At 72.0% G+C, this 56,866-nt stretch carries 50 protein-coding genes and 1 riboswitch (1 of these 51 cut by a window edge); of the genes, 32 read left to right on the top strand and 18 right to left on the bottom strand.

Going from position 1 to position 56,866, the window contains the following annotated elements:
• The 3 genes from ACZ7LV_RS07560 to thiO all read right to left on the bottom strand — a co-directional run.
• A protein-coding gene (locus ACZ7LV_RS07560) for a thiazole synthase (RefSeq protein WP_401676448.1) crosses the window boundary here: on the bottom strand, window positions 1–117 show its 5' portion. The gene continues 681 nt to the left of window position 1, outside the view; only the first 117 of its 798 coding nucleotides appear in the window; the start codon lies at window positions 115–117; the stop codon falls past the left edge of the window.
• A 2-nt stretch (window positions 118–119) separates the two neighbouring features.
• Window positions 120–320 (bottom strand): sulfur carrier protein ThiS, encoded by a 201-nt coding sequence (gene thiS / locus ACZ7LV_RS07555; protein ID WP_471936750.1) that lies wholly within the window; start codon window positions 318–320, stop codon window positions 120–122.
• Window positions 317–1,483 carry a glycine oxidase ThiO gene (thiO, locus tag ACZ7LV_RS07550; RefSeq protein ID WP_471936748.1) on the bottom strand — a complete coding sequence of 389 codons (1,167 nt, stop codon included), beginning with the start codon at window positions 1,481–1,483 and terminating at the stop codon, window positions 317–319. Before thiO ends, thiS begins: the two co-directional genes overlap by 4 nt.
• Window positions 1,480–1,592, bottom strand: a riboswitch (TPP riboswitch). (Overlaps the previous gene by 4 nt.)
• Window positions 1,593–1,644: 52 nt before the next feature.
• Between thiO and ACZ7LV_RS07545 the strand changes: the two genes are divergently transcribed.
• From ACZ7LV_RS07545 to ACZ7LV_RS07520, 6 genes are all read left to right on the top strand, one after another.
• Window positions 1,645–1,983: an avidin-fold protein gene (locus ACZ7LV_RS07545; protein WP_401676445.1), complete on the top strand. Its 339-nt coding sequence runs from the start codon at window positions 1,645–1,647 to the stop codon at window positions 1,981–1,983.
• A 119-nt stretch (window positions 1,984–2,102) separates the two neighbouring features.
• Window positions 2,103–3,266 carry an NAD(P)/FAD-dependent oxidoreductase gene (locus tag ACZ7LV_RS07540; RefSeq protein ID WP_471937781.1) on the top strand — a complete coding sequence of 388 codons (1,164 nt, stop codon included), beginning with the start codon at window positions 2,103–2,105 and terminating at the stop codon, window positions 3,264–3,266.
• 77 nt (window positions 3,267–3,343) lie between these two features.
• Window positions 3,344–3,709, top strand: a complete 366-nt coding sequence (locus tag ACZ7LV_RS07535; RefSeq protein ID WP_004001914.1) for an Rv2175c family DNA-binding protein — start codon at window positions 3,344–3,346, stop codon at window positions 3,707–3,709.
• A gap of 140 nt (window positions 3,710–3,849) precedes the next feature.
• Window positions 3,850–4,506, top strand: a complete 657-nt coding sequence (gene thiE, locus ACZ7LV_RS07530) for a thiamine phosphate synthase (protein WP_471936746.1) — start codon at window positions 3,850–3,852, stop codon at window positions 4,504–4,506.
• 125 nt (window positions 4,507–4,631) lie between these two features.
• A complete protein-coding gene (gene metF, locus ACZ7LV_RS07525; protein WP_471936744.1) occupies window positions 4,632–5,555 on the top strand; it encodes a methylenetetrahydrofolate reductase [NAD(P)H] in 924 nt (307 codons plus the stop codon).
• A gap of 56 nt (window positions 5,556–5,611) precedes the next feature.
• A complete protein-coding gene (locus ACZ7LV_RS07520; protein WP_471936742.1) occupies window positions 5,612–6,556 on the top strand; it encodes an SCO2102 family sporulation regulator in 945 nt (314 codons plus the stop codon).
• A 26-nt stretch (window positions 6,557–6,582) separates the two neighbouring features.
• Here the strand turns inward: ACZ7LV_RS07520 and ACZ7LV_RS07515 are convergent, their stop codons facing one another.
• From ACZ7LV_RS07515 to ACZ7LV_RS07495, 5 genes are all read right to left on the bottom strand, one after another.
• Window positions 6,583–8,073, bottom strand: coding sequence for a phytoene desaturase family protein (locus ACZ7LV_RS07515; RefSeq protein ID WP_471936740.1), 1,491 nt, complete (start codon window positions 8,071–8,073; stop codon window positions 6,583–6,585).
• A gap of 69 nt (window positions 8,074–8,142) precedes the next feature.
• Window positions 8,143–8,757 (bottom strand): DUF4126 domain-containing protein, encoded by a 615-nt coding sequence (locus tag ACZ7LV_RS07510; RefSeq protein ID WP_471936738.1) that lies wholly within the window; start codon window positions 8,755–8,757, stop codon window positions 8,143–8,145.
• A 455-nt stretch (window positions 8,758–9,212) separates the two neighbouring features.
• Window positions 9,213–9,842 carry a TetR/AcrR family transcriptional regulator gene (locus tag ACZ7LV_RS07505; RefSeq protein WP_401676439.1) on the bottom strand — a complete coding sequence of 210 codons (630 nt, stop codon included), beginning with the start codon at window positions 9,840–9,842 and terminating at the stop codon, window positions 9,213–9,215.
• A 50-nt stretch (window positions 9,843–9,892) separates the two neighbouring features.
• On the bottom strand, window positions 9,893–11,977 hold the full coding sequence (locus ACZ7LV_RS07500) for a YhgE/Pip family protein (RefSeq protein WP_471936736.1): 2,085 nt from the start codon (window positions 11,975–11,977) through the stop codon (window positions 9,893–9,895).
• A complete protein-coding gene (locus ACZ7LV_RS07495; RefSeq protein WP_471937779.1) occupies window positions 11,949–12,797 on the bottom strand; it encodes an ATP-binding cassette domain-containing protein in 849 nt (282 codons plus the stop codon). The genes ACZ7LV_RS07500 and ACZ7LV_RS07495 overlap by 29 nt, the downstream gene beginning before the upstream one ends.
• A gap of 222 nt (window positions 12,798–13,019) precedes the next feature.
• On the opposite strand from ACZ7LV_RS07495, the gene ACZ7LV_RS07490 reads away from it, so the two are divergent.
• The 3 genes from ACZ7LV_RS07490 to ACZ7LV_RS07480 all read left to right on the top strand — a co-directional run bounded on the left by ACZ7LV_RS07490 (window position 13,020) and on the right by ACZ7LV_RS07480 (window position 15,283).
• Window positions 13,020–13,595, top strand: coding sequence for an SAV_6107 family HEPN domain-containing protein (locus tag ACZ7LV_RS07490; protein ID WP_471936734.1), 576 nt, complete (start codon window positions 13,020–13,022; stop codon window positions 13,593–13,595).
• Window positions 13,596–13,783: 188 nt separating this feature from the next.
• Window positions 13,784–14,611, top strand: a complete 828-nt coding sequence (locus ACZ7LV_RS07485) for a methyltransferase (RefSeq protein ID WP_471936732.1) — start codon at window positions 13,784–13,786, stop codon at window positions 14,609–14,611.
• A gap of 276 nt (window positions 14,612–14,887) precedes the next feature.
• On the top strand, window positions 14,888–15,283 hold the full coding sequence (locus tag ACZ7LV_RS07480) for a DUF3040 domain-containing protein (protein WP_365448555.1): 396 nt from the start codon (window positions 14,888–14,890) through the stop codon (window positions 15,281–15,283).
• Between the two features lie 168 nt (window positions 15,284–15,451).
• On the opposite strand, the gene ACZ7LV_RS07475 is transcribed toward ACZ7LV_RS07480, so the two are convergent.
• The 4 genes from ACZ7LV_RS07475 to ACZ7LV_RS07460 all read right to left on the bottom strand — a co-directional run bounded on the left by ACZ7LV_RS07475 (window position 15,452) and on the right by ACZ7LV_RS07460 (window position 21,123).
• Window positions 15,452–17,923, bottom strand: a complete 2,472-nt coding sequence (locus ACZ7LV_RS07475; protein ID WP_471936729.1) for a transglutaminase TgpA family protein — start codon at window positions 17,921–17,923, stop codon at window positions 15,452–15,454.
• Entirely contained in the window at window positions 17,920–19,296 is a 1,377-nt protein-coding gene (locus ACZ7LV_RS07470; RefSeq protein ID WP_471936727.1) for a DUF58 domain-containing protein, read from the bottom strand. Before ACZ7LV_RS07470 ends, ACZ7LV_RS07475 begins: the two co-directional genes overlap by 4 nt.
• Entirely contained in the window at window positions 19,296–20,333 is a 1,038-nt protein-coding gene (locus ACZ7LV_RS07465) for an AAA family ATPase (protein ID WP_471936725.1), read from the bottom strand. Before ACZ7LV_RS07465 ends, ACZ7LV_RS07470 begins: the two co-directional genes overlap by 1 nt.
• Before the next feature lie 241 nt (window positions 20,334–20,574).
• Complete coding sequence (locus ACZ7LV_RS07460; RefSeq protein ID WP_471936722.1) at window positions 20,575–21,123, bottom strand: beta-class carbonic anhydrase; 549 nt, start codon at window positions 21,121–21,123, stop codon at window positions 20,575–20,577.
• Between the two features lie 436 nt (window positions 21,124–21,559).
• On the opposite strand from ACZ7LV_RS07460, the gene rsmH reads away from it, so the two are divergent.
• From rsmH to ACZ7LV_RS07380, 16 genes are all read left to right on the top strand, one after another.
• Window positions 21,560–22,516, top strand: a complete 957-nt coding sequence (rsmH, locus tag ACZ7LV_RS07455) for a 16S rRNA (cytosine(1402)-N(4))-methyltransferase RsmH (protein ID WP_471936720.1) — start codon at window positions 21,560–21,562, stop codon at window positions 22,514–22,516.
• 101 nt (window positions 22,517–22,617) lie between these two features.
• Window positions 22,618–23,229, top strand: coding sequence for a cell division protein FtsL (gene ftsL / locus ACZ7LV_RS07450; RefSeq protein WP_471936718.1), 612 nt, complete (start codon window positions 22,618–22,620; stop codon window positions 23,227–23,229).
• Between the two features lie 5 nt (window positions 23,230–23,234).
• Window positions 23,235–25,193 carry a peptidoglycan D,D-transpeptidase FtsI family protein gene (locus ACZ7LV_RS07445; protein WP_471937777.1) on the top strand — a complete coding sequence of 653 codons (1,959 nt, stop codon included), beginning with the start codon at window positions 23,235–23,237 and terminating at the stop codon, window positions 25,191–25,193.
• Window positions 25,194–25,356: 163 nt separating this feature from the next.
• Window positions 25,357–26,877, top strand: a complete 1,521-nt coding sequence (locus ACZ7LV_RS07440; protein WP_471936716.1) for a UDP-N-acetylmuramoyl-L-alanyl-D-glutamate--2,6-diaminopimelate ligase — start codon at window positions 25,357–25,359, stop codon at window positions 26,875–26,877.
• Window positions 26,878–26,905: 28 nt separating this feature from the next.
• Complete coding sequence (locus ACZ7LV_RS07435; RefSeq protein WP_471936714.1) at window positions 26,906–28,321, top strand: UDP-N-acetylmuramoyl-tripeptide--D-alanyl-D-alanine ligase; 1,416 nt, start codon at window positions 26,906–26,908, stop codon at window positions 28,319–28,321.
• Complete coding sequence (mraY, locus tag ACZ7LV_RS07430; protein ID WP_401676426.1) at window positions 28,318–29,391, top strand: phospho-N-acetylmuramoyl-pentapeptide-transferase; 1,074 nt, start codon at window positions 28,318–28,320, stop codon at window positions 29,389–29,391. Before ACZ7LV_RS07435 ends, mraY begins: the two co-directional genes overlap by 4 nt.
• A complete protein-coding gene (gene murD, locus ACZ7LV_RS07425; RefSeq protein WP_471936712.1) occupies window positions 29,373–30,803 on the top strand; it encodes a UDP-N-acetylmuramoyl-L-alanine--D-glutamate ligase in 1,431 nt (476 codons plus the stop codon). The genes mraY and murD overlap by 19 nt, the downstream gene beginning before the upstream one ends.
• Window positions 30,804–30,911: 108 nt before the next feature.
• Window positions 30,912–32,270, top strand: coding sequence for a putative lipid II flippase FtsW (ftsW, locus tag ACZ7LV_RS07420; RefSeq protein WP_471936710.1), 1,359 nt, complete (start codon window positions 30,912–30,914; stop codon window positions 32,268–32,270).
• A 6-nt stretch (window positions 32,271–32,276) separates the two neighbouring features.
• Window positions 32,277–33,374, top strand: coding sequence for an undecaprenyldiphospho-muramoylpentapeptide beta-N-acetylglucosaminyltransferase (murG, locus tag ACZ7LV_RS07415; RefSeq protein ID WP_471936708.1), 1,098 nt, complete (start codon window positions 32,277–32,279; stop codon window positions 33,372–33,374).
• 26 nt (window positions 33,375–33,400) lie between these two features.
• Window positions 33,401–34,195, top strand: a complete 795-nt coding sequence (locus ACZ7LV_RS07410) for a cell division protein FtsQ/DivIB (RefSeq protein WP_471936706.1) — start codon at window positions 33,401–33,403, stop codon at window positions 34,193–34,195.
• A gap of 278 nt (window positions 34,196–34,473) precedes the next feature.
• Window positions 34,474–35,667, top strand: coding sequence for a cell division protein FtsZ (ftsZ, locus tag ACZ7LV_RS07405; protein ID WP_401676421.1), 1,194 nt, complete (start codon window positions 34,474–34,476; stop codon window positions 35,665–35,667).
• Complete coding sequence (gene pgeF / locus ACZ7LV_RS07400; protein WP_471936704.1) at window positions 35,664–36,395, top strand: peptidoglycan editing factor PgeF; 732 nt, start codon at window positions 35,664–35,666, stop codon at window positions 36,393–36,395. The genes ftsZ and pgeF overlap by 4 nt, the downstream gene beginning before the upstream one ends.
• Window positions 36,396–36,401: 6 nt before the next feature.
• Window positions 36,402–37,121, top strand: a complete 720-nt coding sequence (locus ACZ7LV_RS07395; RefSeq protein ID WP_471936702.1) for a YggS family pyridoxal phosphate-dependent enzyme — start codon at window positions 36,402–36,404, stop codon at window positions 37,119–37,121.
• A 129-nt stretch (window positions 37,122–37,250) separates the two neighbouring features.
• Window positions 37,251–37,892, top strand: a complete 642-nt coding sequence (locus tag ACZ7LV_RS07390) for a cell division protein SepF (protein WP_471936700.1) — start codon at window positions 37,251–37,253, stop codon at window positions 37,890–37,892.
• Between the two features lie 80 nt (window positions 37,893–37,972).
• On the top strand, window positions 37,973–38,257 hold the full coding sequence (locus tag ACZ7LV_RS07385; protein ID WP_007448661.1) for a YggT family protein: 285 nt from the start codon (window positions 37,973–37,975) through the stop codon (window positions 38,255–38,257).
• A 53-nt stretch (window positions 38,258–38,310) separates the two neighbouring features.
• A complete protein-coding gene (locus tag ACZ7LV_RS07380) occupies window positions 38,311–39,504 on the top strand; it encodes a DivIVA domain-containing protein (protein WP_401676417.1) in 1,194 nt (397 codons plus the stop codon).
• 204 nt (window positions 39,505–39,708) lie between these two features.
• Here ACZ7LV_RS07380 and ileS read toward each other — a convergent pair whose 3' ends face one another.
• Entirely contained in the window at window positions 39,709–42,852 is a 3,144-nt protein-coding gene (gene ileS, locus ACZ7LV_RS07375) for an isoleucine--tRNA ligase (RefSeq protein ID WP_471936698.1), read from the bottom strand.
• A gap of 587 nt (window positions 42,853–43,439) precedes the next feature.
• Here ileS and ACZ7LV_RS07370 point away from each other — a divergent pair.
• The 5 genes from ACZ7LV_RS07370 (at window position 43,440) to ACZ7LV_RS07350 (ending at window position 48,802) form a co-directional block, all read left to right on the top strand.
• Window positions 43,440–44,915, top strand: a complete 1,476-nt coding sequence (locus tag ACZ7LV_RS07370; protein ID WP_471936696.1) for a TraR/DksA family transcriptional regulator — start codon at window positions 43,440–43,442, stop codon at window positions 44,913–44,915.
• 97 nt (window positions 44,916–45,012) lie between these two features.
• On the top strand, window positions 45,013–45,675 hold the full coding sequence (lspA, locus tag ACZ7LV_RS07365) for a signal peptidase II (RefSeq protein ID WP_471936694.1): 663 nt from the start codon (window positions 45,013–45,015) through the stop codon (window positions 45,673–45,675).
• 49 nt (window positions 45,676–45,724) lie between these two features.
• Complete coding sequence (locus ACZ7LV_RS07360) at window positions 45,725–46,669, top strand: RluA family pseudouridine synthase (protein WP_471936692.1); 945 nt, start codon at window positions 45,725–45,727, stop codon at window positions 46,667–46,669.
• Window positions 46,666–47,133, top strand: a complete 468-nt coding sequence (locus ACZ7LV_RS07355) for a GNAT family N-acetyltransferase (protein WP_471936690.1) — start codon at window positions 46,666–46,668, stop codon at window positions 47,131–47,133. The genes ACZ7LV_RS07360 and ACZ7LV_RS07355 overlap by 4 nt, the downstream gene beginning before the upstream one ends.
• 82 nt (window positions 47,134–47,215) lie before the next feature.
• Window positions 47,216–48,802 carry a Na+/H+ antiporter gene (locus ACZ7LV_RS07350; RefSeq protein WP_471937776.1) on the top strand — a complete coding sequence of 529 codons (1,587 nt, stop codon included), beginning with the start codon at window positions 47,216–47,218 and terminating at the stop codon, window positions 48,800–48,802.
• A 93-nt stretch (window positions 48,803–48,895) separates the two neighbouring features.
• Here ACZ7LV_RS07350 and ACZ7LV_RS07345 read toward each other — a convergent pair whose 3' ends face one another.
• On the bottom strand, window positions 48,896–50,008 hold the full coding sequence (locus tag ACZ7LV_RS07345) for a mechanosensitive ion channel family protein (protein WP_471936689.1): 1,113 nt from the start codon (window positions 50,006–50,008) through the stop codon (window positions 48,896–48,898).
• Window positions 50,009–50,115: 107 nt separating this feature from the next.
• Between ACZ7LV_RS07345 and ACZ7LV_RS07340 the strand changes: the two genes are divergently transcribed.
• Window positions 50,116–50,685, top strand: coding sequence for a dienelactone hydrolase family protein (locus tag ACZ7LV_RS07340; protein ID WP_471936687.1), 570 nt, complete (start codon window positions 50,116–50,118; stop codon window positions 50,683–50,685).
• Window positions 50,686–50,701: 16 nt separating this feature from the next.
• On the opposite strand, the gene ACZ7LV_RS07335 is transcribed toward ACZ7LV_RS07340, so the two are convergent.
• The 4 genes from ACZ7LV_RS07335 to ACZ7LV_RS07320 form a co-directional block, all read right to left on the bottom strand.
• Window positions 50,702–52,363: an alkaline phosphatase D family protein gene (locus tag ACZ7LV_RS07335; RefSeq protein WP_471936685.1), complete on the bottom strand. Its 1,662-nt coding sequence runs from the start codon at window positions 52,361–52,363 to the stop codon at window positions 50,702–50,704.
• Between the two features lie 126 nt (window positions 52,364–52,489).
• Entirely contained in the window at window positions 52,490–53,290 is an 801-nt protein-coding gene (locus ACZ7LV_RS07330) for a DsbA family protein (RefSeq protein WP_471936683.1), read from the bottom strand.
• A gap of 150 nt (window positions 53,291–53,440) precedes the next feature.
• Window positions 53,441–54,142, bottom strand: a complete 702-nt coding sequence (locus tag ACZ7LV_RS07325; protein WP_471936681.1) for a hypothetical protein — start codon at window positions 54,140–54,142, stop codon at window positions 53,441–53,443.
• A 74-nt stretch (window positions 54,143–54,216) separates the two neighbouring features.
• The gene (locus ACZ7LV_RS07320; protein WP_401676403.1) at window positions 54,217–55,569 is read right to left on the bottom strand and encodes a DUF2252 domain-containing protein; all 1,353 of its coding nucleotides are present in this window, start codon (window positions 55,567–55,569) and stop codon (window positions 54,217–54,219) included.
• A gap of 212 nt (window positions 55,570–55,781) precedes the next feature.
• On the opposite strand from ACZ7LV_RS07320, the gene ACZ7LV_RS07315 reads away from it, so the two are divergent.
• A partial coding sequence (locus tag ACZ7LV_RS07315) for a PHP domain-containing protein (RefSeq protein WP_471936679.1) occupies window positions 55,782–56,866 on the top strand: 1,085 nt, incomplete at its 3' end.

The following is a 56,866-nucleotide window of genomic DNA, read 5'->3' as shown; positions in this document are numbered from 1 at the left end:
GGTCCCGGAGGCGACCAGCGCGCGCTCCAGCACGTCCAGGCTGGGCGCGCCCCCGGTGCCCATGATCAGCCGCGAGGTGAAGGTCGTGCCCCCGAGGACAAAGGGATCGTCGGCCATGGTCAGCCTCCTTGGACGGCGGTGAGGACCTCGACACGGTCACCCTCGGAGAGGGGCGTGAGGGGCCACTGCGCGCGCGGGACGACGGTTTCGTTGAGGGCGGCCGCCACACCGGAGGGCGCCGCGGTCAGACTGCGGACAAGGGCGTCGAGAGCGGTGCCGTCGGTGATCCGGCGGGGCTCCCCGTTGACGGAGATGATCATGCGGGCTGCTCCGTGAGTGCGGCGCTGAAGCGCTTCGGCGTGAAGGGGCGGGCCTCGTCCGGGAGTTCACCCGTGGTCAGGACGTGTGCCATGACGTCACCGGTGACCGGGGTGAGCAGGACGCCGTTGCGGTGGTGGCCGGTGGCCAGCAGCAGGCCGTCGAGTCCGGTCGGGCCGAGCAGGGGCGCGTTGTCGGGCGAGGCGGGGCGCAGACCCGCGCGGGTCTCCGTCAGGGGCAGCTCGGTCAGGCCGGGGATCAGCTCGTGCGCGTCGCGCAGCAGCTCGTACACGCCCCCGGCGGTGACCGTGGTGTCCCAGCCCAGTTCCTCGCTGGTGGCGCCGACGACCAGCTCGCCGCTCTCTCGCGGCACCAGGTAGACATGGCTCCCGCGCACCATCGCGCGCACGGTGCGGCTCAGGAACGGCGCGTGCGCCGGTGGCACGGTCAGCCGCAGGACCTGCCCCTTCACCGGCCGCACCGGCGGCACCACGGCGTCGGGCACGCCCGCCAGCCGCCCGCTGAGACTCCCGGCGGCCAGCACCACCCGCCCGGCGGCCACCTCGGTTCCGGCGCGCGTGACGACGCCCGCCGCCCGCTCCCGGACGACCAGCAGCCGCTGCGCCCACTCCCGGTGGAAGACCACGCCCGCCCGCTCACAGGCGGTCACCAGGGCGGCGGCGAGCCGTCGCGGGTCGATCTGGTGGTCGCCGTCCACCCGCAGCCCGCCGCGCACACCCGGTGCGAGCATCGGCTCCAGGCGGCGGCAGTCCCGGCCCGACAGCCACTCGGACTCCAGCCCGGACCGCTGTTGCAGGGCATGCAGTTCGCGCAGGTGGGCGCGGTCGTCTGCGTCCAGCGCGACGGCAAGCGTGCCGCACCGGCGGTAGCCGAGGTCCTGCCCGGTGCACTCGGTGAGCTCGGCCGCGAAGTCCGGATAGCGGCGGGCCGAGGCGAGGTTCAGACCGAGCAGGGTCTGCTCGCCGTAGTGGAGTTCCGTGACGGCGGCCAGCATGCCGGCCGCCACCTGGGCGGCGCCGCCGCCGGGTTCGGGGTCCAGCACGGCGGTGGCGAGTCCGCGTTGCGCGGCCCGCCAGGCCGTGACCAGGCCGATGATTCCGCCCCCGATGACGAGGACGTCTGACGTACGTGCGGAGGACGACACGGGCTTCAGCCCCTCCCTTCGCCGGCATGACCCGGATCAGGTTCGTACGGTCGGAGGCCGGCCAGCCTCCCTCTCAGCCCGGTGCGTCCGGGCTCCCGCGAGTGCTCTACGGTGGCCACCCTAGCCCTTGCCCGCACGCCTCTGTAAGGGAGCCTCCCGGCATGCCCCGCTCTCTGGACGGCCTCGTCCTCGCCCCCGTCGCCGACCAGGCACCGGGACAGGTGGGGACGCGCACCCGGTTCACGTACCACGAGCAGGACGGCGAGATCCGGGCCGAGTACGCCGGCGGGGACGTCGTCCGGGGCTATCTGGTCGGCACCCGCGAGGGCGACCGGCTGGACTTCCGGTACGTGCAGCTCAAGCGGGACGGGACGACGTCCTCGGGGCACTGCGTCTCGACGGTCGTGGAGCTGCCCGACGGGCGGGTGCGGCTGGAGGAGAGCTGGGAGTGGGAGTCGCAGCCGGGCAGCGGGACGAGCGTGGTCGAGCAGATCCGCTAGCGGTGTGCAGAAGGCCACGGGGCCTCCCTCTTACTGACAAACTGTCAGTTGTCTATGGTGATCAGGTGAGCGAGCAGACGAGGGCACAGGCGCGGCGCGTGGTCGTCGTGGGCGCGGGCATGGCCGGGGTGCAGACCGCGGTCGCCCTGCGGGAACAGGGATTCACCGGCACCGTGACACTGATCGGCGCCGAACCCCACCAGCCGTACGACCGGCCGCCGCTGTCCAAGGCGGTCCTGCTCGGCAAGGCCGAGGGCTCCGCCTTCGACGTCGACTTCGAGGCGCTCGGCATCGAGCTGCACCTGGGGCGCGAGGTGACAGGCGTCCGCCTCGCCGACCACGAGCTGGACACCGGGTCCGGGCCGGTGCCCTACGACGTGCTGGTCCTCGCCACCGGCGCCGAGCCCGTCACCCTGCCGGGCGCGGAGGGTGTCCCCGGCGTGCATCTGCTGCGCACCCTGGACGACGCCGAGCGGCTGCGGCCGGTGCTCGCCCGACAGCACGACATCGTGGTCGTCGGCGCGGGCTGGATCGGCGCGGAGTTCGCCACGGCCGCCCGGGAGGCCGGCTGCGCGGTGACGGTCGTCGAGGCCGCCGAACGCCCGCTCGCCGGAGCGCTGCCCGCCGAGGTGGCCGCGCCGATGAGCGCCTGGTACGCCGACAGCGGCGCGGTGCTGCGCACCCACGCGCGCGTGCTGCGTGTCGAGCCCGGCGCCGTCGTCCTGGACGACGGCTCGCGGGTGCCCGCCGGCGCCGTCGTGGTCGGCATCGGCGCCCGGCCCGCCACGCGCTGGCTGGCCGGCTCCGGCATCGAGCTCGGCTGGTACGGCGAGGTGGTCGCCGACGATCACCTGCGCACCTCGGTACCGGACGTCTACGCGGTCGGCGACTGCGCGTCCTTCCCCTCGGGGCGCTACGGCGAGCGGCTGATGGTGCACCACTGGGACAACGCCCTGCAGGGCCCCCGCACGGTCGCGGCGAACGTCATCGGCGAGGCGCCGGAGGTCTACGACCCGGTGCCGTACTTCTGGTCCGAGCAGTTCGGGCGGTTCGTGCAGTACGTCGGGCACCACGCGCCCGCCGACGCCGTCGTGTGGCGCGGTGACCCCGCCGGGCCCGCGTGGTCGGTGTGCTGGCTGCGCGAGGGCCGACTGGCCGCGCTGCTCGCGGTGGGCCGCCCGCGGGACCTGGCGCAGGGCAGGCGGCTGATCGAGGCCGGGACCGTCATGGACCCGGAGCTGCTGGCCGACCCGGCACGCCCCCTGAAGGCGGCCACGGCGTAACGCGTCGTCGCAGGTGGGCGGGGTCGGTGGGCGGGGCTGACTTCCGACTGTCAGTGGAGGATGGCAGGCTTGTTCCCGTGACCGAGATTGACGCAAAGATCGATGCTCTCGTCCCCGCCTGGCTCACCCTCCCCGACATCGCCGAGATGCTCGGCGTCGAGGTGACGCGTGTGCGGCAGCTGGTCAAGGAGGGCCAGCTCATCGCAGTGCGCCGCGGTGAGAACCGCGCGCTGCACGTCCCCGCCGCCTTCATCGACGGGGACAAGGTGGTCAAGGGCCTGTCCGGGACCCTGACGCTCCTGCGGGACGACGGCTTCACGGACGAAGAGATGCTGGAGTGGCTCTTCACCCCCGACCCGAGCCTGCCGGGCACGCCCGCGCAGGCGCTCAGCGAGAACCGCGGCACGGAGGTGAAGCGCCGGGCCCAGGCGCTCGCCGTCTGATCCCTGCGCGACCGAAAGAGCCTGACCGGCGTACGGGCCGTGGTCCGAGGGCCCCGGCCCCCGGCCGACCGCGCCCGGCGGGGCCCGTACGCCACCGGCAGGCACAGCCCAGAGGTACCGATCCACGGGGGGACCCAGCCATGTCCGACACCGCCGCCACCGCTCGCGCCCGGCTCGCCGACGCCCGCCTCTACCTGTGCACGGACGCCCGTCAGCGCCAGGGCGACCTGCCCGCGTTCCTGGACGCCGTGCTGGCCGGCGGGGTCGACATCGTGCAGCTGCGCGACAAGGGCATGGAGGCCGCGGAGGAGCTGGCCCACCTGGAGGTCTTCGCCGACGCCTGCGCGCGGCACGGCAAGCTGCTCGCGGTCAACGACCGGGCGGACGTCGCCCACGCCGCCGGCGCCCATGTGCTCCACCTCGGCCAGGGCGACCTCCCCGTCCCCGCGGCCCGGGCGATCCTCGGCGACGACGTCCTCATGGGCCGCTCCACGCACGCGGAGTCCGAGGCCGAGGCGGCGGCGGTCCAGGAGGGCGTCGACTACTTCTGCACGGGCCCCTGCTGGCCCACCCCCACCAAGCCCGGCCGCCACGCCCCCGGTCTCGGCCTGGTCCGGTACACGGCGGCGCTCGGCACCGAGCGTCCCTGGTTCGCCATCGGCGGCATCGACCTCGGCAACCTGGACGAGGTCCTCGACGCGGGAGCCCGCAGGGCCGTCGTCGTCCGCGCGATCACCGAGGCGGACGATCCGGGCGCCGCGGCAGCGGAGTTCGCCAAGCGTCTGCGGGGCGCCTGAGGCTGCCGCCGATGCCGGGGCCCATGTGACGGCAGGGTGTCCAAGGGATGGACAACAAGCCGACAATCCGGGCAAATTTCCTGCATCCGGTTGGGGGACCGGCGCCCCCTGGCTAACCTGCCCGTATGGCCTTCGGAACCGCGTCCACCAGGACTGACCGCGCACGCACCGTGCGTGACATGCTCGCCGCCGGCAAGACGACGTACTCGTTCGAGTTCTACGCGCCGAAGACCGCCAAGGGCGAGCGCAGCCTGTGGGAGGCGCTGCGCAGGGTCGAAGCGGTGGCTCCCGACTTCGTCTCCGTGACGTACGGTGCCGGCGGCTCCACCCGCGCCAGCACGGTCAAGGAGACGCAGCAGATCGTCGCGGACACGACGCTCACCCCGGTCGCCCACCTCACGGCGGTCGACCACTCGATCGGCGAGCTGCGCAATGTGATCGGCCAGTTCGCCGACGCCGGCATCCGCAACATGCTCGCCCTGCGCGGCGACCCGCCCGGCGACCCGATGGGCGACTGGGTGGCGCACCCCAAGGGCCTGGCCTACGCCTCCGAACTCGTCCGCCTCATCAAGGAGTCGGGCGACTTCTGCGTGGGCGTCGCGGCCTTCCCGGAGATGCACCCGCGCTCCGCCGACTGGGACACGGACGTGCGGCACTTCGTCGACAAGTGCCGCGCCGGCGCCGACTACGCGATCACACAGATGTTCTTCCAGCCGGAGTCCTACCTTCGACTGCGTGACCGAGTGGCCGCCGCGGGCTGCGCGACGCCGGTCATCCCCGAGGTCATGCCCGTGACCAGCGTGCGGATGCTGGAGCGGCTGCCGCAGCTCAGCAACGCCCACATTCCGTCCACTCTGAAAGAGCGGATCCTCACAGCGAAAGACAATCCGTCCGCTGTACGCTCCTTGGGGATCGAGTTCGCCACCGAGTTCTGCGCACGGCTGCTGGCCGAGGGAGTGCCGGGTCTGCACTTCATCACGCTCAACAACTCCACGGCGACCCTGGAAATCTACGAGAACCTGGGCCTGCACCACCCACCGCGGGCCTAGACCGGTCGCACGCTCATACGACACACTGCGTAACGGCCACTGGGAGAGGGGCGTACATGGGCTGGACGGTCCTCTACATCGCGTTCGGCATCGTCGCGCTGTGGCTGCTCGGCGAGGTGCTGCTGCAGTACAAGGCGCGGCTCCGCTGGCGGTTGCTGGCGTTCGCCGGCTTCCTCGGTGTGGTCGTCGGCGTGCTGATCCCGTCCGTCATCGTGATCGGACTGGGCGCGGCGGCCTTCGCGGTCGGGCAGACCTACGTCACCCTGTCGTTCCGCCGTGGCTTCGCCGCCGGCTGGGCGGTCACGGGGCGTCCGAGCCTGGGCAGCAAGCGCCGCCGCGGTGAGCCCGAGCACCAGGACCCGTCGCTGGAGGTCTCCGACCTCGCGGCGTCCGGTCACGGCGACGACGACGGCCCGTACGAGCAGGGCGGCGCCGGATACGGCCAGGACGACTACGAGCGTGACGACGTCTTCACGCCCGCCCGTCCCGGTGCCGCGACGGCCGCCGAGACCACCTCCGTGTACGAGCCGCAGCCGATGCCCGACGACACCGGCTCCTACGGCGTGTACGGCGACACCGGCACCTACGCCGGCCAGGGTCAGACCCAGGACCAGTACGCCGCGACCGCCCAGTCCACCGACCAGGCCTATGCCTACGACGGCTACGCGGGCTACGGCCAGCAGCAGTACGGCTACGACACCGGCGGGCAGCAGCAGTACGCCGCCTACTCCGACCCGTACATCGGGACCCAGACCTACAGCGGCTCGTACGACACCGGGTACGACCAGCAGCAGTACGGCCAGCAGGGTTACGGCCAGGACCAGTACGCGACCGGCGGCTACGGCGGCGAGACCCCGGCCGGCGGCGTGTGGGTGCCGCAGCAGCGCAGTGCCGACGACCCGTACGGGGGCGAACTGCCGCCGGAGCAGCCGTATCCGTACCAGGGCGACGGCCAGACGCAGCAGCAGGGGAACGGGTACGACGAGCAGTACCGGTTCTGAGTCACTGAGCGCGCGCCGGCGCCTCCTCAGCGGGAGCCAGTGAAGTCCGGTCCCTCCACGATCAGTCCCGAGACCAGCGCTCCCGACATCCCGGCGTGCGGAAGGCCACCGCCCGGGTGGGACCAGCCGCCGACGGTGAACAGGCCCGGCAGCGCGGTGCTGTTGGACGGATGCAGCAGTGCGCCGCCGGCCGCCGCAAGCGCCGGGGCCGGGATCGCGCCGCCCCGCGCGCCGGTCGCCTCGGCGATGTCGGCCGGGGTGTACGGCTCGTGCCACAGGAGCCGGGAACGCAGGTCCGGAATCGCCCGCTCGGCGGCGGTGATCATGGCTTCGGCGCGCTCGGCACAGCTCTCCGTGGAGGCCGCGGCCGCGGCGGTGGCCGTCAGGGTGACCGCCTCGTGGCCGGAGTCCGGGACCAGCCGCGGATCGTCGGGGCGCAGGACGGTGACCGTGGGCTGCGCAGCCCGGGTCGCCGGTCCGGAGCCGAAGACGGCCTCCAACTCGCCGTCCCGGTCCGCGGTGTGCACCACCGTCCGGTGCGGTGTGCCCTGCGGCCGGGTGCCCCGCAGCGCGAGCAGTACCGTCAGACGGCTGGGCAGCCCCTGCTGGGGAGCGACCTCGCCGGCGGGCCGTTCGGGCATGCCCGGCAGGGCGCCGGGCGCGACACCCGCGACCACGAAGTCCGCCTCCGCCGTCGTCCCGTCGGCCAGCTCCACTCCCGTCGCCCGACCGTCCTTCTCCAGGAGCCCGGTGACCTCGGCGCCGAAGACGAACTCCACCCGGCGGGTAAGGCAGCGCTCGTGCACCGCGCGCGCCAGTTCCCGGATGCCGCCGCGCACGTACCAGGTGCCGAAGGCGTGCTCCATGTACGGCAGCACGGCCGCGCCGGCCGGTGCCACGCGCGGGTCGAGGCCGTAGGCCAGCGCATGGCTCTCCAGCAGGGCGACCAGGCGGGGGTCGCGCAGCTCCCAGGCGCCGACCTCGGCGAGCGTGCCGGCCCTGCGGGTGCGCAGCAGCTTCTTGTGAGGGACCGAGGGGTAGGGCTCGCGCTCGGCCAGCACCGGCCAGTTCGACCACAGCGGCTCCTCCAGGAGGGGCCGGCGCGTACGGTCCCAGGCCTCGCGGGCCCGCACCAGGAAGTCGCCCCAGCGGTCGCCCGCGCCCGAGCCCAGCGCCTCGTCGAGGGCGGCGACGACGCCCGCGCGCGAGGCGTTCGGCACGGACAGCTCCGTGCCGTCCGCGAAGACGTGCCGGGCCGACGGATCGACCTGCGCCAGCTCGACGCACGCCTCCAGCGGCTCCTTGCCGGTCTTGAGGAACAGGTCCCGCCAGACGGCGGGCAACGGCAGCACGCCGGGGCCGGTGTCGAAGGCGAACCCGTCCCGCTCCCGCCGTCGCACCGCCCCGCCGTACGTCTCCGTACGCTCGTACACCGTCACCCGGTGGCCCGCGACGGCCAGCCGCGCGGCAGCCGCCATGGCGCCCATCCCCGCGCCGATCACCGCAATCCGTGCCATGACCGCGACTTTATCGGCCCGCACTGACACTCCGTGACCGGGCCTGCGGCCGGGGGCGGACGCCCGGCGTCACCCCGGCGGACCGCCCTCGTGCCGGGCCATGCGCCGTTCCTCCCGGCGTTGTGCCCTGCGGCGCAGGAAGCGGTGGATGCGGGAGGCGAGGAAGTACAGCGTGATCAGCCCGGCGACCAGCAGGATCGCCGCGATGATCGCCGCCGCCTCGGGGTGGAAGACCGCGAACGTCACGAGCCCGCCGACACCCAGGTCCTCGGCGATGCTGATGATCACGTTGCTGAAGGGCTCCGGCGACGCGTTCACCGCCATCCGTGTCCCGGCCTTGACGGCATGGCTGGCCAGCGCCGTCGAACCGCCGATGGCGCCCGCCGCCAGATCGGACAGCGAAGCGCTCTGGCCGGCCAGCAGCGCCCCGACCCAGGCGCCCGCGGCGGGCCGGATCAGGGTGTGCACCGAGTCCCACACGGAGTCGACGTACGGGATCTTGTCGGCGACCGCCTCGCAGAGGAACAGCACGCCCGCCGTGATGAGCACCTCGGGGCGTTGCAGCGTCTCGGGGACCTCGTCGCTCAGTCCCGTCGCGCCGAAGAAGCCGAGCAGCAGCACCACGGCGTACGCGTTGACGCCGCTGGCCCAGCCGCTGGTGAAGACGAGAGGGAGTACCGACACGGACGCGATCGTAACCACGGGGCGGCCGCGCGTCCTGGGGACCGACACGGACGGCTGAGTACGCGTACTCAGCGGCACAGTTGAGTACGCGCGCGGATGGGGCCGCACCAGCGCGAACGAGAGAGTGGGGGCACGGAAAGGGGCCCCTCGCCGGCACCGCCGACACGGGGCGGCGGAACGGCGAGGCCCTGGACCGCTCCTTCCGCCGGCTCGCGTCGGCGGGAGCGAGACACGGGGGAGCCCGGGGAGGAACGACCGTACGGGGGCCCGCCGGGGGAACGGAGACGGGGGGGGGACGGGGGGAACGGAAAAGACGGGGGAGCACGGGGGAGCACGAGGAAGCGCCGGTTCGGCGTGGCCCGCGGGGGACGCGGCCACGATCCGGACCGGCGCCTTCCGTTCGCGCCCCTAAGGCCGCCCGCTCATCCGCTCCTACGGCGCCTGTTCATCCGCTCCTACGGTCGCCCGCTCACCCGCCCCTGCAACAGGCGCGACAACGCCGCGTGCACGTCGTCCAGGGAACGCTCCGGCTGGAAGGCCTGCCAGTCCAGCGCGGCCACCAGCACCATCCCGACCAGCGCCGCCGCCGTCAGCGGCACATCGATCTCCTCGCTGAACTCGCCCTGCTCGATGCCCTCGCGCAGCACGCCCTCGACGACGGCCACCGCCTGTCGGCGGACCACCAGCAGCGTGGACTGCCAGGCCCGGTTGGTGCGCCACAGCTCGGCCACGTACAACTGCGTGAAGGCCGGGTACCGGTCGATGAAGACGAGCCCCGCCCGGATCATCGCGTCCAGCGCGGCCACCTTGGTGCCGCCGTCCTTCGCCGTCCGCTCGGCCGCCTCTTGCAGGGAGGCGGTGAGCAGGCCCACTCCGTGCCGCAGCAGCTCCTCGAAGAGGACGGACTTGCTGGCGAAGTTGTAGTACACGGTGCCCTTGGCGACCCCGGCACGCTCGGCGATCTCGTCCACCGTGGTCGCGGAGAAGCCCTGCTCCGCGATGAGCGTGACCGCCGCCTCGTAGAGCTTCTGCCGGGTCGCCTCGCGGCGGGTACTCGCCCCCGACGTGGCGCTGCTGCTTTCCATGGCCCTGATTGTCACAGGAACGGCATCGTTGTAGGGCGCAGCCGACGAGGTCACAGGCTCAGTTCCGGGTGCAGCCGGTCCAGCGTCCACACCTGGCGGCGGCGCGCCGACAGCGCGGTCAGCGCGAGGGCCCCCACCGTGAACGCGGCGAGCACCACGCACGCCTGCCACACCGGACCGAGACCCCCACCCGTGATGAGCCTTCTGAGCGCCTCGACGACGTGGCTCATCGGCAGGAAGGGGTGCAGCGCGTTGAAGAAGCCCGGACTGGTCTGCACGGGGTAGGTGCCTCCGGCGGACGTCAGCTGCAGCATCAGCAGGGCCAGCACCAGGATCCGGCCGGCGGCGCCGAAGCGCGCGTTCAGCCACTGGACGATCGCCGCGAAGCAGGCCGTCACCAGGAAGAGGAAGCCCACGGTCCCGGCCGCCCGCACCATCTCCAGCCCGACAGCCCAGTGCAGCACCGACATCAGGGCCACCGTCTGGAGCACGCCGATCGCCAGCACCGGCAGCCAGCCCGCCAGCGCGATCCGCCAGGCGGAGGCGCCGGTGGCCAGCGCCCGCCGGTTGAGGGGCGCGATCAGCATGTAGGCCACCATCGCGCCCACCCACAGCGACAGCGGGATGAAGTACGGCGCGAAACCCGTGCCGTAGTTGGGCGCCTCGTGCAGCGACCTGGAGGCGAGCTGGACGGGGTCCGCCATGACCTGCGTGCGCGCGTCGCGCTCCCGCTCGTCGTAGTCGGGGATCTGCTCCGCGCCGTCGTGCAGCCCGCTCGCGAGCTTCACGGAGCCGTCGACCAGCTTGAACATGCCCCCACTGAGATCGTCCGCGCCCGTCTTGAGCTCGCCGACCCCCGTGTCGAGGTCGACCGCGCCGGTCCGGGCGGTGCCCAGCCCCCTGTGCAGCGCCTCGGCGCCCTTGGCCACCTTCCCGGCACCCTCGTTCAGCTTGTTGATCTTCGCGACGGCCTCATCGAGGTCCTCCGACAGGTGGGGGGCGTCCTGGGCGAGCGCGCGGGCCTGCTTCTCCAGCGTGGCGAGGTGCCCGTCCAGCGCGTCCATGTCGCCGTCGTAGCCGCTGATCACCGTGTTGAGGTCGTCCGCGATCGTCGCCACGTCGCCCGCCGAGTCCATGGCCTTCGCCAGGTCGGAGCAGGCGGGGTCGGGCAGCACCGGCGTCTCGCAGCGCCTCTGGTGGATGTCGCTCAGCGTGTCGGAGGCCAGATGGGCCCCGGTGGCGGCGGCGGGCGCCCGCTTCACCAGCGTGTCGAGGTTGTCGCGGATCGCGGCGGAGGAGTCGGCGACCAGCAGTGCCGTGTCGCCGATGGTCCGCTCGTTGTCTTCCAGGAAGGGCCCCAGCTTGTCCGCGATGCCGTTGACCTGGTCGGCGAGCGTCTGCGTGCCCTCCGCGACCCGTGCCGAACCGTCCTCGAGGTCGCTCGCACCGGTGGTGAGCTTCGTCAGGCCCGAGGAGAGGTCCCCGCTGCCGTCCTTGGCCTCCTTCAGGCCGTCGGCGAGATCCTTGGAACCCCGCTCGGCCGTCCCGATGCCGTTCTTGAGCTTGTCGGCGCCGCCTGCCGCCTTCACCGTCTCGCCGTGGATGTCGGAGAAGGAGATGAAGATCCGGTCCAGGAAGGACCGCGACGCCTTGGTGGACGCCGCCGTGCGGACCTCGCTGAACACCGTCCGCGATATCTGCCCGACGATGTAGTTGTTCGCGTCGTTCGTGCGGACCTGGAGCGCGCCCGTCTCGGGGGAGTCACCCGAACTGGAGGCGATGCGCCCGCTGAAGTCGGCCGGCATCGTGAGCGACAGGTAGTACCTGCCGTCCTCGACGCCCGCGCGTGCCTCCTCGGCGCTCACCTCGTGCCAGTCGAAGACCTCGCTACCGCGCAGTCCCGCCACGATGTCGTCGCCCGCCTCGACCCGCTTCCCGTCGGCGGTCGCGCCCTTGTCGTCGTTGACCAGCGCCACGGGGATCCGGTCCAGGCGGCCGTACGGGTCCCAGAAGGACCACAGGTACAGCGCGCCGTACAGCAGCGGGAGCAGCAACAGCGCCACCAGGGCCGCCCGGGGGAGCTTCCCCCGGCCGAGCCGCCGCAGCTCAAGCGCGGCCAGCCTCGGCGCACGCATCCGCCGCCTCCTTCACGTCGTCGCGGGCGTCCGGGACGTCGCCGGCGCCCTCCAGGTCGGTGTCGCCGTCCGCCGCACCGTCGACGTCGCCCTCGGCGCCGGGCTCCTGCGGTACGTCGCTTTCGGCGCCGGGCTCCCTCGGTACGTCACCCCCGGTGCGGTCGGTGGACAGCAGCACGGCGTCCCCGGGCGCCTCGCTGCACACCGCCACCACGGTCGTCCCGGCCTCGGTGAGCGACCTGAGCAGCGCCCACACCTCGGCCCGCTCGGCGTCCGAGAGCTTGAGGTCGGTGTCGTCGACCCCGAGCAGCCGCGGGCGCCCGACGAGCGCCAGCGCGACGGACAGCCGCAGCGCCTCCACGCGCTCCAGGTCGCGCACGGCGGTCCGGGAGCCCTTGGGCAGTGCCTGACGGTCGAGTCCGGCGGCGCCCAGGGCGGCCTCGATGCGCAGCCGTGCCTTCTCGGCGCGCTCCGCGCGCGGCCGCAGCAGACCTCGCAGCGAGCCACCGAAGCGGCGTTGCAGCAGTGCCCTTTCGCGCAGGTGCTCGCCCACGGTCAGGGCCGGGTCGAGGTCGGTGACGCCGGGGACGTGCGCGAGGGCGCTGACCCCCCGCAGGGCCGCCATCTGCCGGGGCAGCCGGGCGTCGCCCACCTCCGCCGTCCCCTCGGTGGCCTTCATCCGCCCGGTGAGTGCGAGCAGCAGGCTGGTGCGCCCCGACCCGGACGGGCCCTCGATCGCGATCAGCGAGCCGGGCTCCGCCGTGCAGGAGATGCCGCGGAAGGTCCAGCCACGGGGCCCTTCCAGCCCGAAGTCGCGCATGGTGACGGCGAGTCCCGCCACGGTTCCCCCCACAGTGCCCCCAGATGATCCGCACCACTTGAGCCGACAATTTGAACTGACTGGTCAGTGCAAAAGTAACCCGAACCTGCGATCGAAGCAAAAGCCCAGGTCAGAACGGATTGTCAGTGCCATACCCCACGATGGGCACATACGGCACCCCGTATGAGGGCGTGCCGTCACCAAGACGACAGGAGGTTCGTCATGGCCAACTCGTCCGCAGCCGCCGCCCGTCGGCGCCGCGCATCCGGCCCTGCCCCCTCACTGACCGGTCCGGCGGGCGACGTGCACCCCGTGCTCCGCCGGGCCTCGGCCCCGCCCGCCGCCCTCGACCTGCTCGCCCAGGCCCGCACCGGGCTCGAAGAGGCAGCAGCCCTCGAAACGCCGAACGAGCGCTACGCCACCGCCCACCTCGCCGCCCTGCGCACCGCCGCCGCCGTACTGGCCGCGCGGGGCCGGCCGGAGACCAGCCCCCGACGCCGGGCCCGGATCAGGAGCGCCTGGGAAGTGCTCCCCGAGATAGCGCCGGAGCTCACCGAATGGAGCGCCCTGTTCGCCTCGGGGGCCCGGCGCCGTGCCCGGGCCGAGGCGGGCATCCAGGGCGCGGCCGGCCGCCGGGACGCCGACGACCTGATACGCGACGTCGCGATGTTCCTCCGCCTCGTCGAGCGGATGCTGGTGCTCCAGCCGGTTCTCCCGCAGCCCCGCCCGGACGCGGACGGTGTCCAGGAGCGCGGCCCCTCCACGGACCGTCACCACGGCATGCCCGACGCCGGCTGAGGGCCGTGTGCCGCCGCCGAAACCACGCGTGGTCAGGAGGAACATGCGCCGAACGCGATGACCGGCCCTCGCGCCGGAGGCAATAGGGTGGAAGGCGCCTGAAGCCTTCCCTCCCGCGTCCTGGGCGGGAGGCAGCCCGTTCGCTCCGCCCCGCACGAGGGCGGTGCCGCGCCGAGGAGTCAACTGCCGTGTCGGACCCGATGCGCCCGCCCGCCTCCCCTCGTCACCCGCAAGGGGCGTCGCTGCGTTCCGACCCACCTCGTCCGCGCACCGCGCTCCGCACCGCCGTGGTGTGGGAGGTCCTCCGGGACGCCCTGGACCGCCGGGTCAAGGCCACCGGCCGGGAGTCGCTGGACGTCCTCGACACCGGGGGCGGCAGCGGCAAGTTCGCGGTGCCCGTCGCCGGCCTCGGGCACCGCGTCACCGTCGTCGACCCCAGCCCGAACGCGCTCTTCGCCCTGGAGCGCCGCGCCGCCGAGGCCGGCGTCGCCGACCGGGTGAAGGGTGTGCAGGGCGACGCCCGGGGCCTGTTCGACGTGGTCGAGCGGGGCGGCTACGACGCGGTGCTGTGCCACGGCGTCCTGGAGTACGTGGACGACCCGGCCGAGGGCATCGGCAACGCGGTCGCCGCGCTCCGACCCGACGGCGTCCTCAGCCTGCTCGCCGCAGGCCTCGGCGGCGCCGTGCTCGCGCGCGCCCTCGCGGGGCACTTCACGGAGGCCAAGCAGGCCCTGGAGGACCCGAACGGCCGCTGGGGCTCGGGTGACCCGATGCCGCGCCGCTTCACCGCCGACCAGCTCACCGGGCTGGTCGAGGGCGCCGGCCTCGCCGTCGCCGCCGTGCACGGGGTGCGGGTCTTCGCCGATCTGGTGCCCGGCGTCCTGGTGGACACCGAGCCCGGCGCCATGGACGCCCTGCTCACGCTGGAGGCCGCGGCGGCCGAGCTGCCCGCGTTCCACGCGGTGGCCACGCAGCTTCACGTGCTGGGTGAGACGCGGGTGCCCACCGGGGCCTGAGCGCCTCCTGTGAGACGCCGCTGATCAGCGCGTTGCTTGCGGATGGAGTACGCCACAGGCCCCCCGATCGGGGCCTTGTCGCCGTATGATCGAGGGAGACCGCCCGGCATGACGGGTCGGCCGCCGGGGAATGTGAATCTCAGCGGGCCGGTCCGGCCATGGCGGGTTCCGGTTGGCCAATTGGCGCAGAGGGGCGGGTTTCACGGGGGCGATTCCCTGCCTATCCTGAAGGGACCCCCCGGGTCGCCCCGGCGACTGCACGATGAGGAGGACTCCGTGCCGCTCTCAGAGCACGAGCAGCGCATGCTCGAGCAGATGGAGCGAGCGCTGTACGCCGAAGATCCCAAGTTCGCGACAGCGCTTGAGGGAAGCGGGCTGCGTACGTACACCCGGCGACGGGTCTACCAGGCGGTCGCGGGCTTCCTCGTAGGTATCGCGCTCCTCATGGCCGGAATGGTCGCCAAGCAGGTCTGGCTCAGCGTGGTGGGCTTCCTCGTCATGCTGGGCTGCGCGGTACTCGCCGTGACCGGTTGGCGCAAGGCCCCCAAGCCGGGCGAGCAGCCCGCCGCGGGAGCCCCCCACGCCGGCCGTCAAGGACGTCAGCGGCGTTCGATGATGGATCGCATCGAGCAGCGCTGGCAGCGACGCCGCGACGAGCAACAGGGCCACTGACTCCCGAACGCTCCCACGACGTGAGTGAGGGGTTGCCGTCCACCGGACGGCAACCCCTCACGCATGCCGTGACCCGGGCAGACGCACGGCGCCGGAGCTCCGCGGACACGTGAGAGGGGGGCCGGCACCCACCGGGTGCCGGCCCCCTCACCTCGTTCCGTCCGGTCCTCAGCCGCTCTGCTGGCCGAACGGGCGGCGGGCGAGTGCCGCCGACCAGCCGGCCGCCACGCGGCCCTTCGTCGCGAGCCACCGATCATTGAGGTCCCACAGCGCGCGAACGGCCGAACGCGGCGCGAGGACCGCGCGGACCCGGGTCCGCCACCCGGCCCGCGAGCGCAGCGCCCCCCGCAGCACGCGCACGTCGTCGGCCAGTCCGGACTCCGCGCGCGGCTCCGGTGCGAACAGCACCTGCTCCACGGCGGTGGCCACCCGGTGCACCGACAGGGACGTCGGCTCGTCCAGACGGCCGAGCCGCACGATCCGCGCGGCCGCCTTGCGCGGGGTCAGCGCGTCGTCCGGTGCGATGCCGTAGTCCCAGGCGGTGTCCGTCAGTTCGCGCCAGACGGCCAGCACGTGCCCGGCGGCCGTCTCGGCGGCATACCGCTCGTCCGGCTGCACGGCGAGGGTGGTCACCCCGACGTCGTCACCACTGTCCGCACCCGGGGGCGCGGAGCCGGTGTGCCGGGCCGAGGCCAGCCGCACGGACCGTCGTCTGAGCCGCCACAGCATGGGCAGCAGCGGCACCACGACCAGCGCGGCGACCAGCAGCGTCCAGCCCGCCGTCTCGTACCAGGGGCGGCCGCCGTCGTCCGAGGAGCCCGGGTCCAGCGGCAGCGCTCCGCCGCACATCTGGTCCCGCCGGTCCTGTTCCGCGCAGCTCGCGCCGGCGGACGGCTCGGCCGAGGGAGCCGTCTCCGCGGTCTGCGAGGCCTCCGGCAGGTCGGGGATGTCGCTGGGCACCTCGGGCTGGGTGTACGAGGGCGTCGAGCCCCGGTTCGGGGTCGGCTCGAAGCGGGTCCAGCCCACGCCCTCGAAGTACAGCTCGGGCCACGCGTGCGCGTCCCGGAGCCCCACCGTCACCGTCCCGTCCGCCTGCGTCGTGCCGGGCGCGAAGCCCACGGCGACCCGGGCCGGTATGCCGAGGGTGCGGGCCATCGACGCCATGGCGAAGGAGAAGTGGACGCAGAAGCCCCGCTTGTCCCGCAGGAAGCGGGCGATCGCCTGGGAGCCGCTGCCCGCCTGCACCTCGGTGTCGTACTGGAAGCCGCCGCTCACCGCGAAGTAGTCCTGGAGCGCGACCGCCTGCTCGTAGGGGTTCTTGGCGTCACTGGTGATCTCGCGGGCCGTGCGCGACACGATGCCCGGCAGCGAGTCCGGCACCTCGGTGAACTCGCGCTGGAGCACCGAGGGCGGCTCCGGTGCCGAGGCCAGCTGCTCCGCCGTCGGCCGGACGTCGAGGCTGGTCACCTCGTAGGTGGAGCCGCGGGTCGTCTGGCCGTGGTCGCCGACGAGCGTCATGCCGACCGGCTCGTAGCGCCAGTTGCCGTCGACCTCCACGCCGCTCGGCGGATAGGGCATCGGCAGCCAGTCCTGCGCGTACGAGTCCGAGGCCGCGATCCGGGTGCGGACCTCGGCGCGCCGGACGTCCGGGCCGAGGCCCGCGGGGGTCGGGAGCTCGTCCGGCACCGCGACGATGTTCCGCCGGGAGGGCTTCCAGGTGGTGCCGTCGAAGTCGTCGAGAGACACGATCCGCAGATACATGTGGGAGAGGTCGCCGGTGCTGGTGCGCAGGGTCATGACCGTGCGGTCCTCTTCGACGTTCAGGCTGTCGCGCAGGGACACCAGCGGGTTCACCGCGGAGATCGTGCCGCCGCCCTGGCCGCCCGTGCCGACACCCGTCCCGGCGGGGTCCAGCAGGCCGCCGTCCATCGCGGGCAGGGCCAGCGGGACGGCCAGGGCTATGCCCAGCGCCACCACACCGATCCGCCGCCCCGCGCGCACCGGTGCCACCGGACCGCTCGGCTCCCCGCCGCGGCCGCGCTGCGCGCCGCCGAACACCCGGCCCCACTGCGACAGCCGGTCGCGCCCTTCCACGAGCAGCAGCATCAGATAGCCGGCCGCCGCGATCAGGAACCACACCCAGCCGCCGGCGCCGTCGGACAGACCCGCGGCCACCGAGTACAGCGCGAGCAGCGGGAGCCCGGCAGGGGCGGCGCTGCGGAAGGTCACCGCGAGCACGTCGACGGCGAGCCCGATCACCAGCACGCCGCCGACGAGCATCAGCTTGATGCCGACGGACAGCGGTGCCGGGATGGCGTACCGCCCGACGTCCTGGGTGCCCTGCTGGAGCAGGTCGGCGAAGTGCACGAAGGCGTCGGGGCCGGGGATCACCCCGATGATCGCGTACTCCGGGGCGAAGACCAGGGTCAGCAGCATCAGCGTGACCAGGGTCTGCACGGTCACCGTCAGCGGACGCGCCAGCGGCACCCGCCGGGCGGCCGCGCCCACTCCCGTCTGGAGGGCCAGCAGGACGGCCGCCTGGAGGAACCAGGAGACCTGGTCGACCAGGGGCAGCAGGGCGCACGCGGCCATCAGCGTCGCCGCCGTGGCGCACAGCGCCATCCGCGCCTGCCCGCTCATGACCACCCCTCCCCGCCGGCCGTGCCGCCCGCCGCCACGACGCCCGTGCGCTCCCGCTCCGCCTGGCGCCACAGCTCGTGCAGCGGCGCGCCGCGCGGGACCCGCACGGCCGTCCAGCCGGCCTCGCGCAGCATCCGCAGCCGGTCCTCCTCACCGGTCAACGGGCCGGGCACGTCGTGGGGTTCCCGCACCCAGTCCGCGCTGTCCAGGACGAAGGCGACCGCGCCGCCGGTGCGCTGGCGCATCCGGGCGGCCACCGCCGCCTGCTCCTCGTCGAGGTCGCCGAAGAAGGCCACCAACAGCCCCTCGTGCCCGCCGCGCAGCAGGTCGTACGCCCGCGACAGGCCCGTGCCGTCGGAGTGGTCGATCACCGCGAGGGTGTCCATCATCAGTCCGGCCGCGTCCGCCGACTCCTGGCTCGCACCGGCGAAGCCGTCCGCACCCTCGCCGGGCACCGACGTGCCGGTGTCGGTCAACAGCCGGACGGAGAAGCCGCGTTCGAGCATGTGCACCAGCACGGACGCGGTTCCGGCGACGGCCCATTCGAAGGCGGAGTCGGGGCCCGCGCCCGCGAAGGCGACGCCCCGGGTGTCCAGCAGCACCGTGCAGCGCGCGCGCTGCGGCTGCTCCTCGCGGCGCACCATCAGCTCGCCGTAGCGGGCGGTGGAGCGCCAGTGCACGCGGCGCAGGTCGTCGCCGTAGCGGTACCCGCGCGGGATCACGTCGTCCTCGCCCGCCAGCGCCAGTGAGCGCAGCCGCCCGTCGCCGTACCCCTTCGCCTCGCCGGTCAGCCGCACCGGCGGCAGCGGCTCCACGCGCGGGATCACCGTCAGGGTGTCGTACGTGGAGAAGGACCGCGTCAGCTCGCACATCCCGAACGGGTCGGTCAGGCGCAACTGGAGCGGGCCCAGCGGATAGCGGCCGCGCAGGTCGGAGCGGACGCGGTAGGACACCTCGCGGCGGCCGCCCGGCTCCACGCGGTCGAGCACGAAACGCGGGCGCGGGCCGAGCACGTACGGCACCCGGTCCTGGAGCATCAGCAGGCCGGTCGGCAGCCGGGAGACGTTGTCCATCCGCAGATGGACCCGCGCCTCGGCACCGGCGGGCACGCGCGCGGGGGCGAGCCTGCGGCTGCCGGCCACCCGGTAGCGCGTGCGGTACAGCACCGTCGCGCACACCAGGGGGAGCGCCGCCAGCAGCAGGCCGACCCGGAGCAGGTCGCTCTGGCCGAGGACGTAGGCACACACGGCGGCGGCGATCCCGGCGGCGAGGAAGGACCGGCCGCGGGTGGTCAGACCGGACAGGGCCGTGCGGGGTCCGCCCTTGTCGCCCTGGGCGGCGTCGGCGGACCCGGGTGCCGCCGGGGCGGTCATCACAGCCTCCGGGGCGGCTGCTGGCCGTACGCCTGTGCCCCGTGGCCCAGCCCGCCGAAGGCGTTCTGCTGGGGTGTCGAGGGCACGGGGGTGCGCTGCAGGATCTCCTGGACCACCTGCTCCGCCGTGCGGCGGTTGAGCTGGGCCTGCGCGGTGGGCAGCAGGCGGTGCGCCAGCACGGCCACCGCGAGGGCCTGGACGTCGTCCGGCAGGGCGTAGTCCCGGCCGGCCAGGGCCGCCGAGGCCTTCGCCGCGCGCAGCAGGTGCAGCGTCGCGCGCGGGGAGGCGCCGAGTCTGAGGTCGGGGTGGTTGCGGGTGGCCGCGACCAGGTCCACCGCGTACCGCCGGACGCTCTCGGCGACGTGGACGCCGCGCACCGCCTCTATCAGTTTGACGATCTCGTGCGCGTGCGCCACCGGCTGGAGGTCGTCCAGCGGGCTCACCCCGCCGTGCACGTCCAGCATCTGCAGCTCGGCCTCCGCGCTCGGGTAGCCGATGGAGACCCGGGCCATGAAGCGGTCGCGCTGCGCCTCGGGGAGGGGGTAGGTGCCCTCCATCTCGACCGGGTTCTGCGTGGCGACCACCATGAAGGGGCTGGGCAGCTCGTAGGTCTGCCCGTCGATGGTGACCTGGCGCTCCTCCATCGACTCCAGCAGCGCGGACTGGGTCTTCGGCGAGGCGCGGTTGATCTCGTCGCCGATCACGATCTGGGCGAAGATCGCGCCCGGCTTGAACTCGAAGTCCCGGCGCTGCTGGTCCCAGATGGACACCCCGGTGATGTCCGAGGGCAGCAGGTCGGGCGTGAACTGGATACGCCGCACCGAACAGTCGATGGACCGTGCCAGCGTCTTGGCCAGCATCGTCTTGCCCACGCCGGGGACGTCCTCGATCAGAAGATGCCCCTCGGCGAGCAGTACGGTCAGCGAAAGCCGCACGACCTCGGGCTTGCCCTCGATCACTTCTTCCACCGCACCGCGGACCCTATCCGCGGTGGCAGTCAGATCAGTGAGGCTCGCTCGATCGTCATAGGTCGTCACCCGGCCCTCCTCGGCCCGTTCTTTCTTACGGGCCGACGCTCTGCGATGCGTATCCGGCCCACCCCGAAACACGGACACCGCGCGTGAATGGTCCCGCGCGACGCCACCACCCGCATTCTTGCTGCCGTTACCGATTCGTGTCACTCGACTGTGGACAACTGGCCGCGATATGTCGGGTCTTACGGCAATTTGTTCTGCCCTGTGCCCGGGATTCCCGAAGAACGAGAGCCCCGGGCGGCGGTCACGCGGGGTCGATCTCGCGCAGCAGGCCCGTCCGTACGTCGAACACGAAGCCGCGCACGTCGTCGGTGTGGAGCAGGAACGGCGAGGTGCGCACCCGCCGCATCGACTGCCGGACGTCCTGGTCGACGTCCTTGAAGGACTCCACCGCCCAGGCCGGACGCTGGCCGATCTCCGCCTCCAGTTCGGTGCGGAAGTCCTCGGTGAGGGATTCCAGCCCGCAGCCGGTGTGGTGGATGAGGACCACGCTGCGGGTGCCCAGCTTGCGCTGGCTGATGGTGAGCGAGCGGATCACGTCGTCGGTCACGACGCCGCCCGCGTTGCGGATGGTGTGGCAGTCGCCGAGCTGCAGGCCGAGTGCGGCGTGCAGGTCGAGCCGGGCGTCCATGCAGGCCACCACGGCGACCTGGAGGACCGGGCGGGCGTCCATGCCCGGGTCGCCGAAGGCGGCCGCGTAGCGCTCGTTGGCCTCGACGAGACGGTCGGTGACGGTGCCGACGCCGGCTATGGCGTCCTCAGGGCCGGCGGGAACCGATGCAGAAGTCGTCATGGTGATGACGGTACTGGTCACGGACGGTCGGGTCCTGTTGTGCGGCAGGACAAAGAACGTCATCGGGCCTTGATGTGAGCTAACCCACACGCGTGGCGCCGTGCGGCCTTCCGAGTGATCCTCGCCGGCGCGCGGGTCGTCGCCGACGGCCGCCGCGACGCGCAGGCCGGTTGATTGACCGGGACAGAGGGTGGACTAAAGTGACGCGAAGCGGGAGGCGAGGCTCTCCCCGCTGCAGCGAATTCCCCGGATTCCGGCGTGGCCGCCGGAGATCTCCCACGTGCGCGGCGCGTACGTACGGCTCGGCCTCCACCGCTCCCGGCCGGCTGACGCCTCCGGCGCCGGCGGGCCTTCCCTTCACCGGGGGTCCCCCAGCTCGCTGGGGGAGGACGGGGACCCGGCAGTACGTGCGGCCCGCCGGACCTGAGAGGGCCCCTTGAGCCAGAGTCGACACGTCCCGGTGATGCTCCAGCGGTGCCTGGACCTGTTGGCACCCGCCCTGGAGCGGCCTGGAGCCGTGGTCGTCGACTGCACGCTCGGCCTCGGCGGCCACAGCGAGGCGCTCCTCGCCCGCTTCCCCGAGGCCCGCCTCGTCGCCCTGGACCGGGACAAGGAGGCGCTGCGCCTGTCCGGCGAGCGGCTCGCGCCGTACGGGGAGCGCGCCGACCTCGTGCACGCCGTGTACGACGAGCTGCCCGAGGTGCTGGACAGGCTCGGCATCGCGCGCGTGCAGGGCGTCCTGTTCGACCTCGGGGTCTCCTCCATGCAGCTCGACGAGGCCGACCGCGGCTTCGCCTACGCGCAGGACGCCCCGCTCGACATGCGCATGGACCAGTCGACCGGCGTCAGCGCCGCCGAGGTCCTCAACACCTACCCGGCCGGCGAGCTGGTGCGGATCCTGCGGGCGTACGGCGAGGAGAAGCAGGCCAAGCGCATCGTGGCCGCCGTCGTGCGCGAGCGCGAGAAGGAGCCGTTCAGCAACAGCGCGCGGCTGGTGGAGCTGATCCGGGACGCGCTGCCGCAGGCCGCCAAGCGCACCGGCGGCAACCCGGCCAAGCGCACCTTCCAGGCCCTGCGCATCGAGGTCAACGGCGAGCTGTCCGTGCTGGAGCGGGCGATCCCGGCGGCGGTCGCGGCGCTGGACGTCGGCGGGCGGATCGCCGTGCTGTCGTACCACTCGCTGGAGGACCGGCTGGTCAAGCAGGTCTTCACGGCGGGCGCCGCCACCACCGCCCCGCCCGGGCTGCCCGTGGTGCCCGAGCAGTACCAGCCCCGGCTCAAGCTGCTCACCCGTGGTGCCGAACTTCCCACCGAGGAGGAGGTCGCCGAGAACCGCAGGGCGGCCCCGGCGCGACTGCGCGCCGCCCAGCGGATCAGGGAGGACGTCTCGTGAGGCAGCCGACGGGGCGGGGGCTCGGCCGCGGACCCCGCGGCGGGTCCCCGGTCCCCCCTCACCGCACGACCGGATCCGGCATCCGCGCCAAGGGAGGGTGAGTGAGCAGGAAACCCGAACTGAGGGGAAGGGCGGCACGGCTCGCGCAACTGCTCCCCACCGGACGGGCGCAGGCCGCGCGGACGCCCTTCGTCCTGCTCGTCGTCCTGCTCCTCGGCGGCGGCCTCATCGGCCTGCTGGTGCTGAACTCCGCGCTCAGCGAAGGGTCGTTCCAGCTGGACGACCTCCAGAAGGAGACCAAGAGCCTCACCGACGAGGAGCAGGCCCTGCAGCGCGACATCAACGCGTACTCGGCCCCCGACGCCCTCCAGCGGCGCGCCCGCGAACTCGGCATGGTCCCCGGCTCGGACCCCGCGTTCCTCGACCCCGACGGCACCGTCAAGGGTGTCCCGTCCGCCGTCGCCGCCGAACCGGCCTCCGCGCGCGACCCCCTCGTCCTCGCGCCCGAGGCGATGGCCACCGGCCCCGCGCCCACCCTGTCCGGCTCACCCGCGCCCATGGGCACCCGCACCGCCCCCACGGCCGCGGCGACCGCCACCCCGACGCCCTCGGCCACCCGCACGGCAGCACCGTCCGCCACCCCCACCGGCGCGTCCTCCCGGGCGCCCGCCGGCCCCCCCGCCCCCCTCCCGCCCACACCCTCCGGCAGGTGACGGAAGTGACCGACAGGGAACCGCCGCGCCGCCGCGTGCCCGGACCCGCGCGGCCCGACCACCCGGCGGGCCGGCGGCGCCCCGGCCCCGGCGCCCGCTCGGCCCGGGGGCCCGGCCGGCCCCGTCCCGCTGCCCCGCCCGCCCTCCGGCTCGGCAGCCCCCGTCCCCGGCTGCGCCTGATCGGCTTCGCGCTGACCCTCGTGATGATGGTCTTCGTCGTCCGGCTGCTCCAGGTGCAGGCGGTCGACGCGAGCGCCTACGCGGCCAAGGCCCAGCAGAACCGGTATGTCGTGCACACCCTCGCCGCCCAGCGCGGCGAGATCACCGACCGCACCGGCGTGGCCCTGGCGACCAGCGTCGACGCCTACGACATCACCGCCGACCCCACGCTGTTCACCCGCGAGCAGCTGAAGATCGACGACGCGCCCGAGCAGGCGGCGGCGCTCCTCGCGCCGATCCTCGGCAAGGACCAGGCCGAGCTCACGAGCAAGCTGCGCCCCAAGGACAGCAAGCTCCGCTACGTCAGGCTCGCCACGCGGCAGACCCCGCAGGTCTGGAAGCAGATCAAGGACCTGAGGACCGCGCTGGCCGCGAAGGCGGAGACCGACAGGAGCACCGTCAACGTGCTCGGCGGCGTCCTCGCCGAACCCAGCAGCAAGCGGGTGTACCCCAACGGCGACCTGGCCGCCGGGATACTGGGCTGGGTCAACGCCGAGGGCAAGGGCGGCGGCGGTGTCGAGCAGCAGCTGGACGAGCAGCTGGCCGGCGAGGACGGCAAGATCCGCTACGCCCAGTCCGGGGGCCTCCAGGTGCCGACGGTCGGCTCCACCGAGACGCCCGCGGTGCCCGGTTCCGACATCGAGCTGACCATCGACCGCGACATCCAGTGGGCCGCGCAGAACGCCATCGCCGAGCAGGTGGAGGAGTCGGACGCGGACCGCGGCTACGTGATCGTGCAGGACACCCGCACCGGCGAGATCCTCGCCATGGCCAACTCGCCCGGCTTCGACCCCAACGACCTGACCACGGCCGACGCGGCCGCCATGGGCAACGCGGCCCTCCAGGACGCCTTCGAGCCCGGCTCCACCGCCAAGGTCATGTCGATGGCCGCCGTGCTGGAGGAGAACGTCGCCACGCCCCGGACGCACGTCGTCGTGCCCAACCGGCTGCACCGGGGCGACCGGCTGTTCCAGGACGACATCGACCACCCGACCTGGTACCTGACGCTCAACGGCGTGCTGGCCAAGTCCAGCAACATCGGCACCATCCTGGCCACCGGGCAGCTCGGCAGGACGCAGGCGGAGGCCAACCGGGTGCTCCACACGTATCTGCGGAAGTTCGGCATCGGCGGCTACACCGGGCTGGACTTCCCCGGCGAGACCAAGGGCATCCTGGCGCCGCCGGACCAGTGGTCGACGTCGCAGCAGTACACGATTCCTTTCGGCCAGGGCGTGTCCATCAACGCGATGCAGGCGGCCTCCGTGTACTCGACCATCGCCAACGGCGGCATGCGCGTCGAACCCACGCTGGTACGCGGCACCAAGGGGCCCGACGGACGCTTCACGCCCGCCCCGGAACCGGACAGGACACGGGTGGTGAGCCAGAAGACGGCCACGACGCTCGCCCGGATGCTGGAGTCGGTCGTCGACGACGAGGAAGGCACCGGCACCAAGGCGCGCATCCCCGGCTACCGGGTCGCGGGCAAGACCGGCACCGCCAACCGTGTGGATCCGGACACCGGCAAGTACCGCGGCTACACCTCGTCCTTCGCCGGATTCGCACCCGCGGACAAGCCCCGCGTCACCGTCTACTGCGCCATCCAGAACGCCACCAAGGGCAGCTACTTCGGGGGCCAGATCTGCGGCCCCGTCTACAAGCAGGTGATGGAGTTCGCCCTGAAGACCCTCCAGGTCCCGCCGACGGGAGCCGGGCCCGCGAGGCTCCCGGTCACCTTCAAACCCTGAGCAGCACGAGCACCCCCAGGAACCATCCGTGACAACGATCACCCCCGATCCCGGGAACCAGAGCAGCCCCCGCCCCTCACTTCGCTCCGGAGCGGGTGCGCCCGGTACGCTCACCGCCGTGCCACACGCTGATCAGTCCCCCACCACTCAGAAGGACGTTCCCGTGACCTACCCGGGACCGCCGAGGCCGGAACGGGTCTCCGCCACACCCCTCGCGGAGCTCGCCGATCAGCTGGGTGTCACCGCCCCGGAAGGAGCCGCCGCGGTCACGGGAATCACCCATGACTCGCGCGCCGTCCGCCCCGGAGACCTGTACGCCGCGCTGCCCGGCGCCCGCGTGCACGGCGCCGACTTCGTCACCCAGGCCGTCGGTCTGGGCGCCGCCGCGGTGCTGACCGACCCGGCCGGCGCCGAGCGCGCCGCCGCCACCGGACTGCCGGTGCTCACCGTCGGCGACCCGCGCGCGGAGATGGGCGAGCTGGCGGCGACGATCTACGGCCACCCGGGCCGCGAGCTGCTCCAGATCGGCATCACCGGCACCTCCGGCAAGACCACCACCGCCTATCTGGTCGAGGGCGGGATCAGGACGGGCCGCAGCGCCGGTCTGATCGGCACGGTCGAGACCCGGATCGGCGACGAGCGCATCAAGTCCGAGCGCACCACGCCCGAAGCCACCGATCTGCAGGCCCTGTTCGCCGTGATGCGGGAACGCGGGGTCGAGGCGGTCGCCATGGAGGTCTCCAGCCACGCGCTGGTCCTCGGCCGGGTCGACGGCTGCGTCTTCGACGTCGCGGTCTTCACCAACCTCAGCCCGGAACACATGGAGTTCCACTCCGACATGGAGGACTACTTCCGGGCCAAGGCACAGCTGTTCACCCCGGAGCGCAGCAGGCTCGGCGTGGTCAACGTCGACGACGAGTACGGCCGTCGGCTCGCCCGGGAGGCCGGCGTCCCGGTCGTCACCTACTCCGCCGAGGGCCACCCGGACGCCGACTGGCGGGCCGAGGACGTCGAGGTCGGCCCGCTGGACTCGCCGTTCACCGTGGTCGGTCCGGACGGCGCGCGGATCCGCGCCAGGTCGCCGCTGCCGGGACCGTTCAACGTGGCGAACACCCTCGCCGCGATCGTCGCGCTCGCGGCCGCCGGCTTCGACCCGCAGACCGCCGCCGACGGCGTCGCCGCCGTGCCGGGGGTGCCGGGCCGCCTGGAGCGGGTGGACGCCGGCCAGGACTACCTCGCGGTCGTCGACTACGCCCACAAGACGGACGCCGTCGAATCCGTCCTCAAGGCGCTGCGCAAGGTCACCAAGGGTCAGGTGCACGTCGTGCTCGGCTGCGGCGGCGACCGGGACACCACCAAGCGGGAGCCGATGGGCGCGGCCGTGGCCCGGCTCGCCGACACGGCCGTACTGACCTCCGACAACCCGCGCTCCGAGGATCCCCTCGCGATCCTCGCCACCATGCTGCAGGGCGCGGCGACGGTGCCCGCGCACGAACGCGGAGAGGTGCTGCTGTTCGAGGACCGGGCCGCCGCCATCGCCGCCGCCGTCGGCCGGGCGCGGCCGGGGGACACCGTACTGGTCGCGGGCAAGGGCCATGAGCAGGGCCAGGACATCGCCGGGGTGGTCCGTCCGTTCGACGACCGCCAGGTACTGCGCGAAGCAATCCGGAAGACCCAGGGATGAAAATCCAGAAGACCCAGGGGATGAACTTGTGATCGCCCTCTCCCTCGCCGAGATCGCAGAAGTCGTCGGCGGGCAGACGCACGACATACCGGATCCGTCGGCACAGGTGACCGGACCGGTCGTCCGGGACTCACGTGAGGTCGTGCCCGGCAGCCTGTTCGCCGCCTTCGTCGGCGAACGCGTGGACGGCCACGACTACGCGGCACAGGTCGTCGGGGCGGGCGCGGTCGCGGTACTCGCGTCGCGTCCCGTCGGCGTGCCCGCGATCGTCGTGGACGACGTCCAGAGCGCCCTCGGCGCCCTCGCCCGGCACGTCGTGCGCGAGCTCGGCACCACCCTCGTCGCGCTCACCGGCTCCGCGGGCAAGACCAGCACCAAGGACCTGATCGCGCAGGTGCTCCAGCGCAAGGCGCCGACGGTGTGGACGCCCGGATCGTTCAACAACGAGATCGGGCTGCCGCTGACCGCGCTCAGCGCCACCGAGGAAACCCGGTTCCTGGTACTGGAGATGGGCGCGCGCGGCATCGGCCACATCCGGTACCTCACCGGCCTGACGCCACCGAAAATCGGCCTGGTCCTGAACGTCGGCACCGCGCACATCGGCGAGTTCGGCGGCCGGGAGCAGATCGCGCAGGCGAAGGGCGAACTGGTCGAGGCGCTGCCGCCGGCGGAGGACGGCGGCGCCGCGATCCTCAACGCCGACGACCCCCTCGTACGCGCCATGGCGTCGCGCACCAAGGCCAAGGTGGTCCTCTTCGGAGAGGCCGACGAAGCGGACGTACGGGCCGAGAACGTGCGTCTGACGGACTCCGGCCAGCCCTCTTTCACCCTTCACACACCCTCCGGGTGCGGTGATGTGACCATGCGCCTGTACGGTGAGCACCACGTGTCGAACGCGCTCGCCGCGGCCGCCGTCGCCCATGAGCTGGGCATGTCCGCGGAAGAGATCGCCACCGCGCTCTCCGAGGCAGACTCCCTCTCCCGCTGGCGTATGGAGGTCACCGAGCGCCCGGACGGCGTGACGGTCGTCAACGACGCCTACAACGCGAACCCCGAGTCCATGCGGGCCGCCCTGCGCGCCTTGGTGGCCATGGGCAGGGGGCGTCGTACGTGGGCGGTGCTCGGCAAGATGGCCGAGCTCGGGGACGAGGCGCTCGCCGAGCACGACGCGGTCGGGCGGCTCGCCGTCCGGCTCAACGTCAGCAAGCTCGTCGCGGTCGGGGGCAGGGAAGCCGCCTGGCTGCAACTGGGCGCATATAACGAGGGTTCGTGGGGTGAGGAGTCGGTGCACGTGTCCGACGCACAGGCGGCGGTCGACCTGTTGCGCAGCGAGTTGCGCCCGGGGGACGTCGTCCTCGTGAAGGCGTCCCGTTCGGTCGGGCTGGAGAGTGTCGCCGAGGCGCTGCTCGCCACGGGTGCCGAGGGTGAGGTCGCCGCCCGATGATGAATCAGATCCTGTTCGCGGGCGTCATCGGCCTGTTCCTGACGCTGGTCGGCACACCGCTGCTGATCAAGCTGCTGGCCCGCAAGGGCTACGGCCAGTACATCCGCGACGACGGTCCGCGCGAGCACGCCAGCAAGCGCGGTACGCCCACCATGGGTGGTATCGCCTTCATCTTCGCCACGATCGCCGCGTACTTCCTGTCGAAGGTGATCACCGGCAAGCCGCCGACCTTCTCCGGTCTGCTGGTGCTCGGCCTGATGGCCGGCATGGGTCTGGTCGGCTTCCTGGACGACTACATCAAGATCGTCAAGCGGCGCTCGCTGGGTCTGCGGGCCAAGGCGAAGATGGCCGGCCAGCTGATCGTCGGTATCGCCTTCGCGGTGCTGTCGCTCCAGTTCGCCGACAACCGCGGCAACACCCCGGCCTCCACCAAGCTGTCGTTCATCACCGACTTCGGCTGGACGATCGGCCCGGTGCTGTTCGTCATCTGGGCGCTGTTCATGATCCTCGCGATGTCGAACGGCGTGAACCTCACCGACGGCCTCGACGGCCTCGCCACCGGCGCCTCCGTGCTGGTCTTCGGCGCCTACACCTTCATCGGCGTCTGGCAGTTCCAGGAGTCCTGCGCCAACGCCGGCACCCTGACCAACCCGGGCGCCTGCTACGAGGTGCGCGACCCGCTCGACCTCGCCGTGGTCGCCTCGGCGCTGATGGGCGCCTGCCTCGGCTTCCTATGGTGGAACACCTCGCCGGCCAAGATCTTCATGGGTGACACCGGCTCCCTGGCGCTCGGCGGTGTCCTCGCCGGTCTGGCCATCTGCTCCCGCACGGAGCTGCTGCTGGCCATCCTCGGCGGTCTGTTCGTGCTGATCACCATGTCGGTGGTCATCCAGGTCGGGTCGTTCCGCCTCACCGGCAAGCGCGTCTTCCGGATGGCGCCACTGCAGCACCACTTCGAACTCAAGGGCTGGTCCGAAGTCCTCGTCGTGGTCCGCTTCTGGATCATTCAGGGCATCTGTGTGATTGTCGGACTGGGCCTCTTCTACGCGGGATGGGCAGCGGAAAAGTGACCTCCTCGGAGCTCAAGGGCAAGCACGTCACCGTCGCCGGGCTCGGCGTTTCCGGCGTCCCGGCGGCCAAGGTCCTGCACGGCCTCGGCGCGCACGTCACCGTCGTCAACGACGGCGCCGACGAGCGCGCCCGGGCCCAGGCCGCGGAGCTGGAGGCGCTCGGAGTCACCGTCCGCCTCGGCGACGGCGACACCCTGCCCGAGGGCACCGAGCTGATCGTCACCGCGCCGGGCTGGAGGCCGGACAAGCCACTGTTCGCGGCGGCGGCCGAGGCCGGGGTCCCGGTCTGGGGCGACGTCGAACTGGCCTGGCGGCTGCGCGGCCCCGACGCCGCCCCCTGGCTCGCCGTCACCGGCACCAACGGCAAGACCACGACCGTCCAGATGCTCGCCTCGATCCTGCGGGCGGCCGGACTGCGCACCGCCGCCGTCGGCAACATCGGCGTCTCGCTGCTGGACGCGGTGCTCGGCGAGGAGCGCTACGACGTCCTCGCCGTCGAGCTGTCCAGCTACCAGCTGCACTGGGCGCCCTCGCTGCGCGCCCACTCCGCGGCCGTGCTGAACCTCGCTCCCGACCACCTCGACTGGCACGGCTCCATGGAGGCCTACGCCGCCGACAAGGGCCGCGTCTACGAGGGCAATCGCGTCGCCTGCGTCTACAACGCGGCCGACAAGGCCACCGAGGACCTGGTGCGCGCGGCGGACGTCGAGGAGGGCTGCCGGGCCGTCGGCTTCACGCTGGGCACCCCGGCGCCGTCCCAACTCGGCGTCGTGGAGGGCATCCTGGTCGACCGCGCCTTCGTCGAGGACCGCCACAAGAACGCCCAGGAGCTGGCCGAGGTCTCCGACGTCAACCCGCCGGCCCCGCACAACGTCGCCAACGCCCTTGCGGCGGCGGCCCTCGCCCGTGCCTACGGCGTGCCCGCCCGCGCCGTGCGGGACGGTCTGCGCGCCTTCACCCCGGACGCCCACCGCATCGCGCACGTCGCCGACGTGGAAGGGGTGGCCTACGTCGACGACTCCAAGGCCACCAACACCCATGCCGCCGAGGCCTCGTTGGCGGCCTACGAGTCGATCGTGTGGATCGCGGGCGGACTGGCCAAGGGCGCGACCTTCGACGAGCTGGTCGCCAAGTCGGCCGAGCGGCTTCGCGGGGCCGTGCTCATCGGCGCCGATCGCGCCCTGATCCGGGAAGCCCTGGCGCGACACGCGCCGGAAGTACCCGTCGTCGACCTCGACCGGACCGACACTGGGGCGATGCTCGCGGCTGTCCGGGAGGCGCGGCGCCTGGCCGTCACCGGAGACACGGTGCTTCTGGCACCTGCCTGTGCCTCCATGGACATGTTCGCCGACTACAACAAGCGAGGAGACGCGTTCGCGGAGGCGGTTCGCGAACTCGGCGCGGGCGCCTGACGGCGGGTCTCGGCCACGGCGGGTGCTGTGGGGACCCTTGGAGGGACAGGTGACTCGGATGAGGCTCGCTCTTGGTCGGCTTCGGCTCCCCGCCGGTGGGAGCCGCTGATGTCCAACAGCCGTACCGGACGTCCTCCGGTCCCTCGCCCCGTCCATGTGCCCGACGCCCCCCGTCCGCCACGGGAGAACCGCGCGGTACGGATCTACATCCGCGTGCGCCGGGCCTGGGACCGGCCGCTGACCGCGTACTACCTCATCCTCGGCGGCAGCCTGCTGATCACCGTGCTCGGCCTGGTGATGGTCTACTCGGCCTCCCAGATCACCGCCCTGCAGATGTCCCTGCCCGGGTCGTACTTCTTCCGCAAGCAGCTGCTGGCCGCCGTGATCGGCGCGGTGCTGCTGTACGTCGCCTCCCGGATGCCCGTGAAGCTGCACCGGGCGCTCGCCTACCCGATCATCGCCGGCGCGGTCTTCCTGATGGCCCTGGTGCAGGTGCCGGGGATAGGGATGGCGGTCAACGGCAACCAGAACTGGATCTCCCTCGGGGGCTCCTTCCAGCTCCAGCCCAGCGAGTTCGGCAAGCTGGCGCTGGTGCTGTGGGGCGCGGACCTGCTCGCCCGCAAGCAGGACAAGAACCTGCTCGCGCAGTGGAAGCACATGCTGGTGCCGCTGGTGCCGGTCGCCTTCATGCTGCTCGGCCTGATCATGCTCGGCGGCGACATGGGCACCGCGATCATCCTCACGGCGATCCTGTTCGGGCTGCTGTGGCTGGCGGGCGCCCCGACCCGGCTGTTCGTCGGCGTGCTGGCGGTCGCCGCGGTGCTGGGCGTGATCCTCATCCAGAGCAGTTCCAACCGGCTCGACCGGTTCCGCTGCATCGGCGCCACCGAGATGGGCCCCGACGGCTCCTGCTGGCAGGCCGTGCACGGCATCTATGCCCTGGCCTCCGGCGGACTCTTCGGTTCCGGACTGGGCGCGAGTGTGGAAAAATGGGGGCAACTCCCCGAAGCGCACACCGACTTCATCTTCGCCGTCACCGGTGAGGAACTGGGCCTGGCGGGGACGCTGTCGGTGCTCGCCCTGTTCGCCGCTCTAGGCTATGCGGGTATCCGCGTGGCCGGAAGCACGGAGGACCCCTTCGTCAGGTATGCCGCGGGAGGCGTGACCACCTGGATCACGGCGCAGGCCGTGATCAACATCGGTGCGGTGCTCGGCCTGCTGCCGATCGCCGGAGTCCCCCTCCCGCTGTTCTCCTACGGGGGATCCGCCCTGCTGCCGACCATGTTCGCCATCGGGTTGCTGATCGCCTTCGCGCGCGACGAGCCCGCTGCGCGGGCGGCGCTTGCGATGCGGCAACCCCGCTTTGGTAGAAAGCGGGGGGCCGGGGGTACTGCGTCCAATCGGAGTCCCCGGAGTTGGAACACGATGCGACGGCGCGCCACGGCGCGCTCGTCCGGAGAGCGGTGAATTTCGGTGCATGTCGTACTCGCTGGTGGGGGGACCGCCGGCCACATCGAGCCCGCGCTCGCCCTCGCGGACGCGCTGCGCAGGCAGGACCCGACGGTGGGGATCACGGCCCTCGGCACGGAGCGCGGCCTGGAGACCCGGCTCGTCCCCGAACGCGGCTACGAGCTGGCGCTGATCCCGGCCGTCCCGCTGCCGCGCAAGCCCACTCCCGAGCTGATCACCGTCCCGGGCCGGCTGCGCGGCACGATCAAGGCGGCCGAGCAGATCCTGGAACGCACCAAGGCGGACGCGGTGGTCGGCTTCGGCGGCTACGTCGCCCTGCCCGGCTACCTGGCCGCCAAGCGGCTCGGCGTGCCGATCGTGATCCACGAGGCGAACGCCCGCCCCGGCCTCGCCAACAAGATCGGCTCCCGGTACGCCTCCCAGGTCGCCGTCTCCACCCCTGACAGCAAGCTGCGCGGCGCCCGCTACATCGGCATCCCGCTGCGCCGCTCCATCGCCACCCTGGACCGGGCCGCCGCCCGTCCGGAGGCCCGCGCGATGTTCGGCCTCGACCCCAACCTGCCCACGCTGCTGGTCACCGGCGGCTCGCAGGGCGCCCGGCGGCTCAACGAGGTGGTCCAGCAGGTCGCCCCGTGGCTCCAGCAGGCCGGGATCCAGATCCTGCACGCGGTCGGCCCGAAGAACGAACTGCCGCAGGTCCACCAGATGCCGGGGATGCCCCCGTACATCCCGGTAAGTTACCTGGACCGGATGGACCTCGCGTACGCCGCGGCCGACATGATGCTCTGCCGCGCCGGCGCGATGACCGTCGCCGAGCTCTCCGCCGTCGGACTGCCGGCCGCCTATGTCCCGCTGCCCATCGGCAACGGCGAACAGCGGCTGAACGCCCAGCCGGTGGTCAAGGCCGGCGGCGGCCTGCTGGTCGACGACGCGGAACTCACCCCGGAGTGGGTGCAGCGACACGTCCTGCCCGTGCTCGCCGACCCGCACCGGCTGTACGAGATGTCCCGCGCCGCCGGTGAGTTCGGCCGCCGGGACGCCGACGAACTCCTCGTCGGCATGGTGTACGAGGCGATCGCCGCCCACCGTGCACACCGTTAGGCACGTTTGAACGGAAGGCAGGGAGCGTGGCCGGACCGACCACCGCCGAGCGCGGTGCACGCCAGCAGGAGACGTCCGGCCCGCCCCCCGTCCGGAGGTTGAGGCTGCCCAGGCTTCGTACGATCATCATTCTTGGGCTTGTCCTGATTCTTCTCGGCGCCGGCGTCGGCTGGCTCCTGTACGGCGCGCAGTGGACGCGTGTGGAGCGGGTCACCGTCTCGGGGACCGGCGTCCTGACGCCCGCGCAGGTGCGTGAGGCCGCCGACGTACCGGTCGGCGCCCCGCTGATTTCCGTCGACACCTACCGGATCGAGACGCGACTGCGCCGGAAATTGCCCCGAATTGACGCGGTTCGGGTGGTGCGTTCCTGGCCGCATGGAATCAGTCTGAAAGTGACCGAGCGGACCCCGGTCCTGCTCGTCGAAAAGGGCCGCGAGTTCATCGAAGTGGACGACGAGGGTGTCCGTTTCGCCACGGTTTCTGAGGCCCCGAAAGGCGTTCCGCTCCTGGAATTGACGGTGTCCCGGTCGGGTTCGGCCGCGCCCAGTCACCGGCGTTTCGGAGAGCAGCGCCTGGTGCGCGAGGCGGTCCGGGTCACCGCCGCGATTCCCCCGGCGGTCGCCCAGGACACCCGGGTCGTCAAGGTCCGCTCCTTCGACGACATCTCACTGGAGTTGACCGGCGGACGCACGGTCGAGTGGGGGAGTGGCGAGAAGGGGCGGGCGAAGGCCCGTAGTCTCACCGCCCTGATGAAAGCCGCCTCCGGTGCCCGGCACTTCGACGTCAGCGTTCCCACCGCCCCTGCGTCATCAGGGAGTTGACGCACATCAGCGCAGGCCAGCACCCTGGTTGGGCAGCGCTACGGCTGATCACATAGGGTGAAAAGAAAAACGGGAGGTTCGGCGTGTTCGTTGAACGTGCGCCACTTGTCGACTTAGTGTCCTGTTCAGAAGACTCCAGGGAACACACACACTGGTAACCCTAAACTTCAGCGTTAGGGTTCGGGTCGGCGTTACGGACCGTCCCATTCGGCATCAGTCGTCGGACCGCGGGGCACCGCGAGACGACGGCACGTAATTCGAGGCGAGAGGCCTTCGACGTGGCAGCACCGCAGAACTACCTCGCAGTCATCAAGGTCATCGGTGTCGGCGGCGGTGGTGTCAATGCCATCAACCGGATGATCGAGGTCGGTCTCAAGGGTGTCGAGTTCATCGCCATCAACACCGACGCGCAGGCGCTGTTGATGAGCGACGCCGACGTGAAGCTCGACGTCGGCCGGGAACTCACCCGCGGACTCGGCGCCGGAGCCAACCCGGCCGTCGGCCGCAAGGCCGCCGAGGACCACCGCGAGGAGATCGAGGAGGTCCTCAAGGGGGCCGACATGGTCTTCGTGACCGCCGGAGAGGGCGGCGGCACCGGCACCGGCGGCGCGCCCGTCGTGGCGAACATCGCCCGCTCGCTGGGCGCCCTCACCATCGGCGTGGTCACGCGCCCGTTCACCTTCGAGGGACGGCGCCGCGCCAACCAGGCCGAGGACGGCATCGCCGAACTCCGCGAAGAGGTCGACACCCTCATCGTCATCCCGAACGACCGGCTGCTGTCCATCTCGGACCGCCAGGTCTCGGTCCTCGACGCCTTCAAGTCGGCCGACCAGGTCCTGCTCTCCGGTGTCCAGGGCATCACCGACCTCATCACCACCCCCGGCCTCATCAACCTCGACTTCGCCGACGTCAAGTCGGTCATGTCGGAGGCTGGTTCGGCCCTCATGGGCATCGGCTCGGCCCGCGGCGACGACCGCGCGGTGGCCGCGGCCGAGATGGCGATCTCCTCGCCCCTCCTGGAGGCGTCCATCGACGGCGCCCGGGGCGTGCTGCTGTCCATCTCCGGCGGCTCGGACCTCGGACTGTTCGAGATCAACGAGGCCGCCCAGCTGGTCAGCGAGGCCGCCCACCCCGAGGCCAACATCATCTTCGGCGCGGTCATCGACGACGCCCTCGGCGACGAGGTCCGGGTCACCGTGATCGCGGCCGGTTTCGACGGGGGCCAGCCCCCCGCCCGCCGGGACACCGTCCTCGGCTCGTCCTCCGCCAAGCGCGAGGAGCCGGCTCCGGCACGGCAGCAGACCGAGAGCCGCCCGTCGTTCGGCGCCCTCGGCAGCGTCAAGCCGAAGGAGGAGCCGGAGCCCGCACCCGAGCCGGTGAGCGAGATCCAGGCACCCCCGCCGGTGCCGCCGTCGCGCGCCTACTCGGACAGCGCGGCCGAGGAACTGGACGTACCGGACTTCCTGAAGTGATAGGACAGCGCGAGACCGTGAACGGCGCGCACTTCGCTTTCACCGACAGGTGGGGCGGGGTGAGCGCCGTTCCGTACGAGGAGCTCAACCTCGGCGGGGCGGTCGGGGACGACCCCGAAGCGGTACGGACCAATCGTGAGCTGGCGGCCAAGTCCCTCGGGCTCGACCCCGGGCGGGTCGTCTGGATGAACCAGGTGCACGGCGACGACGTGGCCGTCGTCGACGGGCCCTGGGGCTCCGCGGCGAAGATCCCGTCGGTCGACGCGACGGTGACCCGGCAGCGGGGCCTGGCCCTCGGTGTCCTCACCGCCGACTGCGTACCCGTCCTGCTCGCCGACCCCGTCGCCGGGGTCGCCGCCGCCGCCCACGCGGGCCGGCCCGGCATGGTCGCCGGGGTCGTCCCGGCCGCGCTACGCGCGATGATGGAACTGGGTGCCGAGCCGGAGCGGATCGTCGCCCGCACCGGCCCCGCCGTCTGCGGCCGGTGCTACGAGGTGCCGGAGGCGATGCGCGCCGAGGTGGCCGCCGTCGAGCCGGAGGCGTACGCCGAGACGAGCTGGGGCACGCCGGCGGTCGACGTGGCCGCCGGAGTGCACGCCCAGCTCGCCCGGCTCGGGGTGAGTGACCGGGAGCAGTCGCCCGTGTGCACACTGGAGTCGGGCGATCACTTCTCGTACCGCCGCGACCGCACGACCGGTCGACTCGCGGGCTATGTGTGGCTGGACTGATCGGACATGACGGACCGTAAGGACGAACTCGCCAGGAATCTGGCAGATGTGGAAGAGCGCATCGCCGCCGCGTGCGCGGCCGCCGGACGGCGGCGCGAGGAGGTGACCCTGATCGTGGTCACCAAGACCTACCCCGCGGCCGATGTGCGGATCCTGTCGGAGCTCGGCGTGCGTCATGTCGCCGAGAACCGCGACCAGGACGCGGCACCGAAGGCCGCGGAATGCTCGGATCTGCCCCTTACTTGGCATTTCGTCGGTCAGTTGCAGACCAACAAGGTGCGCTCCGTGGTCGGGTACGCGGATGTCGTGCAGTCCGTGGATCGCTCCAGGCTCGTCACGGCTCTGTCCAAGGAGGCCGAACGCGCCGGGCGTGAGCTCGGGTGCCTGATCCAGGTCGCGCTCGACGCGGGCGAGAGCGCGCGCGGGGAGCGGGGCGGCGTGGCCCCGGGCGGCGTCGAGGAGTTGGCCGGCCTCGTGGCCGGGGCGCCGGGATTGCGGCTGGACGGACTGATGACCGTCGCGCCGCTCACCGGGGAGTTCGCGGGACGCGAACTGGCGGCGTTCGAGCGGATGATGGATTTGTCGACTGACATGCGCCGGACCCATCCGGCTGCCACCATGGTCTCGGCAGGGATGAGTGCGGACCTCGAACAGGCCGTGGCCGCCGGAGCGACACATGTGCGCGTCGGCACCGCGGTACTCGGAGTCCGCCCCAGGCTCGGGTAACGTCGCCAAGAAGTCGGACCACAGCAGAAAATATGGTCATTGCCGTCGCAGGGCGGGCGTAACGACCTCGTGGATCGCGGGCATTTGGCAGTCGTCAGCCGATCCACCACAGAGCGGAGGACTCAGAGCATGGCCGGCGCGATGCGCAAGATGGCGGTCTACCTCGGCCTCGTGGAGGACGATGGGTACGACGGCCGGGGATTCGACCCCGACGACGACTTCGAACCCGAACTCGACCCGGAGCCCGAGCGGGACCACCGGCGCCACGAGTCGTCGCACCAGTCCCACGGTGCACATCAGTCCCAAAGGGACGAACCGGTGCGCATGGTGCAGCCTCCGGCGCCGCGCGAGCCGGTCGCCCACGCCGCTTCGCTTCCCGCGGAATCCGGACGTCCGGCGCGCATCGCGCCCGTGGCATCCATCACACAAGAACGTCAGAGCCTGGAGAAGAACGCACCGGTGATCATGCCCAAGGTCGTGTCGGAACGAGAGCCGTACCGGATCACCACACTTCACCCGCGGACCTACAACGAAGCCCGTACCATCGGGGAACACTTCCGTGAGGGCACCCCGGTGATCATGAACTTGACTGAGATGGATGACACAGATGCCAAGCGACTTGTCGACTTTGCGGCGGGTTTGGTGTTTGGTCTTCACGGCAGTATCGAGCGGGTGACGCAGAAGGTGTTCCTGTTGTCTCCTGCTAACGTCGATGTCACGGCGGAGGACAAGGCCCGCATCGCAGAGGGCGGGTTCTTCAACCAGAGCTGAGACGTACGACCGGAAACATCAGTACAAGCATCACCGAGCAGTACCCAGAGCATGGATCAGGGGAGAGGGAAGCAAGGGTCATGAGCGTGGTCCTGGATGTCGTCTACATCGCGCTGATGTGCTTCCTCATCGTGCTCATCTTCCGGTTGGTCATGGACTACGTCTTCCAGTTCGCCCGCTCATGGCAACCCGGCAAGGCGATGGTGGTCGTTCTGGAGGCCACCTACACTGTCACTGATCCACCGCTCAAGCTTCTGCGGCGGTTCATTCCGCCGCTGCGTCTCGGGGGCGTGGCGCTCGACCTGTCCTTCTTCGTACTGATGATCATCGTCTACATCCTGATCTCGATCGTGAGTCGGCTGTGAGCGATGTGAACTACGGTCTTGCCGAATGCCGACGACTACGTTGAGGTGAAGAGATGCCGTTGACCCCCGAGGACGTGCGGAACAAGCAGTTCACGACCGTCCGCCTCCGAGAAGGCTATGACGAGGACGAGGTCGATGCCTTCCTCGATGAGGTCGAAGCCGAGCTGACCCGTCTGCTGCGCGAGAACGAGGACCTGCGCGCCAAGCTGGCCGCGGCCACCCGCGCCGCCGCGCAGAACCAGCAGAACATGCGCAAGCCCCCGGAGGGGCAGGACCAGCAGCAGGGGATGCCCCAGCAGGGCATGCCCGGGCAGGGCATGCCGCCGCAGGGGATGCCGCAGCAGGGCATGCGAGGTCCCGGCGCTCCGGTACCCGCCGGCATATCGGGCCCGCCGCAGCAGCAGATGGGTGGCCCCATGGGTGGTCCGCCCCAGCTGCCGAGCGGTGCCCCGCAGCTGCCCGCCGGTCCCGGCGGTCAGGGTCCGCAGGGTCCCGGCCCGATGGGTCAGGGTCCGATGGGTCAGGGTCCGATGGGCCAGGGTCCGATGGGCCAGGGACCGATGGGCCAGGGACCGATGCAGGGCCAGATGGGCCCGGGTCCCATGGGTGGTCCGATGGGTGGCCCCGGTATGCCCGGTCAGGGCCCCGGTGGTGACAGTGCCGCGCGCGTCCTGTCGCTTGCCCAGCAGACCGCCGACCAGGCGATCGCGGAGGCCCGTTCCGAGGCCAACAAGATTGTCGGAGAGGCTCGTTCGCGCGCCGAGGGCCTGGAGCGGGACGCCCGCGCCAAGGCCGACGCGCTGGAGCGGGACGCCCAGGAGAAGCACCGCGTCGCGATGGGCTCGCTGGAGTCCGCCCGCGCCACGCTGGAGCGCAAGGTCGAGGACCTGCGCGGCTTCGAGCGGGAGTACCGCACGCGCCTGAAGTCCTACCTGGAGTCGCAGCTGCGTCAGCTGGAGACCCAGGCGGACGACTCGCTCGCCCCGCCGCGGACCCCCGCGACCGCGTCCCTCCCGCCGTCCCCGGCACCCTCGATGGCCCCGGCCGGCGCGAGTGCCCCGTCCTACGGCGGCAACCCGACGATGGGTGGCGGTCCCTCGCCGGCCGGCCCGTCCTACGGTGGCCAGCAGCAGATGTCCCCGGCGATGACCCAGCCGATGGCTCCGGTGCGGCCGCAGGGCCCGTCGCCGATGGGTCAGGCCCCCTCGCCGATGCGTGGGTTCCTCATCGACGAGGACGACAACTGACGGTCGGTAGTACGGCGTAGACGTCGGCAGCGTTCATAGGGCGGGGCCCCGGATTCCGATCCGGGGCCCCGCCCTTGTGCTACGCGTGTTCACGGTATTTGCCGTGTGTGTTCGGATGTGGGCGCAGTTGTAGGGGTGCACACCACGCCGAAGGCCCGGGCCCACCAAGATTTTTCCGGTGGGCCCGGGCCTTCGGCGTGGGTGCTACTGCTTGCGCAGGCGGAACGTCAGCGCCAGCGGCTCGTCCGTGAACGGAGCACCGTAGCTGTCGTCCGCCTCGCCCTGGGCGAAGTCCGTCGCCAGGACCTCCTCGGCGATCAGCGTGGCGTGGTCGTCGAGCGCGGCGATCAGCGCCGGGTCGGTCGCGGTCCAGCGCAGCGCGATGCGGTCGGAGACGTCGAGGCCGCTGTTCTTGCGGGCCTCCTGGATCAGGCGGATCGCGTCCCGCGCGAGGCCCGCGCGGCGCAGCTCCTCCGTGATCTCCAGGTCGAGGGCGACCGTGGCGCCCGAGTCCGAGGCCACCGACCAGCCCTCACGCGGGGTCTCCGTGATGATGACCTCGTCGGGGGCCAGCGTGACGGTCTCGCCGTCGACCTCCACGGACGCCGTGCCCTCGCGCAGGGCGAGGGAGAGCGCGGCCGCGTCGGCGTTCGCCACGGCCTTGGCGACGTCCTGGACCCGCTTGCCGAACCGCTTGCCCAGCGCGCGGAAGTTGGCCTTGGCGGTCGTGTCGACCAGGGAGCCGCCGACCTCGCTCAGCGACGCGAGCGACTCGACGTTCAGCTCCTCCGTGATCTGCGTGTGCAGTTCGGGGGAGAGCGCGTCGAAGCCCGTGGCGGCGATCAGCGCGCGCCGCAGCGGCTGCCGCGTCTTGACGCCCGACTCCGCGCGGGTGGCCCGGCCGAGCTCCACCAGGCGGCGCACCAGCAGCATGTGCCGCGACAGTTCCGGGTCGACGGCGGTCAGGTCGGCCTCCGGCCAGGAGGACAGGTGCACCGACTCCGGAGCCCCGGGCGTGACCGGCACGATCAGGTCCTGCCAGACCCGTTCGGTGATGAACGGGGTCAACGGGGCCATCAGCTTGGTCACCGTCTCGACGACCTCGTGCAGGGTGCGCAGCGCCGCCTTGTCGCCCTGCCAGAAGCGGCGCCGGGAGCGGCGCACGTACCAGTTCGACAGGTCGTCGACGAACGCGGAGAGCAGCTTGCCGGCGCGCTGGGTGTCGTAGGCCTCCAGGGACTGGGTCACCTGGTCGGTCAGCGCGTGCAGTTCGGACAGCAACCAGCGGTCGAGCAGCGGGCGGTCGGCCGGGGCCGGGTCGGCCGCGGACGGGGCCCAGTTCGACGTGCGGGCGTACAGGGCCTGGAAGGCGACCGTGTTCCAGTAGGTGAGGAGGGTCTTGCGCACGACCTCCTGGATGGTGCCGTGACCGACGCGGCGGGCCGCCCAGGGGGAGCCGCCGGCGGCCATGAACCAGCGGACGGCGTCCGCGCCGTGCTGGTCCATGAGCGGGATCGGCTGCAGGATGTTGCCCAGGTGCTTGGACATCTTGCGGCCGTCCTCGGCGAGGATGTGGCCGAGGCAGACGACGTTCTCGTACGACGACTTGTCGAAGACCAGGGTGCCGATCGCCATCAGCGTGTAGAACCAGCCGCGCGTCTGGTCGATGGCCTCGCTGATGAACTGCGCCGGGTAGCGGGACTCGAAGAGTTCCTTGTTCTTGTACGGGTAGCCCCACTGGGCGAACGGCATCGAACCCGAGTCGTACCAGGCGTCGATGACCTCCGGGACGCGCGTGGCCGTCTTCTCGCACTCGGGGCAGGCGAAGGTGACGTCGTCGATGAACGGGCGGTGCGGGTCGAGGCCCGACTGGTCGGTGCCGGTCAGCTCGGTGAGCTCGGCTCGGGAGCCGACGACCGTGAGGTGGTCGTCCTCGCAGCGCCAGATCGGCAGCGGGGTGCCCCAGTAGCGGTTGCGGGACAGGGCCCAGTCGATGTTGTTGTTGAGCCAGTCGCCGTAGCGGCCGTGCTTGACGGTGTCCGGGAACCAGTTGGTCCGCTCGTTCTCCGCGAGCAGGCGGTCCTTGACGGCCGTCGTGCGGATGTACCAGGACGGCTGCGCGTAGTAGAGCAGCGCGGTGTGGCAGCGCCAGCAGTGCGGGTAGCTGTGCTCGTACGGCAGGTGCCGGAAGAGCAGGCCGCGCTCGCCGAGGTCCTCGGTGAGCTTCTCGTCCGCCTTCTTGAAGAAGGCACCGCCGACGAGCGGGAGGTCCTCCTCGAAGGTGCCGTCCGGGCGCACCGGGTTCACGACCGGCAGGCCGTAGGAGCGGCAGACCTTGAGGTCGTCCTCACCGAAGGCGGGGGACTGGTGGACGAGGCCGGTGCCGTCCTCGGTGGTGACGTACTCGGCGTTGACAACGAAGTGGGCCTCGGTGCCCTCGGGGAACTCGACCAGCTCGAAGGGGCGCCGGTACGTCCAGCGCTCCATCTCGGCACCCGTGAAGGTCTCGCCGGTGGTCTCCCAGCCCTCGCCGAGGGCCTTGCCCACCAGCGGCTCGGCGACGACGAGCTTCTCCTCGCCGTCGGTCGCGACGACATAGGTGACGTCGGGGTGGGCGGCCACGGCGGTGTTGGAGACGAGGGTCCACGGGGTGGTCGTCCACACCAGGAGCGCGGCCTCGCCGGCGAGGGGGCCGGAGGTGAGGGGGAAGCGGACGTAGACCGAGGGGTCGACGACCGTCTCGTAGCCCTGGGCCAGCTCGTGGTCGGACAGGCCGGTGCCGCAGCGGGGGCACCAGGGGGCGACGCGGTGGTCCTGGACGAGGAGGCCCTTGTTGAAGATCTCCTTCAGCGACCACCAGACGGACTCGATGTACTCGGGCTCCATGGTCACGTACGCCTCGTCGAGGTCGACCCAGTAGCCCATGCGGGTCGTCAGCTCGGAGAAGGCGTCGGTGTGGCGGAGCACGGAGGCGCGGCACTTGTCGTTGAACTCGGCGATGCCGTACGCCTCGATGTCCTTCTTGCCGGAGAAGCCCAGCTCCTTCTCCACCGCCAGCTCCACCGGCAGGCCGTGGCAGTCCCAGCCGGCCTTGCGGGCCACGTGGTAGCCGCGCATGGTGCGGAAGCGGGGGAAGACGTCCTTGAAGACGCGGGCCTCGATGTGGTGGGCGCCCGGCATGCCGTTCGCGGTGGGGGGGCCTTCGTAGAACACCCACTCGGGGCGGCCCTCGGACTGCTCCAGGCTCTTGGCGAAGATCTTCTGCTCGCGCCAGAAGTCGAGCACGGCGTGCTCGAGGGCGGGCAGGTCGACCTGGGCGGGCACCTGGCGGTACGTCGGCGTTGTCATCAGCGAGCTTCCTCCGGCGGACTTGCTGCCTTCCGTCCGGAGGGACGAGAGCTCCGACTTCCTACGCCGCTTTGGCGCGCTCCCGCGGTACCACCCTCCTTGGCTCGCCGGCGCGGGGTGTGCGTCGGTGAGCCCCCTCATTGGGTCGCGACACCGGTTCTACGGCCCTCGCTCGTGAGCGGGGCTTTCCTCCGGCGACTCCGGGGTGATCTTCACGTCGCGCTCGCCCCCGGGCTTCCACCGTCCCCGGGTCGCTCTGGGCTGCGTACGCCGCTACTCGTCCCCATCCACGCCTTTCGCTCCGCCCAGTGTACGGCGCCCAATGGAGCGGGGCGGCCCGTATTTTGCGCGGCGATGATGTGGGTGTATTTTGACCCGATTGGTCAATTATGTGAAGTCGGATCCTGCGATGTCCGGCTTGGCGGATTACCCCGCGGGGAGCTGGGCACAACGCATGCATGCCGGGCGCGTGGCGGTCGCGGGGTGGGCGATTCGGGCGGCGTGCCCCGTTGCCGCGGCCGTCGAGTCGATTTATCGTCCCAGCACGATTCGCGTGCAAGATCACAATATGTGAAGGGGCCGCGGCCATGGTGGCGAAAAAGACCGCCGCAGAGCAGTCGGCGTCCGGCAGGTCGAGGCACGCCCCCGGCGGGGCGGACAAGGGCGCGAACGGCAGGACGGGCGCGCAGGGCATGGCCTCGGCGGCGAAGCGCGCGGTCGACAAGGCCGTGGAGAGCGTGAAGCAGCTGCGGGGCGTGGCCTCGGCCGGAATGGGCGGGGGGACGTCGCAGGACGGGGAGGACCCCGGGGCGTCGGCGATGGGGTCGGCGGCGGGCCGGGGCGGGAAGGCGCCCGCGAAGAAGGCTGACGCCGTCACCGTCACCGGGAGGGGTCCGGCCAAGAAGGCTGCCGCGAAGAAGGCTGCCGCCGGTAGGACCGTCGCGAAGAAGACCGTCGCGAAGAAGACCGCGGCGCCGAGGAAGGCGGTCGCCGGGGAGGAAGCGGCGGCTGAAGCCGTGGGGAAGAAGGCGGCCAAGAAGGCCGCGGTTGCCGCGGAGGCCGGGGAGCCGAAGAAGGCGGCCGCGAAGAAGACCGCGGCGGCCGGCGGGGCGGTGGGGAACAAGGCGGCGGAGCCGGGGAAGGCCGCCGCCAAGAAGACCGCCGCGAAGAAGCCCGCGGTGCCTGCGGAAGCCGTCGCCGAGAAGGCCGCGGGGCCCAGGAAGGCCGCGAAGAAGGCCCCGGCGTCCAAGGAGCCGGTCGCGAAGAAGGCCGCGAAGAAGGCCGCGGCCAAGAAAGCGGTGCCCGGGGAGAAGGCCGGGGGCGGGGAGACGGTGGCCGGTGACGAGGTCGTGGGTAGGAAGCTGGCGTCCGCGAAGGCGGGTGGGGCCCGGAAGAGGGCCGTCTCCGCGCGTGCGGGGGACGAGGAGGAGGGCGGCGCGAAGGTGACGGCATCCGGGGGCGCGGCGGCTGGTGCCGCGGCGCGGACCGGGGCCGGGCAGGAGCACGCCCCGCCAGGGGCGGGCGGGCGGGGTTCGGGCAAGAAGGCGGGCGCGGCGCGGGCCGCGAAGCAGACGGGAGCCACGACGGTGGTTGCGAAGAAGACCCCTGGGAAGGCCGCGGCGGCGAAGACGGCTGTCCCCAAGGCGCGCGTCGCCGCGGCGGAGCCGGGCGACCTCGCGGTGCGCCCCGGTGAGGACCCCTGGACCCCGGAAGAGGTCGAGGAGGCCCGCGCCGAGCTGACGTCCGAGATGGAGCGGCTGGGCGCCGAGATCGCCAACGCCGAGTCGTCCCTGGTCGGCCTGATGCGCGACTCCGGGGACGGCGCCGGGGACGACCAGGCCGACACCGGCGCGAAGAACATCACGCGCGAGCACGAGCTGGCCCTGGCCGCCAACGCGCGCGAGATGCTCACCCAGACCGAGCACGCCCTGCAACGCCTCGACGCGGGTACGTACGGCCTGTGCGAGAACTGCGGCAACCCCATCGGCAAGGCCCGTATGCAGGCCTTCCCCCGGGCCACCCTGTGCGTCGAGTGCAAGCAGAAGCAGGAGCGGCGTTACTGATCCGCCGATTGCCCTCCGGATGCCTCCTGAGCACGTGCGCCGTCGGCGGCGTGCCGTACCCTCGTGCTCAGTCAGGCACCTAGGTTGAGGGACTCACGTGGCAGAGGCGGAGCGCATCATCGGTACGCCGGGCACCCCGGACGCGGCGCGGGCCGAGCAGGAGCGGCCCGGCGACGACGCCGCGTCGCAGGACCGGCCCGGTGCCGAGCCGGAACGGACCCCGGCCGGCGGGTCCGGCAGCGACGAGGGGGACGCCACGGCGGAGCGGCCCCGCGGCAGGCGGCGGATCGCCGTGCTCTTCGCGGTCGCCGGGTTCGCGTACGCCCTCGACCTGATCAGCAAGATGATCGTGGTCGCCAGGCTGGAGCACCACGAGCCCATCGAGGTCATCGGGGACTGGCTGCGCTTCGAGGCGATCCGCAATGCGGGCGCGGCCTTCGGCTTCGGCGAGGCCTTCACCGTGATCTTCACGGTGATCGCGGCAGTCGTCATCGTGGTGATCGCCCGGCTCGCCCGCAAGCTCTACAGCCTGCCCTGGGCGATCGCCCTCGGCCTGCTGCTCGGCGGTGCGCTCGGCAACCTCACCGACCGGATCTTCCGCTCCCCGGGTGTCTTCAAGGGCGCGGTCGTCGACTTCATCGCGCCCAAGCACTTCGCCGTCTTCAACCTCGCCGACTCGGCGATCGTGTGCGGCGGCATCCTGATCGTGCTGCTCTCCTTCAAGGGCCTCGACCCCGACGGCACCGTCCACAAGGACTGATCAACAGCCTTCGGTCAGCGGTGTCGGACCCGTCCGGCATACTCGACGGGTGAGCACGATTCCCGAGATCCGTACCCTGCCCGTGCCGGACGGCCTGGAGGGCGAGCGCGTCGACGCCGCCCTCTCCCGCATGTTCGGCTTCTCCCGTACCAAGGCCGCGGAGCTCGCCGCGGCGGGCAAGGTGCTGGTCGACGGCGCGACGGTCGGCAAGTCCGAGCGGGTGCGCGGCGGCGCCTGGATGGAGGTCGAGATGCCGCAGGCGGCCCCTCCGGTGCAGGTGGTGGCCGAGCCGGTCGAGGGCATGGAGATCGTCCACGACGACGAGGACGTGGTCGTGATCGTCAAGCCCGTCGGGGTGGCCGCGCACCCGAGCCCGGGCTGGTCCGGCCCGACGGTCATCGGCGGCCTGGCCGCCGCGGGGTACCGGATCTCCACGTCCGGTGCCGCCGAGCGGCAGGGCATCGTGCACCGCCTCGACGTCGGCACGTCGGGTCTGATGACGGTGGCGAAGTCCGAGCGCGCGTACACCTCGCTCAAGCGCCAGTTCAAGGAGCGCACGGTCGACAAGCGCTACCACGCCCTCGTCCAGGGCCATCCCGACCCCACGAGCGGCACCATCGACGCGCCCATCGGCCGCCACCCCCAGCACGACTACAAGTGGGCGGTCACCGCCGAGGGCAAGCCCTCCGTGACGCACTACGACCTGATCGAGGCCTTCCGTGCCGCCTCGCTGCTGGACGTGAAGCTGGAGACGGGCCGCACTCACCAGATCCGCGTCCACATGGCCGCCCACCGGCACCCCTGCGCCGGCGACCTCACGTACGGCGCCGACCCCACGCTCGCCAAGCGGCTCGGTCTGACGCGGCAGTGGCTGCACGCCGTCCGTCTCGGCTTCGAGCACCCCGGCGACGGCGAGTGGGTGGAGTTCGCCTGCGACTACCCCGAGGACCTGCAGAACGCTTTGGACAAGGTGCGCGAGGAGACCTACGGATGAGCATCCGGTACGTCGTGCGGGTCGCCGAGGAGGCGGCCGACCGCGAGGCGTGTTTCGCGGTACGCAAGGAGGTCTTCGTCGCCGAACAGGGCGTGCCGGAGGACGTGGAGTACGACGCGTACGACGCCGGCGCGCTGCACGTGCTGGCCGTGCGGGAGGACGGCGTGCCGCTCGGGACCGGGCGGCTGCTGTACGGCGCGGCGGCGGCCGGCAAGACCGACGGCGACCTGTCGGTGGGGGCGCTCGGGCGGCTCGCGGTCGCGCGGGAGGCCCGTGGGCTCGGCGTGGGCGCCGCGCTGGTGCGGGCCATCGAGGACGCGGCCCGCGCGCGGGGACTGGCCGCCGTCGATCTGCACGCGCAGACGCACGCCCTGGGGTTCTACGAGCGGCTCGGATACGTGGCCTACGGCCCGGAGTTCCCCGACGCGGGGATACCGCACCGCTCCATGCGGCGTCCGCTCTGACGTCCGGCGCGGCGTGACCGTGCGGCGCGGAGGCTGACCGTAGGGCGGGGGTTTCGTCCGTTCCGATCTCGGAGTGCTGACCGTGGATCAGTTGGCCCTGTTGTTCGTGCTGCTGCTCGGGGCCGTGGTGAGCGTCCCGGTCGGGGACCGGCTGCGGTTGCCGGCGCCGGTGCTGATGACCCTGCTGGGCATCGTGCTGGCGCTGCTGGAGTTCGTGCCGAACGTCGAGATCCCGCCGGATCTGATCCTGCCGCTGCTGCTGCCCCCGTTGCTCTACGCGGCCGTACGGCGCACGTCCTGGCGGCAGTTCACGGCGAACGTCCGGCCGATCCTCCTGCTGGCCGTGGCGCTGGTGTTCGTCACCATGGTGTGTGTGGCCGCCGTGGCCCACGCGGTCGTGCCCGGGCTGCCCCTGGCCGCCGCCCTGGCGCTCGGGGCGCTGGTGGCGCCGCCCGACCCGGTCGCGGCCACCGCCGTCGCGGGGCAACTGGGGCTGCCCCGGCGGCTGGTGTCGATCCTGGAGGGCGAGGGGCTCTTCAACGACGTGACGGCCATCGTGCTCTATCACGTGGCGATCGCGGCCGCGGTGAGCGGGACGTTCTCGCCGTGGAAGGCCGGTGGCCAACTGGTGCTGTCCGCGGTGGTCGCGGTGGCGGTGGGGCTCGTGCTCGGCTGGGGCGCGAACAAGCTGATGGACGTGCTCGGGGACGCCACCCTCCAGATCAGCCTGACGCTGCTGGTGCCCTACGCCTCCTACGTGCTGGCCGAGGAACTGCACGGGTCCGGGGTGCTCGCGGTCCTGACCACCGCGCTGTTCCTCGCCGAGTACGCGAGCGATCCGGACGACGTGCTGACGCGGCTCGCCGGGCACACCTTCTGGGACATCGTCGACACCCTGGTCACCGGGGTCGCGTTCGGGCTGATCGGGCTGGAGCTGCACAACGCGATCCGTACGGCGTCCGGGCGGTGGGGCGAGCTGCTCGGCTGGTCGGCGGCCGTCGTGGTGGTCGTCGTACTGGTGCGGCTGGCCTGGCTGTTGCCGGCCACCTGGCTCACCAAGCGGCTGCACGCCCGGCGGGACTACGACGAGGAGATCCCGACGAGCTGGCGCGAGACCGTGGTGATGTGGTGGGCCGGGATGCGGGGCGTGGCGTCGGTGGCGCTGGCGCTCGCGATCCCGCTGCGGACGGAGAGCGGGGCGCCGTTCCCGCACCGCGACGAGATCGTGTTCGTCGCGTTCGGCGTGATCATGGCGACGCTCGTGCTCCAGGGGCTGAGCCTGCCGTGGCTGGTGCGGCGCCTCGGGGTACAGGCGGACACCGCGCGGGAGCAGGAGTTCGAGCGGGCGCTGGCGGTGCGGGCCGCGAAGGCCGCGAAGCGGAGGCTGCGGGAGATCGAGGACGTGGAGGAGCTGCCGGACGAGGTGTCCGAGCGGATGCTGCGGCGGGCCGCGGACATCGGGTGGCGGATCAGCCCGGAGCTCGGGGAGGACGAGCGGCGGGAGGGCCACGAGCAGCGGACCCGCCGTATGCGCAGGCTGCGCCGGATCGAGGGGGAGATGCTGAGCGCGGCGCGGCACGAGGTGCTGGCGGCGCGCAGTGAGGTGGGGGCGAACCCGGAGGTGGTGGACCGGGTGTTGCGGCAGCTGGACGTGCGCAGTCTGCGGTGAGCGCGGTGCGTGGGCGGCAGGCCGGTCCCGGTCTCCCGCCCACGCGCCGCCCGCCTTCCGCCGGGAGGGGCGGGCCCGACTCGTGCGCCCCTGTCAGCCGCGGTCCGGCCTGGGCGTCTCCACCGCCCGCCGGCCGTCGGGGGAGCGGCGGTGGCCGTTGCGCCCGGGAGGGGGCGTGGCGTCCGCCGTGTTGACGCGGGGGAGGGCGTACTGGTGTTCCTGGATCAGCCAGGCGATCATCCGCTCGCGGACCGTGACCCGTACCGTCCAGACGTCGTCGGCGTCCTTCGCCGTCACCAGGGCCCGTACCTCCATGGTGTTGGGCGTGGTGTCGGTGACGTCCAGGCCGTAGTTGCGGCCGTCCCAGGCGGGGCACTCGCGCAGGATGTCGCGGAGCTTCTCGCGCATGGCGGCCACGGGCGCGGTGTGGTCGAGGTGCCAGTAGACGATGCCGGTCATCTGCGGGGTGCCGCGCGACCAGTTCTCGAAGGGCTTGGACGTGAAGTACGACACCGGCATCGTGATCCGGCGCTCGTCCCACGTGCGGACCGTGAGGTAGGTCAGCGTGATCTCCTCCACGGTGCCCCACTCGCCGTCCACCACGACGGTGTCGCCGATGCGCACCATGTCGCCGAACGCGATCTGCAGTCCCGCGAACATGTTGCTCAGCGTCGACTGCGCCGCCACACCGGCGACGATGCCGAGGATTCCGGCGGAGGCCAGCAGCGAGGCACCCGCCGCGCGCATCGCCGGGAACGTCAGCAGCATCGACGCGACGGCGACCACGCCGACGACCGCCGCGACCACCCGCATGATCAGCGTCACCTGGGTGCGCACCCGGCGGACCCGGGCCGGGTCACGCCGGACCCGGGAGTTGGCGTAGCGCGAGTACGAGGTCTCGACGACCGCCGCCGCGATCCGGATCACCAGCCAGGACGCCGAACCGATCAGGACCAGTGTGAGCGTCTGGCCGATGCCGACCCGGTGCTGCTCCAGCAGTTGGGCCTCGTCGTAGGAGCCTCTGAGCGCGGCGGCGCACAGCACGAGCTGGAAGGGGATGCGGCCACGGCGCAGCAGACCCCACAGCGGGGTCTCCGGATGCCGCTGGTCGGCCTTGCGCAGCAGCAGGTCGGTGGCCCACCCGATGAGCAGGCCGAGCACGACGGAGCCGCCGATGACTATCAGGGGGCGGAGCAGGTTCTCCATGTCCTCGAACGTAACCAGTCATCGGGGGCAGTGAACATGTGACTTCCTGGCGGATCGGGGTACTGCCCCGGAACTGCGCCGTCGTATCCGGCTGGCACCATGGCCTCATGAACATCATGCTGTTTCACTCGACCTACGGCCTCACGCCCGCGGTGCGCGCCGCGGCGGACCGGCTGCGCGCGGCCGGTCACGAGGTGTGGACGCCGGACCTCTTCGAGGGACGTACGTTCGCCACGGCCGAGGAGGGCATGGCGTTCAAGGAGGAGGTCGGCAAGGACGAGCTGCTGAAGCGGGCCGTGCTGGCCGCCGCGCCCTACTCGCCACGCGGCCTGGTCTACGCCGGGTTCTCGCTCGGCGCCTCGGTCGCGCAGACCCTCGCGCTCGGCGACGAGCGGGCCCGCGGTCTGCTGCTCCTGCACGGCACCTCGGACCTCGCCCCGAACACCTCGGTGGACGACCTGCCGGTGCAGCTGCACGTCGCCGAGCCGGACCCCTTCGAGACGGACGACTGGCTGAGCGCCTGGTATCTGCAGATGCGCCGCGCCGGTGCGGACGTGGAGGTCTACCGGTACGCCGGGGCCGGCCACCTGTACACCGACCCCGAGCTGCCGGACTACGACGCGGAGGCCGCCGAGGCCACCTGGCGGGTGGCGCTCGGCTTCCTCGACAGTCTCTGACGCGGCGGCCGGCGGCTTACACCGGGTCGTACGTGCGCTCCACCTTCTGCGTGCCGCTGCGGGTGCGGTACGAGCGGCTCCAGGAAGACCTCGTGTCGGCCTTGGTGCGGTCGGCGAGGACGTAGTAGTCCATCTGCGCGCGCTCGGCGGTGATGTCCAGGACGCCGTAGCCGTGGCGGTCGGTGTCCACCCAGTGGACGTGCCGGTTGGCGGCGCGGATGAGCGGCGAGGCGAGGGCGGAGACGGTGCCCTCCGGGACCTTCACCAGGTCGTCCAGGTTGTCGGAGGTGACCGAGGTGACCACGAACTCGGTGGCGGCGGACGCCGACAGCGGGTACGTGCCGGCGTTCACCGGCACGTCGTTGGCCCACGCCATGTGGATGTCGCCGGTCAGGAAGACCGTGTTGCGGATCGCGTTCGCGCGCAGATGGGCGAGGACCTCGCGTCGGTCGTCGGTGTAGCCGTCCCACTGGTCGGTGTTGATGGCCAGGCCCTCCTGCGGCAGGCCCAGCAGCTTGGCCAGCGGCTTGAGCAGCTCGGCGGAGAGCGAGCCGATGGCGAACGGCGAGATCATCACCGAGTTGCCGACCAGCCGCCAGGTGGTGTCGGAGGACTTCAGGCCCGCCTTCAGCCAGTCGAGCTGGGCGCGCCCGGTGAGCGTGCGCTCCGGGTCGTCGACGTCGCCGTTGCCGAGGCCGACCTGCTGGGAGCGGAAGGAACGCAGGTCGAGCAGGGAGAGGTCGGCGAGCTTGCCGAAGCGCAGCCGGCGGTAGGTGGTGCCGGCGACGGCCGGGCGGACCGGCATCCACTCGAAGTAGGCTTGCTTGGCCGCGGCCTGGCGGGCCGCCCAGGTGCCCTCGGCGCCCTCGGTGTGGTTCCCGGCGCCACCGGACCAGCTGTCATTGGCGATCTCGTGGTCGTCCCAGATGGCCACCACGGGGGCCGCCGCGTGCAGGGCCTGGAGATCCGGGTCGGTCTTGTAACGGCCGTGCCGTATGCGGTAGTCGGCGAGGGTGGTGATCTCGTGCGCGGGGGCGTGCGCGCGCACCGAGGTGCCCCGGGTGCCGTACTCGCCCGCCGGGTACTCGTAGATGTAGTCGCCGAGGTGCAGCCAGGCGTCCAGGTCGCCCCGGACGGCGAGGTGGCGGTAGGCGGCGAAATAGCCCGCCTCCCAGTTGGCGCAGGAGACGACGCCGAAGCGGAGGTTCGCGACCGCCGCGTCGGCGGCGGGGGCGGTGCGGGCGCGTCCCGCCGGGGAGTCGACGGCGCCGGCCGAGAAGCGGAACCAGTAGTCGGTGGCGGGTGCCAGGCCGCGGATGTCGGCCTTGACCGTGTGGTCGGACGCGGCGGTCGCGGTGGTGGAGCCCGTGGCGACGACGTGCGTGAACGCCTTGTCCGTGGCCACGGTCCAGCTGACCGGGACGTCCGGACCGAGTCCGGAGCCGGGGGTCGCCTCGGCGGTGGGCGTCACGCGGGTCCACAGCAGGATGCCGTCCGGGAGCGGGTCACCGGAGGCGATGCCGTGCAGGAAGGCGGGGGTCTCGGTGGCCGCGAGGGCCGGCAGGGCGCCGGCCAGCGGGGCGGCGAGAACGGCTCCGGCGGCGGCCGCCTTGACGACCGTACGGCGGCGCGGAGCAGGTGAGTTGAGGCCCGTGTCGGGTCTGTTTCGACTGGTCACGGGCGATCAGATTACTGATCGGTAGCGCTTTCGGTAAGGCGCGGGTACGCGAAGAGCGGGCGAACCGGGAAGAGTTCGCCCGCTCGTTCTTCACGCTTTCGTACGGCGTTACCGCCTGACGTCGTGTTACTTGGTGACGCCCGCGTCCTTGAGCGACTTCTCCCACTCGGCGACCGAGCTCGGGTTCTCGATCACCTTGTCGTTGATCTTGATGGTCGGGGTCGACTTGACGTCCTTCGTGTTGTCGAAGGAGTCGCTCATCCGCATGGCCCAGGCGTCGTAGGTGCCCTTCTCGACGGCGTCCTGGAACTTCTTGTTGTTCTTCAGCGCGTCCACCGTGTCCGCCACCTTGATCAGGTAGCTGTCGTCGGCGAACTCGTCGGAGGACTCCTCGGGGTGGTACTCGGCCGAGTACAGCGCGGCCTTGTAGTCGAGGAACGCCTGGGGGTCCACGTTCAGCGCCGCGCCGAGCGCGCTCAGGGCGTTCTTGGAGCCCTCGCCGCCGAGGTTGCCGTCGAGGAAGGTGCCGAGCGTGAGGGAGAGCTTGTAGGTGCCGTCCTCCATGCCCTTGTTGACGGTCTCGCCCACGGTCTGCTCGAAGGAGGCGCAGGCCGGGCAGCGCGGGTCCTCGTAGAGGTGGACCACGTTGTCGGAGGTGGAGTCGCCGACGAGGACCGTGGTGCCGTCCTTGCCGGAGGTGTTGGCCGGGGCGACGACCTTGGCGTCGGCGGCCTCCTCCCACTTGCTCGGCTGGTTGTTCTGCACGACGGCGTAGCCGATGCCGCCGGCCGCGGCGAGGACGCCGACGACCGAGCAGGCGACGATGATCTGCCGCCTGGCCTTGGCCCGCTTGGCCTCACGCTCGCGCTCGGCGCGCAGCCGCTCCCGGGCCGCCGTCTTCGCCGCCTGGCTGTTCCGCTTGCTCATGGTGGTGTTCTCCGTGTGGGACGCGCACGGATCGCGTGCGCTTGCTCGGGTGGGGGACTGGACGCGCGTCGCCGGTGGCGGCAGGCGTTCGCCCGATGCCTTCGGGCCGCGGTGCCGCGCGGGCCGTGGCCTCGCCGGACGGTGGGTCCGTCAGGCGGCGGCGGCGACGGCGGCGACGCGCGGCGGGCCACGTCGTCCCAGGGAGTGCGTGAGCAGCAGATCGCGCGCGGGCGCCGTGCGGCGCGTGGGGCGGGGAAGCCGGGGGGCCGGCGCGGCGGGCCGCACCGCCCGGGCGGCGGCCGCCAGCAGCAGTGGCCGGAACGTGGTCGCGGCCATCGCGCCGAGCAGTTGCGCGAGCGCCCGCTCACCCCGGCGCAGCCAGGCCGCCGCCAGCAGGCCGACGCCGACATGGGCGCCGAGCAGCAGCCAGGCGGTCCCGGGGTGCGCGTGCGCCAGGACGGAGGCGACCCGGTCGGTGCCCGTGGTCCCCGCCATCCGCGCCAGCGGCGAACCCACCTCGCCGCCGCCGCACAGCACGTCCAGGCCGACCGAGCGCAGCGGGCCCGCGATCGGGCCGCCCGCCCGGCCGTAACAGGCGTGCTGGCCCGCGGTGAACACCGTGTCGGCGGCCAGTTCCAGCGGGACCAGCAGTGCGGCGATGCGGCCGAAGCCGCGCTCACGGCCGGCCAGCGCGTACGCGAGGACGAACACGGCGGCGGCGATCGCCGCCACCGTGCCGAGCGGCAGCGGGGCCCGGGACAGCAGTACGTGCGACGCGGTGCTGAGGGTCACGACGATCGCCGTGAACAGCGCCGCGCGTACGGCTCTGAGATGTGTCCCGGATATGTCCATAGCGGGGAGAGTGTGTCACGGACTCCCGTAAGGGACTCCTAAAGGGTCCCTGTGAGGTCCTGGGCGGCGGTGGGTCAGAGGCCGGGGATCCGGCCGTTGCGGAAGAGGTCGACGAAGATCTGGTGGTCGGCACGCGCGCGGGCGCCGTAGCTGTGCGCGAAGTCGACCAGGAGCGGCGCGAGGCCTCCCTCGTCGCCCGCGAGGGCGGCGTCGATGGCGCGCTCCGTGGAGAACGGCACCAGGTCGGAGTGGCCCGAGTCGTCGTCGGCGGCCGCGTGCATGGTGGCCGTGGACCGCCCCAGGTCGGCCACGACCGCGGCGATCTCCTCCGGGTCGTCGATGTCGCCCCAGTCCAGGTCGACGGCGTACGGCGACACCTCGGCGACCAGCTGGCCCGCCCCGTCCAGCTCGGTCCAGCCGAGCCAGGGGTCCGCGTGCGCCTGGAGCGCGCGCTGGGAGATCACCGTGCGGTGCCCCTCGTGCCGGAAGTAGTCGCGGATCGCCGGGTCGGTGATGTGCCGGGAGACGGCGGGGGTCTGGGCCTGCTTGACGTAGATCACCACGTCGTTCTCCAGGGCGTCGCTGTTGCCCTCCAGCAGGATGTTGTACGACGGCAGGCCGGCCGAGCCGATGCCGATGCCGCGCCGGCCGACGACGTCCTTGACCCGGTAGGAGTCCGGGCGGGCCAGCGAGGACTCGGGGAGCGTCTCCAGGTAGCCGTCGAAGGCCGCGAGCACCTTGTAGCGCGTGGCCGCGTCCAGCTCGATGGAGCCGCCGCCCGGGGCGAAGCGGCGCTCGAAGTCGCGGATCTCGGTCATCGAGTCCAGCAGTCCGAACCGGGTCAGCGAGCGGGCGACCCGCAGCGCGTCGAGCAGCGGGCCCTCGGCCGTGTCGAGGGTGAACGGCGGGACCTCGTCGCTCTTGGCGCCGGTGGCCAGCGCGCGGACCCGCTCGCGGTAGGCCGTCGCGTAGATCGTCACCAGCTCGGTGATCTGCTCGTCGCTGAGCGCCTTCGCGTACCCGATGAGAGCGATGGAGGCGGCGAAGCGCTTCAGGTCCCAGGTGAAGGGGCCGACGTACGCCTCGTCGAAGTCGTTGACGTTGAAGATCAGCCGGCCGTTGGAGTCCATGTACGTGCCGAAGTTCTCCGCGTGCAGATCGCCGTGGATCCACACGCGCGAGGTGCGCTCGTCCAGGAACGGGCCGGTGTATATCCCGCCGTCGCCGCGCGCGGCGCCCTCGGCGTCCAGGTCGTGGTAGAAGAGGCAGGCCGTGCCCCGGTAGAAGGCGAACGCCGAGGCGGCCATCTTCCGGAACTTCACCCGGAACGCGGCCGGGTCGGCGGCGAGCAGCTCGCCGAAGGCGGTGTCGAAGACGGCGAGGATCTCCTCGCCGCGGTGCTCCTCGTCGAGCTGCGGGAACGACATCGCTGGGTGCCTCCTGGTGCGGGTCGTGCGTGACCTGTGGGACGGATGGTGCGCGCCCGGCGACGCGCCGGTCCGTCACCCTCCAACGCACGAAGGTACGCGGGAGTGCCCGTCGGGTGTCAGAGCCGGGGCATAGACTTCGACGCTGTCCCCAGACTGTCCGCAGCCTGTCGGACCCCCGTCGACGTACGTTTTCCTTGGAGGCCGAAACCGTGTCGAAGCCGCCGTTCACGCACCTGCACGTCCACACCCAGTACTCGCTGCTGGACGGTGCCGCGCGGCTGAAGGACATGTTCGACGCGTGCAACGAGATGGGCATGACGCACATCGCCATGTCCGACCACGGCAACCTCCACGGGGCCTACGACTTCTTCCACAGCGCGAAGAAGGCGGGCGTCACCCCGATCATCGGCATCGAGGCGTACGTCGCCCCCGAGTCCCGGCGCAACAAGCGCAAGATCCAGTGGGGCCAGCCGCACCAGAAGCGCGACGACGTCTCCGGTTCGGGTGGCTACACCCACAAGACGATGTGGGCCGTGAACAAGACCGGCCTGCACAACCTCTTCCGGCTGTCCTCCGACGCGTACGCCGAGGGCTGGCTCCAGAAGTGGCCCCGGATGGACAAGGAGACGATCTCCCAGTGGTCCGAGGGGATCGTCGCCTCCACCGGCTGCCCCTCCGGCGAGCTCCAGACCCGGCTGCGGCTCGGCCAGTACGACGAGGCACTGCAGGCGGCCGCCGACTACCAGGACATCTTCGGCAAGGACCGGTACTTCCTGGAGCTGATGGACCACGGCATCGAGATCGAGCACCGGGTCCGCGACGGCCTGCTGGAGATCGGCAGGAAGCTCGGCATCCCCCCGCTGGTCACCAACGACTCGCACTACACGTACGCGCACGAGGCGACCGCCCACGACGCGCTGCTGTGCATCCAGACCGGCAAGAACCTCTCCGACCCCGACCGCTTCAAGTTCGACGGCACCGGCTACTACCTGAAGTCCACCGAGGAGATGTACGCCATCGACTCCTCGGACGCCTGGCAGGAGGGCTGCGCCAACACGCTCCTGGTGGCCGAGATGGTCGACACCTCGGGCATGTTCGAGAAGCGTGACCTCATGCCCAAGTTCGACATCCCCGAGGGCTACACCGAGGTCACCTGGTTCAAGGAGGAGGTGCGCCGCGGCATGGAGCGCCGCTTCCCCGGCGGCATCCCCGAGGACCGCCAGAAGCAGGTCGAGTACGAGATGGACGTCATCATCCAGATGGGGTTCCCGGGCTACTTCCTCGTCGTCGCCGA

Source organism: Streptomyces sp. NPDC107562 (assembly GCF_055657325.1).
The sequence above is the reverse complement of the archived record's forward strand: the minus strand, read 5'-3'. Positions and strand labels throughout refer to the sequence as shown.

What these genes read in the sequence shown, in the direction of transcription:
- ACZ7LV_RS07515 (WP_471936740.1), bottom strand. Translation starts at nt 8,073, where the DNA reads ATGGCACGGATTGCGGTGATCGGCGCGGGGATGGGCGCCATGGCGGCT.
- thiE (WP_471936746.1), top strand. Translation starts at nt 3,850, where the DNA reads ATGTCCGACACCGCCGCCACCGCTCGCGCCCGGCTCGCCGACGCCCGC.
- ACZ7LV_RS07505 (WP_401676439.1), bottom strand. Translation starts at nt 9,842, where the DNA reads ATGGAAAGCAGCAGCGCCACGTCGGGGGCGAGTACCCGCCGCGAGGCG.
- ACZ7LV_RS07460 (WP_471936722.1), bottom strand. Translation starts at nt 21,123, where the DNA reads ATGACGACTTCTGCATCGGTTCCCGCCGGCCCTGAGGACGCCATAGCC.
- ACZ7LV_RS07345 (WP_471936689.1), bottom strand. Translation starts at nt 50,008, where the DNA reads ATGGAGAACCTGCTCCGCCCCCTGATAGTCATCGGCGGCTCCGTCGTG.
- ACZ7LV_RS07380 (WP_401676417.1), top strand. Translation starts at nt 38,311, where the DNA reads ATGCCGTTGACCCCCGAGGACGTGCGGAACAAGCAGTTCACGACCGTC.
- thiS (WP_471936750.1), bottom strand. Translation starts at nt 320, where the DNA reads ATGATCATCTCCGTCAACGGGGAGCCCCGCCGGATCACCGACGGCACC.
- ACZ7LV_RS07320 (WP_401676403.1), bottom strand. Translation starts at nt 55,569, where the DNA reads ATGTCGTTCCCGCAGCTCGACGAGGAGCACCGCGGCGAGGAGATCCTC.
- ACZ7LV_RS07490 (WP_471936734.1), top strand. Translation starts at nt 13,020, where the DNA reads ATGGCCAACTCGTCCGCAGCCGCCGCCCGTCGGCGCCGCGCATCCGGC.
- ileS (WP_471936698.1), bottom strand. Translation starts at nt 42,852, where the DNA reads ATGACAACGCCGACGTACCGCCAGGTGCCCGCCCAGGTCGACCTGCCC.
- ACZ7LV_RS07355 (WP_471936690.1), top strand. Translation starts at nt 46,666, where the DNA reads ATGAGCATCCGGTACGTCGTGCGGGTCGCCGAGGAGGCGGCCGACCGC.
- ACZ7LV_RS07390 (WP_471936700.1), top strand. Translation starts at nt 37,251, where the DNA reads ATGGCCGGCGCGATGCGCAAGATGGCGGTCTACCTCGGCCTCGTGGAG.
- ftsW (WP_471936710.1), top strand. Translation starts at nt 30,912, where the DNA reads ATGTCCAACAGCCGTACCGGACGTCCTCCGGTCCCTCGCCCCGTCCAT.
- ACZ7LV_RS07330 (WP_471936683.1), bottom strand. Translation starts at nt 53,290, where the DNA reads ATGAGCAAGCGGAACAGCCAGGCGGCGAAGACGGCGGCCCGGGAGCGG.
- ACZ7LV_RS07475 (WP_471936729.1), bottom strand. Translation starts at nt 17,923, where the DNA reads ATGAGCGGGCAGGCGCGGATGGCGCTGTGCGCCACGGCGGCGACGCTG.
- ACZ7LV_RS07500 (WP_471936736.1), bottom strand. Translation starts at nt 11,977, where the DNA reads ATGCGTGCGCCGAGGCTGGCCGCGCTTGAGCTGCGGCGGCTCGGCCGG.
- metF (WP_471936744.1), top strand. Translation starts at nt 4,632, where the DNA reads ATGGCCTTCGGAACCGCGTCCACCAGGACTGACCGCGCACGCACCGTG.
- murD (WP_471936712.1), top strand. Translation starts at nt 29,373, where the DNA reads ATGGGCAGCGGAAAAGTGACCTCCTCGGAGCTCAAGGGCAAGCACGTC.
- ACZ7LV_RS07470 (WP_471936727.1), bottom strand. Translation starts at nt 19,296, where the DNA reads ATGACCGCCCCGGCGGCACCCGGGTCCGCCGACGCCGCCCAGGGCGAC.
- ACZ7LV_RS07370 (WP_471936696.1), top strand. Translation starts at nt 43,440, where the DNA reads ATGGTGGCGAAAAAGACCGCCGCAGAGCAGTCGGCGTCCGGCAGGTCG.
- ACZ7LV_RS07395 (WP_471936702.1), top strand. Translation starts at nt 36,402, where the DNA reads ATGACGGACCGTAAGGACGAACTCGCCAGGAATCTGGCAGATGTGGAA.
- ACZ7LV_RS07325 (WP_471936681.1), bottom strand. Translation starts at nt 54,142, where the DNA reads ATGGACATATCCGGGACACATCTCAGAGCCGTACGCGCGGCGCTGTTC.
- ACZ7LV_RS07540 (WP_471937781.1), top strand. Translation starts at nt 2,103, where the DNA reads ATGGCCGGGGTGCAGACCGCGGTCGCCCTGCGGGAACAGGGATTCACC.
- ACZ7LV_RS07495 (WP_471937779.1), bottom strand. Translation starts at nt 12,797, where the DNA reads ATGCGCGACTTCGGGCTGGAAGGGCCCCGTGGCTGGACCTTCCGCGGC.
- ACZ7LV_RS07385 (WP_007448661.1), top strand. Translation starts at nt 37,973, where the DNA reads ATGAGCGTGGTCCTGGATGTCGTCTACATCGCGCTGATGTGCTTCCTC.
- mraY (WP_401676426.1), top strand. Translation starts at nt 28,318, where the DNA reads ATGATGAATCAGATCCTGTTCGCGGGCGTCATCGGCCTGTTCCTGACG.
- ACZ7LV_RS07520 (WP_471936742.1), top strand. Translation starts at nt 5,612, where the DNA reads ATGGGCTGGACGGTCCTCTACATCGCGTTCGGCATCGTCGCGCTGTGG.
- ACZ7LV_RS07545 (WP_401676445.1), top strand. Translation starts at nt 1,645, where the DNA reads ATGCCCCGCTCTCTGGACGGCCTCGTCCTCGCCCCCGTCGCCGACCAG.
- ACZ7LV_RS07340 (WP_471936687.1), top strand. Translation starts at nt 50,116, where the DNA reads ATGAACATCATGCTGTTTCACTCGACCTACGGCCTCACGCCCGCGGTG.